Annotated in this window: 43 protein-coding genes (1 of these 43 running past the window's edge); 6 read left to right on the top strand and 37 right to left on the bottom strand. The window is 58.5% G+C overall.

Features of this window, described 5'->3' with window-relative positions:
- The 16 genes from DW796_RS04460 to DW796_RS04385 form a co-directional block, all read right to left on the bottom strand.
- Window positions 1-7 carry the beginning of a class C sortase gene (locus tag DW796_RS04460; protein WP_158567686.1) on the bottom strand. The gene continues 911 nt to the left of window position 1, outside the view, so only the first 7 of its 918 coding nucleotides appear in the window; its start codon is at window positions 5-7; its stop codon lies beyond the left edge, outside the window.
- 143 nt (window positions 8-150) lie between these two features.
- Window positions 151-1,119 carry a helix-turn-helix domain-containing protein gene (locus DW796_RS04455; RefSeq protein WP_118094384.1) on the bottom strand — a complete coding sequence of 323 codons (969 nt, stop codon included), beginning with the start codon at window positions 1,117-1,119 and terminating at the stop codon, window positions 151-153.
- A 513-nt stretch (window positions 1,120-1,632) separates the two neighbouring features.
- Window positions 1,633-3,333 carry an isopeptide-forming domain-containing fimbrial protein gene (locus tag DW796_RS04450; protein ID WP_118094383.1) on the bottom strand — a complete coding sequence of 567 codons (1,701 nt, stop codon included), beginning with the start codon at window positions 3,331-3,333 and terminating at the stop codon, window positions 1,633-1,635.
- Window positions 3,334-3,451: 118 nt separating this feature from the next.
- Window positions 3,452-5,110: a SpaA isopeptide-forming pilin-related protein gene (locus DW796_RS04445; RefSeq protein WP_158567685.1), complete on the bottom strand. Its 1,659-nt coding sequence runs from the start codon at window positions 5,108-5,110 to the stop codon at window positions 3,452-3,454.
- The gene (locus DW796_RS04440; protein ID WP_118094381.1) at window positions 5,103-8,543 is read right to left on the bottom strand and encodes a Spy0128 family protein; all 3,441 of its coding nucleotides are present in this window, start codon (window positions 8,541-8,543) and stop codon (window positions 5,103-5,105) included. The genes DW796_RS04445 and DW796_RS04440 overlap by 8 nt, the downstream gene beginning before the upstream one ends.
- A 538-nt stretch (window positions 8,544-9,081) precedes the next feature.
- The gene (locus tag DW796_RS04435) at window positions 9,082-9,903 is read right to left on the bottom strand and encodes an HAD family hydrolase (RefSeq protein WP_118094380.1); all 822 of its coding nucleotides are present in this window, start codon (window positions 9,901-9,903) and stop codon (window positions 9,082-9,084) included.
- A gap of 210 nt (window positions 9,904-10,113) precedes the next feature.
- On the bottom strand, window positions 10,114-11,394 hold the full coding sequence (locus DW796_RS04430; RefSeq protein ID WP_158567684.1) for an MFS transporter: 1,281 nt from the start codon (window positions 11,392-11,394) through the stop codon (window positions 10,114-10,116).
- A 236-nt stretch (window positions 11,395-11,630) separates the two neighbouring features.
- A complete protein-coding gene (locus tag DW796_RS04425) occupies window positions 11,631-13,079 on the bottom strand; it encodes a glycoside hydrolase family 1 protein (RefSeq protein ID WP_117563637.1) in 1,449 nt (482 codons plus the stop codon).
- A gap of 649 nt (window positions 13,080-13,728) precedes the next feature.
- Window positions 13,729-15,168, bottom strand: a complete 1,440-nt coding sequence (locus DW796_RS04420) for a PTS transporter subunit EIIC (protein ID WP_118094378.1) — start codon at window positions 15,166-15,168, stop codon at window positions 13,729-13,731.
- A 118-nt stretch (window positions 15,169-15,286) separates the two neighbouring features.
- Entirely contained in the window at window positions 15,287-16,132 is an 846-nt protein-coding gene (locus DW796_RS04415; protein ID WP_117563639.1) for a PRD domain-containing protein, read from the bottom strand.
- 248 nt (window positions 16,133-16,380) lie between these two features.
- Window positions 16,381-16,965 (bottom strand): histidine phosphatase family protein, encoded by a 585-nt coding sequence (locus tag DW796_RS04410; protein WP_117563640.1) that lies wholly within the window; start codon window positions 16,963-16,965, stop codon window positions 16,381-16,383.
- A 242-nt stretch (window positions 16,966-17,207) separates the two neighbouring features.
- Window positions 17,208-18,509 carry a molybdopterin-guanine dinucleotide biosynthesis protein B gene (mobB, locus tag DW796_RS10760; protein ID WP_118094377.1) on the bottom strand — a complete coding sequence of 434 codons (1,302 nt, stop codon included), beginning with the start codon at window positions 18,507-18,509 and terminating at the stop codon, window positions 17,208-17,210.
- Between the two features lie 4 nt (window positions 18,510-18,513).
- The gene (gene moaA, locus DW796_RS04400) at window positions 18,514-19,569 is read right to left on the bottom strand and encodes a GTP 3',8-cyclase MoaA (protein WP_233539665.1); all 1,056 of its coding nucleotides are present in this window, start codon (window positions 19,567-19,569) and stop codon (window positions 18,514-18,516) included.
- Between the two features lie 235 nt (window positions 19,570-19,804).
- Window positions 19,805-20,842: a hypothetical protein gene (locus tag DW796_RS04395; protein ID WP_118094376.1), complete on the bottom strand. Its 1,038-nt coding sequence runs from the start codon at window positions 20,840-20,842 to the stop codon at window positions 19,805-19,807.
- Between the two features lie 215 nt (window positions 20,843-21,057).
- On the bottom strand, window positions 21,058-22,956 hold the full coding sequence (locus DW796_RS04390) for an ABC transporter ATP-binding protein (protein WP_118094375.1): 1,899 nt from the start codon (window positions 22,954-22,956) through the stop codon (window positions 21,058-21,060).
- The gene (locus DW796_RS04385; RefSeq protein WP_118094374.1) at window positions 22,949-24,790 is read right to left on the bottom strand and encodes an ABC transporter ATP-binding protein; all 1,842 of its coding nucleotides are present in this window, start codon (window positions 24,788-24,790) and stop codon (window positions 22,949-22,951) included. Before DW796_RS04385 ends, DW796_RS04390 begins: the two co-directional genes overlap by 8 nt.
- A gap of 260 nt (window positions 24,791-25,050) precedes the next feature.
- Here DW796_RS04385 and DW796_RS04380 point away from each other — a divergent pair, with 260 nt between their 5' ends.
- A complete protein-coding gene (locus DW796_RS04380; RefSeq protein WP_118094373.1) occupies window positions 25,051-26,397 on the top strand; it encodes an MATE family efflux transporter in 1,347 nt (448 codons plus the stop codon).
- 64 nt (window positions 26,398-26,461) lie between these two features.
- Window positions 26,462-27,301 (top strand): MerR family transcriptional regulator, encoded by an 840-nt coding sequence (locus tag DW796_RS04375; RefSeq protein WP_233539669.1) that lies wholly within the window; start codon window positions 26,462-26,464, stop codon window positions 27,299-27,301.
- A 57-nt stretch (window positions 27,302-27,358) separates the two neighbouring features.
- Here DW796_RS04375 and ligA read toward each other — a convergent pair whose 3' ends face one another.
- The 11 genes from ligA to DW796_RS04320 form a co-directional block, all read right to left on the bottom strand.
- Entirely contained in the window at window positions 27,359-29,587 is a 2,229-nt protein-coding gene (ligA, locus tag DW796_RS04370; RefSeq protein ID WP_117583357.1) for an NAD-dependent DNA ligase LigA, read from the bottom strand.
- A 248-nt stretch (window positions 29,588-29,835) separates the two neighbouring features.
- The gene (locus DW796_RS04365; RefSeq protein ID WP_117628959.1) at window positions 29,836-31,299 is read right to left on the bottom strand and encodes a S1C family serine protease; all 1,464 of its coding nucleotides are present in this window, start codon (window positions 31,297-31,299) and stop codon (window positions 29,836-29,838) included.
- Between the two features lie 172 nt (window positions 31,300-31,471).
- Window positions 31,472-32,056, bottom strand: a complete 585-nt coding sequence (locus DW796_RS04360; RefSeq protein ID WP_117628960.1) for a hypothetical protein — start codon at window positions 32,054-32,056, stop codon at window positions 31,472-31,474.
- 3 nt (window positions 32,057-32,059) lie between these two features.
- A complete protein-coding gene (locus DW796_RS04355) occupies window positions 32,060-32,416 on the bottom strand; it encodes a hypothetical protein (RefSeq protein ID WP_117648531.1) in 357 nt (118 codons plus the stop codon).
- A gap of 8 nt (window positions 32,417-32,424) precedes the next feature.
- A complete protein-coding gene (locus tag DW796_RS04350; protein WP_117583360.1) occupies window positions 32,425-33,552 on the bottom strand; it encodes a hypothetical protein in 1,128 nt (375 codons plus the stop codon).
- A 184-nt stretch (window positions 33,553-33,736) separates the two neighbouring features.
- Window positions 33,737-34,399, bottom strand: coding sequence for a response regulator transcription factor (locus tag DW796_RS04345; protein WP_006234733.1), 663 nt, complete (start codon window positions 34,397-34,399; stop codon window positions 33,737-33,739).
- A 50-nt stretch (window positions 34,400-34,449) separates the two neighbouring features.
- Window positions 34,450-35,787 (bottom strand): glutamine synthetase family protein, encoded by a 1,338-nt coding sequence (locus tag DW796_RS04340; RefSeq protein WP_117648002.1) that lies wholly within the window; start codon window positions 35,785-35,787, stop codon window positions 34,450-34,452.
- 133 nt (window positions 35,788-35,920) lie between these two features.
- Complete coding sequence (locus DW796_RS04335) at window positions 35,921-36,292, bottom strand: DUF86 domain-containing protein (protein WP_117628961.1); 372 nt, start codon at window positions 36,290-36,292, stop codon at window positions 35,921-35,923.
- The gene (locus DW796_RS04330) at window positions 36,279-36,773 is read right to left on the bottom strand and encodes a type II toxin-antitoxin system RelB/DinJ family antitoxin (RefSeq protein ID WP_117583364.1); all 495 of its coding nucleotides are present in this window, start codon (window positions 36,771-36,773) and stop codon (window positions 36,279-36,281) included. The genes DW796_RS04335 and DW796_RS04330 overlap by 14 nt, the downstream gene beginning before the upstream one ends.
- Before the next feature lie 42 nt (window positions 36,774-36,815).
- Window positions 36,816-37,838 (bottom strand): LacI family DNA-binding transcriptional regulator, encoded by a 1,023-nt coding sequence (locus DW796_RS04325; protein ID WP_158549297.1) that lies wholly within the window; start codon window positions 37,836-37,838, stop codon window positions 36,816-36,818.
- A 124-nt stretch (window positions 37,839-37,962) separates the two neighbouring features.
- Window positions 37,963-38,655, bottom strand: coding sequence for a GntR family transcriptional regulator (locus DW796_RS04320; RefSeq protein ID WP_117583366.1), 693 nt, complete (start codon window positions 38,653-38,655; stop codon window positions 37,963-37,965).
- Window positions 38,656-38,979: 324 nt separating this feature from the next.
- On the opposite strand from DW796_RS04320, the gene DW796_RS04315 reads away from it, so the two are divergent.
- Window positions 38,980-40,017, top strand: coding sequence for an IS1595-like element ISSag10 family transposase (locus DW796_RS04315; RefSeq protein ID WP_002837184.1), 1,038 nt, complete (start codon window positions 38,980-38,982; stop codon window positions 40,015-40,017).
- Window positions 40,018-40,040: 23 nt separating this feature from the next.
- Window positions 40,041-40,535, top strand: coding sequence for a lincosamide nucleotidyltransferase Lnu(C) (gene lnu(C), locus DW796_RS04310; protein ID WP_019543803.1), 495 nt, complete (start codon window positions 40,041-40,043; stop codon window positions 40,533-40,535).
- Between the two features lie 393 nt (window positions 40,536-40,928).
- Here the strand turns inward: lnu(C) and DW796_RS04305 are convergent, their stop codons facing one another.
- The 5 genes from DW796_RS04305 to kdpA all read right to left on the bottom strand — a co-directional run bounded on the left by DW796_RS04305 (window position 40,929) and on the right by kdpA (window position 49,547).
- Window positions 40,929-42,182 carry an ATP-binding protein gene (locus tag DW796_RS04305; protein WP_117583367.1) on the bottom strand — a complete coding sequence of 418 codons (1,254 nt, stop codon included), beginning with the start codon at window positions 42,180-42,182 and terminating at the stop codon, window positions 40,929-40,931.
- 663 nt (window positions 42,183-42,845) lie between these two features.
- Window positions 42,846-44,795: an NAD(P)/FAD-dependent oxidoreductase gene (locus DW796_RS04300; protein ID WP_117583368.1), complete on the bottom strand. Its 1,950-nt coding sequence runs from the start codon at window positions 44,793-44,795 to the stop codon at window positions 42,846-42,848.
- Window positions 44,796-45,043: 248 nt separating this feature from the next.
- A complete protein-coding gene (gene kdpC / locus DW796_RS04295; protein WP_117583369.1) occupies window positions 45,044-45,634 on the bottom strand; it encodes a potassium-transporting ATPase subunit KdpC in 591 nt (196 codons plus the stop codon).
- A 12-nt stretch (window positions 45,635-45,646) separates the two neighbouring features.
- A complete protein-coding gene (gene kdpB / locus DW796_RS04290; protein WP_117583370.1) occupies window positions 45,647-47,707 on the bottom strand; it encodes a potassium-transporting ATPase subunit KdpB in 2,061 nt (686 codons plus the stop codon).
- A gap of 16 nt (window positions 47,708-47,723) precedes the next feature.
- A complete protein-coding gene (gene kdpA, locus DW796_RS04285; protein WP_117628962.1) occupies window positions 47,724-49,547 on the bottom strand; it encodes a potassium-transporting ATPase subunit KdpA in 1,824 nt (607 codons plus the stop codon).
- Window positions 49,548-49,881: 334 nt separating this feature from the next.
- Between kdpA and DW796_RS04280 the strand changes: the two genes are divergently transcribed.
- Together DW796_RS04280 and DW796_RS04275 are read left to right on the top strand one after the other, a co-directional pair.
- Complete coding sequence (locus tag DW796_RS04280; RefSeq protein WP_118094371.1) at window positions 49,882-52,617, top strand: sensor histidine kinase KdpD; 2,736 nt, start codon at window positions 49,882-49,884, stop codon at window positions 52,615-52,617.
- Entirely contained in the window at window positions 52,610-53,314 is a 705-nt protein-coding gene (locus DW796_RS04275; protein ID WP_117583373.1) for a response regulator, read from the top strand. The genes DW796_RS04280 and DW796_RS04275 overlap by 8 nt, the downstream gene beginning before the upstream one ends.
- A 291-nt stretch (window positions 53,315-53,605) precedes the next feature.
- Here DW796_RS04275 and DW796_RS04270 read toward each other — a convergent pair whose 3' ends face one another.
- The 5 genes from DW796_RS04270 to DW796_RS04250 all read right to left on the bottom strand — a co-directional run bounded on the left by DW796_RS04270 (window position 53,606) and on the right by DW796_RS04250 (window position 57,402).
- Window positions 53,606-53,806 carry a hypothetical protein gene (locus tag DW796_RS04270; protein ID WP_035136858.1) on the bottom strand — a complete coding sequence of 67 codons (201 nt, stop codon included), beginning with the start codon at window positions 53,804-53,806 and terminating at the stop codon, window positions 53,606-53,608.
- 204 nt (window positions 53,807-54,010) lie between these two features.
- On the bottom strand, window positions 54,011-56,338 hold the full coding sequence (locus DW796_RS04265; RefSeq protein ID WP_117628963.1) for a ferrous iron transporter B: 2,328 nt from the start codon (window positions 56,336-56,338) through the stop codon (window positions 54,011-54,013).
- Between the two features lie 123 nt (window positions 56,339-56,461).
- A complete protein-coding gene (locus tag DW796_RS04260) occupies window positions 56,462-56,683 on the bottom strand; it encodes a FeoA family protein (RefSeq protein ID WP_006234774.1) in 222 nt (73 codons plus the stop codon).
- Between the two features lie 39 nt (window positions 56,684-56,722).
- Window positions 56,723-56,965 (bottom strand): FeoA family protein, encoded by a 243-nt coding sequence (locus DW796_RS04255; protein WP_022094360.1) that lies wholly within the window; start codon window positions 56,963-56,965, stop codon window positions 56,723-56,725.
- Window positions 56,966-57,153: 188 nt separating this feature from the next.
- The gene (locus tag DW796_RS04250; RefSeq protein WP_022094361.1) at window positions 57,154-57,402 is read right to left on the bottom strand and encodes an HPr family phosphocarrier protein; all 249 of its coding nucleotides are present in this window, start codon (window positions 57,400-57,402) and stop codon (window positions 57,154-57,156) included.
- Window positions 57,403-57,671: the final 269 nt, after the last annotated feature.

Genomic DNA, 57,671 nt, shown 5'->3' with positions numbered 1-57,671 from the left:
TCTTCATATGTTTGGCGCCCTGCACCATCGCCGGTCACTCCTCTACAACTCAAGTTGTCTAAACAAATAATAGCCGATTAGCGAGCCCATGCGCCGGACAACACAGCTAGGACCGAAGCACCGCCGACGATTCGAATTCTTGGAGACCTTCTACAGCGCTTCTTGCCATGGATATTCCTTTCCAAACATGCGATCGACTTCGAGCTGAATTCGCTCATCGTCGATTGCCGCCAAAGATAGCGCAAGCGAAATGTCATCGACACGGGAGGAGTTGGCAAACACGGGCGCATAGCGCCACACTTGGATCATCGCCGTTTCGTTATCCGGCAACTCCCCGTCTGCGACTTCGAGGTCGCTCAGTTGACGCCATGCACTTCTTAAGACGGCCTTTTGTTCCATGCCCGGCGCAGCGAGCATCGAACGCGCGGCGAGCGCCGTCTCCCCGGCGTCAACAAGATAGTCGATCTGCGGCGTCTTCCTTGCAAAAAAGACCTTCGAGACAGGCGAGGAGAGCTCTGCCATGTGTTCGCTGAGCAGAAGGTCAACGGCAACAGGGAACACGACGACATGTCGCTCGCAACGCTCGCGCCTCGCGAGTCCCCTGTCGACAAGCTCGGTTATGGCCTCACTCGCACGGCTTGCCGAGATCCCAAGCGCACGACAAAGGTCATAGGGACGATATGGCTCCTGGGCTGCTCCCCAGATTGCGGCAGCCTGCGCGTTGGGTGACATCTTGGTCGCGTGATTGCGAAACCGGACACTGCCCCTCTCCGTGCAGGCCGTGCCCATAAATGGAAGAAAAGCCTGTCTGCCGGGGCAAACAAACGGAATCCCTTGTGCGACCAATGCTTTGCGTTGACGTGCATCGGCATCAGGAAACGAAACGACAACGGGAGTCTCCGCGCGCAAGGCTAGCTGACTATAGACTCTCTTAGCCTCGGGAAGCCCGACGCCAGTAGGCAAACTTGCAAGCAAAAACGAAAAACCGTTTGCGTCAACAGCGCGGACCTCAATCGCCCGCAGATGCAGCGGCAAGCATGCGGATCCAGGCCAAGTTTTGGTCTTGGCGGAAAGGCCTAGTGCTTCTTGTAAGTAGATTAGTGCTTCGTTCATTTCCATTGTTTTCGTTCGATTCCAGTTTGTATTGGAATTATACATAATTTTCGGAATTAAGGAGATACCGTTCGTGCCTAAGCCTACATTTGGGTTTTCAAAATGTCCCGAATCGGCGGGGCGATTCGGGATACAATGTCAATAGAAAACGACACACCCCGCGTAAATGTACGAGAGCGCGGGCGGCCTAGTTTTCTGGTTTTGTTAAATGCCCGGGCTCCGAACCCCGGGCATTCTTATTTGCGCTTGTTGCGGCGCAAATGCCGTCCATCGTCCGCACCGCGCGTGCGCCTACGGACCTTAAACCGAACCTCATACGAGTCAAGAAACGCGATGACGAACGTGCCCGCATCGGACGATGGAGGCTGCCTGCGTTATCCAAAAAAAACGGGGCAAACTCCAGCGTGGAGTCCGCCCCGAAAAGAGGATGGCAAAGCAAGAACGTGGATGAACGAGAAAAGTGTCCGCAAGTCTCATGGCCATCACATCCCACCTGCCAAAGGGATGGGTGAGCGAGCGTTACTCCTGCTCGGACTCCTCAGCCTGCTTACGGCTGCGGATGAGGTGCGCCACGCCGATGCACAGCACCGCGCCACCAGCGATCCACGTGAAGGTCACGCCATTGAGACCGGTGAGCGGGAGGCCAACCTGCTTGGTATCGCCAACGGTGATGTTGAAGATGCCGTCCGTCTTCTCCGAGCCAGACTTCAACGTCAGCTTGTTATCGCCGGAGTCGCCATCGGTGAGGCCGGCGATAACCTTGTCGTTCTGGCCAGTCGTAAGTACTCCAGTGAGCTCAGTAAGACCAGCACCCGGATCATCGGCATTCATGCTCGGCTTGATCTCGAAGGTGAAGGGGTCGACCTTAGCGTAACCAGAGGGGGCAGAAACCTCCGTGACGGTATAGGTGCCGGCGTCGAGTCCGGTGACCTTGATGACACCGCCGTTGGCAGTCACGAATTTCCAGGGATCAGAACCAAGAGAACCATCCTTCTGGACATACAAACTCTTGGATGCGCCGTCGTCCGCTCCAGTGGCCTGAATGGTGAACTCGGCACCGTCGAGGGCTGCCTCGGTACCCAGGTCGACCTTATTGATCTTGAGACCGTAGGTGTAATCCTTGACCGTGTCAGGCTTGGTCTCGCCGCGCTCGCTGGTCATGGGGTTATTGGAGTAGTTGAGCGTCACGGCGTTCTCGTTACCCTCGGTGCCCGCGACGACCGCATCCTTGTTGATTTGCGCCTTATAGGAGACGACGATGTAGGAGTCCTTAGTGACGTCACTGACCTTCTTCAGGTTATCGCAGGTCCACGTCGTCGTCTTGCTGCCGTCTTCGGCAGCCTCGGCGGGCGTTTCCTCCTTGAAATACGCAGTGATATCCGTGCCCTTCGCGCGGGTGAGATCACCCCTCGCATCAGACCTGTTCTTATACAGGTAGATCTTAGCGCCCGTCTGCAGCGTCAGACCCTTGGAGATCTGGTCGGAAAACTCGTAGAAATACGTGTCGTACTTGTCGAAGTTCTCGGCGACGGTGCCGTAGAGGTTGTACGTCACGTCCTGGCCGATCTGGGAATCGGCGGCATCGTGCTCCTTGCCGTCGGCATCGCTCACGATTTTCTTCTCAACGGTAGGGATGCCCGTTTTCTCGTTGACGTTAACGGGCGTGCTTCCCACGACAGTGAAGATGGGAGACGTGCCCGCCTCGCCGTCTCCGATGGTGCCGGCATCGGTCACAAAGAGCCAGTAACCGTGCTCTAGACCGGAGGCAACACCAGCACTCGTTGTCTTTTTGTCAGTAAGATCGTCCACAGCAGCGGCAATCTTATAAGCAATGTTGTCGGGGCCAACGCAATATGCATCGTTGGTTCCCGTCACCTTACTCGTGATCCAGTCTGCAGCGTCCTGGGCGGTCTTGCCCTTGTAAGTCGGCTCCTCATTCTTAATGACACCCTCGACAGCCGCCTTCACGCTACCGTTTGCCCAGGTGATATTACTCACAACCGTCTTACCTTCGACTGTCGCAACATCAGCCTTAAAAATCTGATAGCCATCGAATTCGGTATGGTTGCCCTCAACGTTCGCAATGGTCACCGAGCCGTTCGCAGTCGTCGTGCCCTCGGCAAACGCCATCGTGACCGGTGCCATCACTCCGCCGAAGCTCAGGGCTGCGGTGAGGCCGGCGGTTACTGCCAGGCGTGCGATGTTCTTGGTTGTTTTCATGTTGGGATCTCTTTCTTGGAGGTTGCTTTAATTCTCGTCATCACCAAAAGTCAGCAGGCTCATTTCCCTGCGCTCTAATCGCTACGGAGGTAGTACGCCACTGAGCAAGGGGGGGCAATTATTTATCATGGCGACCTCCTCCCCGCTTGATGACGAGCGCGACGACAATAGCCACTACTCCGATGACGGCCAAAGCCGTTACCAACACCAACGTTCTATCTCCCGTCGAGGGCATAAAGCCTCGACTCACTTCGTTACTTGGGGTGTTAAGCACCGACAACTCGACTAAACCCTTCCCGGCATCGGCGGCATCAACTCGCAGAGGGCTTTCGGCCGATACGGTCACCTTAGGCTTGGCGGCCGCCACCTGGTCGACATCCAGGCTCTCGGCCTTGACCGTCACGCAGCGCGTGCCCTCGAAGGCGGTGTAGCCCTTGGGCGCCTTGAGCTCGCGGACCTCCAGCTTGCCCGAGTCCACGCCCGAGACGGTCACGCGGCCGTCCTCGCCCGTGGTGACGGTGGCCTTGCCCTCCGCATCCCACGTGCCATCGGCCGCCAGCGTACGGCCGCGGTCGTCGGCGATGCTCAGGACCGCCCCGGCAAGCGGCTTGTCGCCGTCGCTGCCGCGCTTGGTGAGCGCGAGATCCCAGGTGTAGGCGCACGCATCGTCGCTCGGCGTGCGGGTGAAGCCGGCGTCGCCGGACTGGTCGGCAAAGGGAGAGCGCGGGTAGCGCAGGTAGACCTCGTTGGGGTTGCCCTTCGCGATGCCGTGGTTGCACGCGCTGTTGAGCGGCGCGTTGTACACGGCGACCACGCGGGCGCCCGCGGTAAAGGCGTCGGCCCCGCCGAGCACGGCGACCAGGTCGCCGGTGCGCACGGTGAAGGTCTTGCCGTCCGCCGCTACCTTGGTGGCGCACTGGGCCGTGATGTCGGTCCAACCCTTCGCGGGCTCGGTGCCGGCGCGGCCGTCCTTGCCGGTCTGGACCGCACCAAAGCCGCCGTCCGCGCCCGCCGCCGCGTACACGCGCATGCTCGCGGCGACCTTGGAGGGGTCGAGCCCCGCGCCCATGGTGTCGACGAACTGCACCGCGTAGGTGTCATAGGCGGAAAGGCCCGCGGGAACCGTGGCCGAGAGGCGCCAGTACAGGTCGTCGGCGACCGTGGCATCGGCGGCCTTCTGCCATGCGGCGGCGCTGTCCTCCAGCACGTGCTTGGCGACCTTGGGGGTCGCCGCCTTGGGCTTGACGGTGACGGCGCCGCCGCCGACCAGGGCCATGATCGGCGCGGTGCCGGCCTCGCCCTGGGCGATGGCGTCGTCGTCGGCGACGATGAGCCAGTAGCCGCAGGGCAGCTCGGCCGCCGTGCCCGCGTTAAGAGTCACGGTCACGGCGCCAGAGCTCTGGAGGGAACGAGCGAGCTGTGCGCTCAGCGCGCTCGTAAGGTGGGAATCGGTGTTGAGCCACTCGGCAGCTTCCTGCGCGGTGGTCTGGGAATTGGGCATACCGGCGCTGTGCAGCACGGGCAGGACGGCGTCGCGCGCGGCGTCGCTTGCCCAGGCGAGCTCGGTGGCGATCTTGGCGTCGCTGTCGCCGTCGACGACGTTGGCGCTAAAAATCTGGTAGGCGTCGTAGCTGCTCGCCACGGTACCGCTCACCGTGATGGAACCGGTCGAGGTCGGCGCGGCCTGCGCGGATGCGGGGAACACAACCGCGCAGATGCCGATCAGGAGGGCAAGCAGCGCAAACAAGATCGGGAAGGAGCAAACTTTCTTATTCACGACGCTCGCCTCCCTTCGCATTCGCCTTGCGACGAATGTGCATCCAGGCCGCAGCAGCGCAAAGCACCGCCGCGCCGGCAAGGTACGTCAGAGTGACGCCCGACATACCAGAAAGGGGCAAAGAGGTGGAGTAGGTGTTGGTGAAGGTGGGAGTGGACTTGCCGGTGAGGTCGTGGGGCGTGTCAGTGGTCACTTCATTGCCATCACGATCCTGAATCTGCTTGTAGGTCGCAGTGACGTCGATATGGTGGTTAGAGTCGTCAGTCGCGTTAACCGTAATCTGATAGACCGACTTGTCGTACGTATAGTGCGAGAACAGCGAACCGTCGTCTTTCTCGCGCACGTAGTACGTGAAGGTCTTGGAAGCACCACGGCCAGTGGGGCCAGACGCGAGCTGGTCGAGTTGATCGAGTTTGTAATCAATCTTGTCGAAGCTCAGGGTCTGGGACTTGTCGCCGTCGGCAGTGGTGGACTTGCTGCTAACGATATCCGTAAAATCTGTGTCGGTCGCAAGCTGGAGCGTGAACTCCTTCATCTCGCCACCCTCAACGACCTTAGTCGCCATAGGCGTCCAGGAGCCCTTCGAGTCGTACGGAGTGAACTTGTTAGTGAAAGTCGTGGAGTCACCCTCACAGATAATTGGATAATAGTCTCCACTCTTCTGCACCTTGCTCCTCGCTTTTACGTTCTCCCACTTCCCAGACGACTCGCGGAATTCGTACTTGGTTACACCGACGTTTTTAATCGTGTAGTTATGGATGTAAAGATCCTTCAGTTGGCTTGAGTTTTCTTTACTCGGAACAGACATGAGCAAGGTCTTGGTATCTTCGGCCGTCACCACAATCTTATACACGCTGGAGTCGTACGTGATGCCAGAATCACCACCGGGATCTTCGACCAAGTAGTATGTGATTTCGTTACCCGCGCCACTCGATGCGAATTGTTCACCAAGGTCAAACGTAATGCTGCCTTCTGCATCATTTGCTGCTGTTCCAACCTCGGTGCAAACGTCGCGATTGAATGTCGTGCCAGCTGTCGTGCCAGCCAAAGGGTCGTCTGAATCCTTGCGATACACCGTAAAGGAGAACTCCCCATCATTGAGCTTGCGGCCTTCCAGCTTCTTGGTCGCCTTGAGCTTGAGGCTCGGATAGACGTACGTATCCGCAGGCACGCCTAGGTACAAGTCGCCATTCGACATGATGCCGCCGCCATGGTCCCAGGAATAGTTGCCCGTGATGAAAGTTCCGGCAGCTTCCTGCGCTTTATTCGCTTCAGCACTTCCAGCTGTGACAGCCGAAGACAGACCGACGCTCCGATAAATCTTCACGCCGCCATTGGCAGGGATATCGATAGGCTCACTGAGTTCTTTGGTATCACTGCATTCTTTGCTTCCAGAATACTTGGCGTCTCCGTCGCCGAGCATCTTGCCGATTACTGCCGCAAGCGGTTCCTGATGGCCAGCCGCTGCCGCAAGGAAGAAATCGGCATGACCCCTATCGCGAAACACCTTCGATCTGTATGCATCTTTATCTTGATTCTTGCCACTACCACCACCTGAAAGATGGGGCGTAACGTCATTGCCGGAATTGTTATCTTTGTCGTAAGGTTTACTGTTATGGTCATCGTTATCATACTCAGCGCCAGCAGACTTATTGCCAAAGATTGCCGTGCCCTTAGTGTTCGTTACCAACGTCTTGCCCGTCGGGCAGACTGCAACGCCACCGCCGTAGCCGCCAGCTTCATTGGCGCTAATGTACGAGTTATATATGAATAGCCTACCAGCAGTATATTCCTTGCCTTGGTCTGAGTTTCCCTGGACGAAGATACCGCCACCGCCCCAGTCAAAGCGAGACATGCAGTAGTTGTTAGTGATGTAGACTTTTCTGCCTGGAGTGCCGTTGCTGTCTGGAGTGCCGTTAATCATCGCGTCGACCATCTGGCCAACGCGGATACCAGCGCCCTCAGATCGGAAGCTCACATTAGAGGCAATTGTTCCTCCCGTAATGTTGAGCCAAGCCGTATCCTTGCGAGACCAGTCTTGTCGACCAACATCGGTAACGTAAACGCCACCGCCAGCTTCCTCGGAATAGTTGCCAGTAATCTGGCCATCGGAAATGGTGACATGGGCGCCGTTATTGGCAGCAAGCCCAGCGCCGCCATGGTCACCGTTGCCATCGTGGCCGCAAGATTTAGCCATTCTATTATTCGTGATATAGCCACCAGAAACGGTCACGATGCCGCCCACGGCCATAATGCCGCCACCGAGTCCCGCGCCGAGTGTGCTATTACCGGAGATTATGCCATTAGTTATGGCGACCTCGGAATAACGGGCATACACACCACCGCCACTATTAGCGCTGTTGCCGGCAATGACGCCGCCAGTCAGTTTAAGGGTCGAGGCGACGCCTTTCTCGTTGGATACCATAATACCCGCGCCGTCACCCGAGCCGAAAGCGCCGCAAACGTATCCGCCGCTCATGTTGACAGTAGAGCCGTTCTCGGCATAGATGAGGTTGCCGATTTGGCCATCTTTCTTTTGCGTGAGCACGCCGCTTTCAAGATTAAAGTGGCCGCCATTGAAAAGGTTGACGAGCCTTAACCCAGCAGCTTTGGTATCGCTGCAAGCCACAATGGCACCCTTGATATCAGCCTCATACGCTTTAAGAGTTTCGTTTGTAACGGTTCCGCTTGCGACCGATTCGGTTACGTAATAGGTAAGCTTGGTCGGGATGTTAGAATCGCCGTACTCCATTGAAGCGAGATTGCCACATTTGTTTTCTTGATTAGCCGGGATCTCTTTTGCGGCAGCTTGCTGGCCGTCCTTGACGGTCAGCGTCGCACCGCCGGTGATATTGAACAGAGGCTGATTTGAACTCGTATGCTTAATCTTATGGCCGTTTAGATCCAGCGTGATTTTGCTGTCTTTTTGCCCGAGCTGAATTATCGTGCTGGTATCAATATCTTTCGTAAGCTGAAAGTTGGCAGTGCCTTTCGCATTCTCCAGCTTATCTTTCAGCATACTCGCGCTATCTATCATCTCATCGGATGCCGTTTCAGCCTGCTCGTTTTCCGCAGCCGTAACACCGGTTTCACCATCCGAAGTCGTTGTGCCCTCGTTCTGCTGCTCTTCCTCGGACTGTCCCCCAAGCTGGGCATCGTCGCCAGCTTCGTCGCCCTCGGTCTCGTCACTATTCTGGTTCTCGGCATCCCTGCCAGTAGTGTTGTCTACATCAGTAGACTCAGTTGAGGAACCCCCCCCCATCACAGTTTCCTCGGTAGAAACCGTCTGGGCATCGTTGGCGATGGCCTGCGAGATCGGAGGCATGACGAGCGACAGTACCAGGCTCAACACGGAGGCTCCGCACAAAACGCCTGCCAGTACACGGCGCGTCGCTTTATTACTCTGCTTAGATTTGTCCGAATTCGCTTTCATCGATGTCTCCTCCCCAAGAGACCGCGATCTTGCTCTTTCACCATCAAACTTGGGCGCGCAACCTATAATTGCTCGCGCTCGATATGCATATTACTATTCTTTGTTTAAACAACGCAAGCCTAACAATGTCAATTTTACTTCGCGTTGCCTTAACTTCTTGACAATTATTCAAACTATGCATTGTTTTTCGAGGGTTAAATTTCGGAAAGATGCTGGTAAACTCGTTAGCAAATCTAGATAAATGACACTTTACCATTGTTTGTACAACATTTTGTTTTAACCCGCTCAATCTGTGAACGGTCAAAATTGCGCCATGAATGGCAGTATATCTACCTGCAAATATTAGCTTTGAGCTAATTGGTCAATTACTGCACAACCAGCGTATGCCGACATGTTCATACATCGACACTTGAATGACATCGCATGTTACCGGCTGCAAATCTCCTCGCTACAAAAAAGCGTTCCAACAATCGACTGTTGGAACGCTTGGAAAACCACCACAAAGGCGCTCTGCCCTCTTTGTGGTTGCCCCCAGGCGCTACAGAAGATGTTCCTCGATAAAGATCGCGATGCCGTCTTTGTCGTTGCTGGCGGTTACAAAGTCGGCGGCGGAGCGGGTGGCCTCGCTGCCATTTGCCATGGCCACACCCACGCCGGCGTCAGCCACCATGCAGGTGTCGTTATCGGCATCTCCAAACACGCAGATGTTCTGGAGCTCCATGTCGTTGAGCTCCGCCACGCGCACAAGGCCGCGCGTCTTGGACACGCGCGGATCCATGAACTCGTAGAGCCGCTGCGTGGTTTGCAGAGCCGCCGCCTTAACGGTGTCGTCGGCAAACGTCGACGCCCGCTCAATCACCCGCGGCATTACCTCGGGCGCCATGGCAAACATCACCTTGGGCTGTGGCTCGCGCAAAAACTCGGCAAAGTCGACCACCTGGTAGGGCACGCCGTCGACGCGCGACAGGTGCTCGACGCACGCGTTGCTCTCGGGCACGTAGAACACGCCGTCTCGGGGGCAGACGGGCGTTGCCGGAAGGTCCGCCATGTGCTTGCAGATGCGCGCGATAGTCTCGCCCGGCAGTGGATAGCTCAGCTCGTTGATGTCGTGCGCGCGGTCGATGACCTCGGCGCCGCCACAGCCCACCAGCACGTCTACCAAGCCTTCGATGGCCCAGAGCTTGTACATGGCCTCGGTCGCATGGGCGTCGCGCCCGGTGCACAGGCCAAAGAGCACGCCGCGCTCGCGCAGGGCGCGGATCGCCGCCACGGTGCGCGGGGACACCGTGTGCTGGCTCGTGAGCAGCGTACCGTCGATATCGCAGAACACGGCTTTGATGTGGCTGAAGGTGGTGTCCATGAGGGCCTTTCTGGGTAGCGCGGCGGTGTGGGGTGCATTCGTAAGCGGCGTACATGGTATACCAAGGCGCGCACGGGGCGCTTTGGTGCAAAACCACCACAAAGGTGCCTGGCCCCTTTGTGGTGGTTGCGACGTCTACGGGCCAAACCATCACAACATTCGATGTTTTTCGGCAAAATCGAGATTTTTACCGAATATTGTGATGGTTTCTTACCGCTTTACGGCACGATCCAAGTGATCGCGTCCAAACAGCAGCAACGCCGCAGGGACCGCCGTCACGACCATGCCTGCCCCCACGAGTGTCCGTTGTACGCCAAATGTTGCCGCCAGCCACGGGGCAATTGCCAGAGGGGCCACGCCAGCGAACATATTGCCAAAGCCCATGACCGAATTGACGCGACCAAGCTGCTCGAGCGGAGCCGTCGTTTGCACAATGGTGTTGTGGAGCGGGTTGACGACACCCCAAGCAATGCCCAGGGCGATCTGGCCGACGAGGGCCACGCCCACGTACGGCGTCCCCACATAGAGCAGACTTCCCAGGCCCACGGACATGAGCGCCACGAGCAGCGTTTTAAGGTTGACCAGGTGCGGCGGCAAGCGGAGCGCGAGCACGGCACCCAGCACCGCGCCCACACCGCAGGCCGACGAAAGCCAGCCCATCCACTCAACGCCGACGTGCAGGACATCGCGATAGAAAAACGACTCGAGCGGATCGAAGGCCCCGTAGCCAAAGTTCGAAAGAAAAATGATACAAAACAGCAGGGCAAGAACGCTGTTGGTAAAGACCGTCTTGATGCTGGTCGCGAAGGTGACGCGGGAGGATATGCTGGGGTTGGAGCTTTGTCCCGCACGCTCCCCTTCCTCTGCCGAATCGGCATCCACATGTCCGGCGACATGGCTGGCCTGCGGCCTAAAGCCCCAACTGACGACGAACGCCAACACGGTAAAGAGCATCATGAGCACGAACACCGCGCGCGACGATGCAGCCGCCGCGACAAAGCCGCCCAGCGTGGGTCCAACGATAATGCTCACGTTTGAGAACATGGCGATGGCGGAATTGATGTCTTTGAGTTCGGCGGGGTCGTCGGTGAGGTAGGCCGGATAAGATGTGGCGATGGGTTGGGCAAATCCCATCGTAAAGCCTAGGAGCACCGCGCCGAGCAGGACAATGCCGGTCGCATCACCAAAGGCAATGATTGCCGTGCCGGTTATAAGCGTGCCGACGATGCTCAGCAAGAAATGACGGCGCGGGCCCCAGGCGTCGAGTGCCGCGCCACCCGCAAAGGATCCCAGGATCACGAAAACGTTCATGAACAGGACGGCCAGCGATGTCGCGACGACTGAGGCATCGTCCGCATAGGTAAGCGTTCCGATGACGCCGATAAAATAACTGGTCTGAAACCCGGTGTAGATGAGGAAGCGCATTGCCACCAGGCGCTTGGCCTGCACGGACAGCGATGATTGAGGTTTTGAGAAAAGAGAGGCGAGCATGGAGACTCCTTGTTTCATACGAATACGGGCGGTGGGCATTCGCCACCGTCTGTCAAATCAATCTATCCGCATGAAACATTAAGGACACATCGAGCCCCTTCTCTCCGTTTTCCGTCCGTCATGAACTACTTGGTAGATTGTAAGGCATGTCCCACACATCTACTAAAACAAAAACCACCACAAAGGTGCCTGGCCCCTTTGTGGTGGTTGCGACGTTTACGCTGGTTGAGACTTGGCTAGGCCAGGTCGGCGCCGTTGGTGGCGATGACCTTCTTGTACCAGAAGAAGCTGTCCTTGCGGCTGCGGGCGAGCGTGCCGTTGCCGTCGTTGTCCTTGTCGACGTAGATGAAGCCGTAGCGCTTCTTCATCTCGCCGGTCGAGGCGCTCACCAAATCGATGCAGCCCCACATGGTGTAGCCCATCAGGTCCACGCCGTCCTCGATGGCAATCTCCATCTGCTTGATATGCTCGCGCAGGTAATCGATGCGGTAGCCGTCGTGAATCGCACCGTCCGCCTCGACCTCGTCCACCGCGCCCAGGCCGTTCTCGACGATCATCAGCGGCACCTGGTAGCGGTCGTAGACCTCCTCCAGGTAGTAACGCAGGCCCTCGGGGTCGATCGCCCAACCCCAATCGCTCTTCTTGAGGTACTCGTTGCCGGCGCCACCAAAGATGTTGCCCTGCTCCAGCAGCACCGGGTCAGCCGTGGCCGTGGCGCTCATGTAGTAGCTAAAGCTGTAGAAGTCGACCTTGCCGGCGGCCAGCGTGGCGGCGTCCTCGGGCGAAACCTCCACGTGCACGCCTTCGCGGCGCCACACGCTGGGCGCCCACGAGGGATACGCACCGCGCACCTGCACGTCGCCGCAGTAGAAGTTCATCTCGCGCTGCTGCTTTTGTGCGGCCAGAACGTCTGCCGGATTGCACGTGTGCGGGTAGCAGGCGTTGCCGGCGATCATGCAGCCGATCTTGTTCTGGGGATCGATCTGATGGCCCATGGTGACGCACTTGGCGCTCGCCAGGAACTGATGGTGCAGGGCATCGAAGCGCGCCTGCGGGTCGTCCCAGTCGCAGTCGCCAAAGGCCATGGGCGTGTCGGTTGCCTCGGGCACCATGCCGCCGCCCATCACGCCGCCAAAGCCGCCCATGAGCAGGCAATTGATTTCGTTAAAGGTGAGCCAGTAGCGCACCAGGCCCTTGTACTCGGTCATGACGGTGCGGGCGTAGTTGAGGTAGAAATCGATGAGCTTGGGGTTCTTCCAGCCTCCGTAGTTTTTGGACAGACCATAAGGCAGCTCATAGTGGCTAAGGGTGACCATGGGCTCGATGCCCTGCTCCTGACAGGCCTGGAACACACGGCGGTAGAACTCGATGCCGGCCTGGTTGGGCTCGGCCTCGTCGCCGTTGGGGAAGATACGGCTCCAGTTGATGGACATGCGGTAGCACTTAAAGCCCATCTCGCCAAAAAGCTTGATGTCGTCGAGATAGTGATGGTACATGTCCACGGCCTCGTGGCTGGGATAGTGGTACTGGGGCAGAATGCCGTCGGTAATGTGGCGCGGCTCGGAGACCGTGCCGCCGGTCATGATGTCGGGAACGCCGAGGCCCTTGCCGTCCTCGTTGTATCCGCCTTCGCACTGATTGGCGGCAGTGGCACCGCCCCACAGAAATCCATCGGGAAAAGCCATGTTGGCTCCTTTCGTACGTGTTGGGATGTTGCGTGGACGCCGAAGCGGCGTCCACGAGGTAATTTGCGTCCCGATCGGAGTTCGCGTTGAGTCGGCCGCCACGAAACCGGCCCATCTACTACGTTTGGTCGTGAACCCCCGACCACGCCGCAATTGTCAAAAATAAAACCGCAGGTAGACGGCTTGGCGGTTTTCGAAAAACCACCGTGTGGTTGGCCCCTACCACTTAAACGTAGTAGATAGGCCGGTTTCGTGGCGAGGCATGTTGCGGGACGCGCACGGACCGACCCATCGAAACTATGCCGGCTTAAGATATGCGGACGGAGCTGACGGAGACGACGTTTGCCCAGATAAAACCGACCAAAATAAACCTGTCCCTTATTGGCAGGTTCAAAACCATGCCGGTTTACGGGGCAGAACCAGTGCCCCTTGAGCATGCCAGAAACGGCAAGGACAAAACCGCAGGTAGGAGGCTTGTCAGTTTACGGAAAAACGGGGTATGGTCAGCACTCACCGTTTCAGCCCCGTAATCCGGCATGGTTTTGATTTTGGGCAGTCGCTCGGACGAGCGCATGGCATCTAGCCCCTTTGAAAAAAACCGGCGGGGCGCTCCCCCCGCCGGCTTGGTACCGAGTCTTTGTCGTTTGGGCTACTTGGCAGCCTCGGGCTTGTAGGTGGCAAACTCGATCGCAAAGCCCACGGCGGCACTCACGAAAGAGGCAACGATAGCCCAGATCATGTGGTTGATGCCGTTAACACCGGAGGGGTCGATGAAGGACAGCCAGTTGAAGACGCCCAGACCACCGGACATGTACACCACGGCGCCGGAGAGACCAATGATGAGGCCGCCCACAGCAGAACCGATGCTGGCGTTGATGAAGGCCTTCTTATCGGGCAGGGCGACACCGTAGATAGCGGGCTCGGTGACACCAAAGAAGAAGGCGGAGATCATGGCCGGCAGCGCGATACCGCGGAACTTCTCGTCCTTGTTCTTGAGATACATGGCGAAGAGCACGGCGCCCAGCGAGAAGGAGTGGGCGATAACGGAGCCCAGGATGTAGTCGTGGCCCAGAGTGGACAGGTTGACCAGCGCGATGGGCACGAGCGACCAGTGGAAGCCAAAGATGACCAGGCACATCCAGAAGGCACCGACGAGGGTGCAGCCCAGGAGGGAGCCGATCATGGGCAGGCCAAACAGCAGCGCGAAGAACTCACCAAGCAGGTTGGTGATGAGCGTGGCGATGGGGCCAATGACCAGATAGCCAAGGGTGACGGTAACGGTGACGACGATCAGCGGGGTGAAGAACATCTTCATAGAAGCGGGCATCCACTTCTTAACCCAGTGCTCGAGGGTGGAGCCAAACCAGACCATGAGCAGGATGGGGATAACGGAGCTGGTGTAACCCGAGGCAGGCATGATGAGCGGCAGGCCCAGGAACGTGGTGTACCAAGAGAAGGTGCCAGCAAAGCCGAGCTCGACGGAGCCGACAACCTCGCCCGAGGTCAGGGCAACCATGGTGGGATACACCAGGGCAAAGGCGATGGCCATGCCGTTGAACTCGCTCATCTTGAACTTCTTGGCCGCGGTAAAGCCAAGCACCACGGGCAGGAAGTAGAACATGCCGTCAGCGACGGTGTAGAGCAGCGTGTAGGCGCCGTCGTTGGCAAAGCTCGGGACCAGGAAGGTAGCGAGCGCCAGCAGGCCCTTCATGATACCGGCAGCGGCGAAGGTGCCGAGCATGGGGGCGAAGATGCCCGAGATGAGGTCGATGATCACATCGGTAACGCCCTTGGGAGCGGCATCGTCGTCATCGGCGTCGACGGCGCCGCCGTCGCTAAAACCGCCGGCCTTGAGAACGGCGTCGTAGACGTCCTCGACGATGTTGCCCACAACAACCTGGTACTGGCCGTTGGCGTGCATGACCTTGATGACGTTGGGCAGCTCGGAGATTGCCTCGTCATTGGCCTTCGACTCGTCCTTGAGCTTAAAACGAACACGGGTAATGCAGTGTGCGACGCATTTGACGTTGGACTTGCCGCCAACCAGCTCTACGATCTGGGCAGCAAGATCGTCGTATTTACCTGCCATGATCTGTCCTCTCTTTTCCAAATTTCGACAAAAATATCCCCTACCGCGAGCCGGTACCTTGCCCGCAGTTAGAAACCAAAAAGAATTGTTGCGATTGCCGCCGGGCTGGCGGCTTTACTCACTCGGTCTGCGAAGCCGATCGCAGACGGTTGATATGCATCATCAGATACAAGAGCTCCTCGTCCGAGCAGCTCTGCTTGAACTCTTTCTCGAACACGCGGTTGATGGCGTACGCACACTGGTAGGCCTCGGGAAAATCGCGGGCGGCCTGCATAAACAGTGAGGAGTTCTCGGTCTGCGTGCAGCTGCCCTTAACAAGGCGGCGAACCAAAAAGCGCAGGTGCGCAAGAAAGCGAATGTAGCAGTACGACGCCGTGTCGAGCGAGCAGCCGAGCTGCTTTTCCACGGAATGGGTTACCTCATCAAGCACGCGGGTGCTCTTCATGATGAAGTCCATGTCCTTGGCGCGGCCCATGCCGTCGACCTCGGCGTTAACGATGTGGAGCGCGATGCTCGTGGCCTCGTTCTGACCCAGCTTGGCGCCGGTGTGCTTTTGCACGATGGCGAGCGCGGCCTGACCGATTTCGAGCTCACGCGGGTAGATGAAAGCCACCTCATGCTCGAGCGGGTTGGGAGCGCTGATCTGGTCGTCGTCGCGCTGAACGGCAAACTGCAGGTGATCTGCCAGGATAAAGGGCAGGCCACCGGACAGCTTGCAACCAAGCTGCTGGGATGCGAAGCAGGCAATGTCGCTTGCCGCGAGCAGAACGTCGTCGGGAAGTGTGCCGACCATATCCTGCAGGCTCTCGGGAACGTTATAGAATTTGCGCTGGATGAGCGACTCATCGGCAAGCTCGTAGGGCATCTCGTGAAAACCGATGCCCTTGCCAAAGACAACAACCTCTCGGCCGTCATCGCTGGCGGCGAGAGCAACGTTATTGTTGATCTTCTTTAAAATGAGCATGAAAAAACTCCTCGGACATCGGCGCTAGACGACGGGGCGATATTCCTCGTCTTCTATTATGCGCAAGTGATGCCTCCCGAGGAGTAATAAACTTGTGAGCACGTGGGCGATTGTAGGATGAAACTTGCATGCAGCGTAAGCCCCATTGGTGCGAAAGTCCGCTGAACGGTAGGAAATCGCCTGTAAACGGCAAAACCACCACAAAGGTGCCTGGCCCCTTTGTGGTGGTTTTGGCTGATGCCCCGATGTTACTCGCGCGGGGTGCCGTAGGGGTTGTACAAATCTGCAAGAGCAAATGTGCCGGTAGTAGCATCAAAGTCGAGTTCGAGCACACAGCAGTTGCCAATGCGGTGCTTCATCTTGAGCGGCTCCACGCCCACGCCGCGCATGACCTGAGCCGCTGCGGCGCCATGGCTCACGCACAACACGCTCTCATGTCCAGGGCGCTGCATGAACTCGGTGATGGTCGCCATCATACGCTCGCGAAACTCGACTTCGCCCTCGCCGTCATACTGCTTGTAAAAATCGCCGTACGGCAGGCGCGGATTCAAATCCTCGCTCGCGCCCTCAAATTTGCCAAAGTTCCACTCCTTAAGGCCCTTGACGCGCTCGTAAGGCTGACCGGGGAACGCAAGCTCAAGCGTGTCGCACGCACGCTCGGACGTCGAACTGTACGCATGGTCAAACGTAAGGCCACGCCCTCGCAGGGTCGCACCGACAGTTTTAGCCTGCTCGATTCCCAGCTCGGTGAGCGGCGAGTCACACCAGCCCTGCTTGCGACGAAGCAAGTTAAAGAGCGTTTGACCGTGACGCATAAAGTACAGTTTTGACATGAGGCCTCCGTGATCGCAATCGTTTGTCAGCGATTATGACACCTTGAGCTAACTTTAAGTCAAAGCTTTTTTGCAAAAACCACCACAAAGATGCCTGTCCCTTTTTGGCATGTTATGGCAGCGCAGCGAGCCGGTTCCAAGTGCCCCAGGTCGCCCCGAAAGAGGAGCGACGCGTACTTTGGTACGCGAGCGACGGCTTGAGGGGCGAGATGGGGTGCTTGGGGCCGGCGCAGCGTCAAGCCTTAAAGGTGGTCTTGGATGAGATCGCAAATGGCTCGGGCGTCGTTGATGTTGATGGCTCGGGTCGCGAAGCCGGCGTCGAAGGCCTGGCGCGCCAGGGCTTCGTTGCAGGCAAGCGCCAGCGTGTGACCGTCGACCAGGTCGAGCGAGCTCTTGCCGCGCAGACGGTCGACACCGGAGCGCGCTACCACGATGTTGTCGAAGCCCTCGGTCTTGTAGCCCTCGATGATCACCACGTCGACATCGTTGTAACGCGACAGCAGCTCGCGCGCGGGCATCTCGTCCTCCTCGCGCGTGTCAGCGTACTCCGCCCAGCGCGTGGCGCAGATGAGGCCCACGTGCTTGGATCCGGCTTGGTGATGGCGCCAGGTGTCCTTAGCGGGCACATCGATATCAAAACCGTGATGCCCATGATGCTTGAGCGAACCCACGCGCAGGCCGCGGCGGGTGAGCTCGGCGATAACCTTCTCGACGAGCGTGGTCTTGCCCGAGTTTTGGTAGCCGATAAACGCGATCGCGGGGACGGCCGGTGTCGGAGCTGCGGGCGCGACGGCGGCAGGCGCGCTTGTGGGAGCGTTACCGTCGGCGCCGGCGGCCTCAACAGTAGCGGCCTGACGCTCGGCACGATCCCACACGCCCGAGCGGCCACCCTCCTTGTGCAGCAGGCGAACGTCGACGATCTCCATGCCACGATCGACGGCCTTGCACATGTCATAGATCGTGAGGCACGCGGCACTCGCGCCGGTCAGGGCCTCCATCTCAATACCCGTCTTGCCCGTCACGCCCGCCGTGACCAACACATGAAAGCCAACCTGCCCGTCCGCGCGCGGCGGCGCCCAGCCCTCGGGCACGTCCTCGGCAGGCGTCCCCGCCGGCGCGATAGGCTCGATATCGCACTTACTCTTGGTAATGAGCAACGGATGGCACATGGGGATGATGTCACTCGTACGTTTGATGGCCATGATGCCCGCAACGCGTGCGCAAGCGAGCACGTCGCCCTTTTTAGCGCCATCCTGCAGCACCATGGCCTGCGTCTCGGGGTGCATAAGAATCGTGCCCTCGGCGATGGCAATGCGATGGGTCTCGGCCTTGTCGGACACGTCAACCATGCGCACCTCGCCCTTGGCATCCACGTGCGTCAGCTCGTCGCGGCGGGTGTCGCGGGCGGGCTCGGCAGCAGTGCCGGCGGACGGCTGTACCGCCGCGGACCCAGCGGTGTTGCTGGCAGCAGCCGTGGCTTTATGGGCAGACATCGCGGCCCTGCGAGCGGCCTTGGTGGCATCGGCGTACCTGCTCTTGGCCATATGATCATCCTCCGATTTGGGACATAAATCGTTGCGTGCCCTCAATTATCGCGTGTTCCTGCGGTTTGTGGGCCACGGCATCGCGCCAAATCGAAAGTACCTGCATATCATCACCACGGCGCAGGGCGTCGCGCACCGAATACTCGGCATCGCTGAACAGGCACGGACGCACGTTGCCATCGGCCGTCAGGCGCAGACGGTTGCAATTCGCACAAAAATGGTTGGACATGGCGCTGATAAAGCCGACCGTTCCCGCCGCGCCCGGAAAATGCCAATAGCGCGCAGGGCCCGCGCCGGCAGGAGCGTCGTTGATGTCGAGCGGCCCGAGCTCGCCCAGCCCCGTCGCGGCGGCCCCGGCATTGATGCGCGCCCGTAGCTCGTCGCTCGGCACGGTATCGCTCGCGTCCCACAACTCGGGATTGAGCGTGGGCGCATGCGGGTCCACAGCGCAATGCGAGCTCGTGTGTTCGTCGCCAATGGGCATGTATTCGATAAAGCGCAGGTGGATGGGACGGTCGAGCGTGAGCCGCGCGAGGGCCGCCACATCTTGGTTGAGCCGGCGCACCACAACGCAGTTGACCTTAACGGGCTCAAAGCCCCAGGCCAGCGCCGCGTCGATGCCAGCCATGGTCTGCTCGAGCCGACCCAGGCGCGTAATCTTTCCAAACAGCGTAGGGTCGAGCGTGTCGAGCGAGATGTTGACGCGGTTAAGGCCGGCATCTTTGAGCTGCGGTGCCAGCTTGGGCAGCAGGGCGCCATTGGTGGTAAGCGAGATGTCCTCGATCTGCGGAATCGCGCGGATGTCGCGAATGAGCGGAATGATACGGCGGCTGACCAGCGGCTCGCCGCCCGTCAGGCGTACGCGGCGAATGCCCTCCCCCGCCACCAAGCGCACAAAGCGGGCGATTTCCTCGGCACTGAGCAGCTCGTCGTGCGCGCGGGGTGCCACGCCATCGGCCGGCATGCAGTAAATGCAGCGGAAATTGCACTTGTCGGTAACGGCAATGCGCAGGTAATTGATATCGCGACCAAAGCCGTCATGTTGCACGTGCCCGTCCACGCAGCCCTCCCCTCACGCGGCGTTTTATTCTTCGGAAAACATAATACCCCACGGGAGAATCATGCCGACACCCGTACGACAGGACAGGTCGCTTCGAGCAAAACGGACTTTCCAAGCCCATCCTCAGCATACAAACCATCACAACATTCGATGCTTTTCCCGTTTTTGGCAAAAAACGTCGAATGTTGTGATGGTTTGCCTGCCCGCGGCACCCCGTAGAAAGACCAAAGCGCCCCTAGAGGCCGCCGTCCCAGTGGCGAATCACGAATTCTCGAAGGTCGTTCTGCCGCTTTTGGAACGCTTCGCTTCGGTCGCACTTGAGGCCCATAGCGAGCGCAATGGCGTTCATCGCCCGGTGCAATTGCAGCTGATGGGCAAACTGAGTCCCGGTGAGGACGATCATCCTAAAGCCCAGCGCGCTCAGTACGGTCATACGCTCCGCATCCGACGCGCTGCGCTGTTTATCAAGATGGTCCGAGCCGTTGTATTCAATCCCCGTACCGCTCGCAGGCGCATATACGTCAATCTCGAAATACCCGGCCTTTGCGAGACACTTGAACTCGTTGGGAACATCGACCCTATGGTTGAGCTCGATTTTGGCGTATCCCAGCCCGCCCTGGAAACGTTTTGCTACGACCATGATTGCGGTGGCCGTCTCCATGGGCGACCGCGCGCCATCGTGCACGCGCTTGAGCACGGCGGCCGCGCGTATAGCCCCCTGACGAGATCGGTTCTCATTGCAATAGGCAATCAAGTCGGCAACGGTATACCTCTGCCCCATCTCGACATAATCGTCCGTCGACAGATGATTCAAATGGTATCGGGCGCAGATTTCATAGCCATATTCCAGCTGCTCGGGCTCGCTCATCCACGAACCCGCTTGGACAAAGCACATGACCTCATCAACCACCAGAAGGTCCTCTGCCACCTCGATAAGATGGCCTGGAGGTACCGGCGCTCCAAACACGTGGCACCTAAATCCAGTCGGCGTCGAGCGCTCAAAATCGAAGTTGACGAGCGTGTCGATATGATCGAGCTCTTCTCGTGGAAAACCAAGCGCAACCAGATAGTCGGTAACGATCCCGACTGCCGCTGAAGCCCTCAGCCCCTTGGCATCGAGTCCCAATTTGGGCAGGCTCGCGGTCGGCTCTGCCTCGTTAGCAAGCGAGTCCTCATCGTATAGGCTGCTTGCTCGCGAGAGCGGCTCGGACGGGCGCGCCACGTCGTGGTACAGCCAGGCAGTCTTATGGGACAGGACAATCGGCAGGTCCATGAGCCCTCCAATGGAGTCGGATAACCAACCTTATTCCCCTGCCCACGGGTCCGCACACCTTCGCGCGCAAGAAAGCGATTCCACTCGATCGAGTGGTAGAAAAACCATCACAACATTCGATGCTTTTCCCGATTTTGGCAAAAAACGTCGAATGTTGTGATGGTTTGAGACAAGGCGAGGGGCACGGAGGGGTCAAAGCATCGTGCTCGAACAGGTTAATCCAACTCTTTTAAGCCATGCGCCAGTTGCCAGTACTCGCCGTGCTGGGCGAGCAGCTCTTCGTGCGTGCCGCGCTCGATGATGCGGCCGTGCTCGAGGACCATGATGGCGTCGGCGTCGCGGACGGTGGACAGGCGGTGCGCGATCATAAACGTGGTGCGTCCGCGCATGATGCGATCCATGCCGCGCTCGATGAGCTTTTCGGTGCGCGTGTCGATGGAGCTCGTGGCCTCGTCCAAGATGAGCACCGGCGGGTCGGCGACGGCCACGCGCGCGATGGCGAGCAGCTGGCGCTGGCCCTGCGACAGGTTGGCGCCGTCGGCCGTGACCGGCGTGTCGTACCCTCTAGGCAGGCGGCGGATAAGCGAATCCGCGCAGGCAGCCTCGGCGGCGGCGCGCACTTCCTCGTCGGTCGCGTCGAGCTTGCCAAAGCGGATGTTCTGCGCAATGGTGCCGCTAAACAAGTGCGTGTCCTGCAGCACAATGCCGAGCGACCCGCGCAGGCTGGCCTTGGCAATGTGCTTGACGTCGATGCCGTCGTACGTGATCTCGCCGTCATCGACCTCGTAGAAGCGGTTGATGAGGTTGGTGATGGTCGTCTTACCGGCGCCTGTGGAGCCCACAAACGCGATCTTTTGCCCCGGCTTGGCAAACAGGTTGAGGTCCGTGAGCACACGGGTGCCCGGCACGTAGGAAAAGTCCACGGCATGGAAGCGCACGTCGCCGGCAAGCGGGACCAAGCCGCACGTGAGCTCGGTACCGTCGGCAGCCACCGCACGGCCCGACTCATCAACGGCAGCCACATCATGCAAGTGCCCGTACGCGCCCACGCCCTGGCCCTCGGGAATCTTCCACGCCCACGCGGCGTCGCCCGTCTGCACCAGCTCCACGCAGCCCTCGTCTACCTCGGGCTTAAGGTCCATGGCGGCAAATAGGCGCTCGGCACCGGCCAGCGCGTTGAGCAAAAAGTTGCCCAGCTGCGTGAACTGGTTGATGGGCATGGCGGCCTGACGCACAAAGACCAGGTAACTTGCAAGCGCGCCCACGTCGGCGAGCCCCTTGATGCAGAGCATGCCGCCCGCCACGGCGACGATGGCGTAGTTGGCATAGCCGATCACCACGGTCATGGGCACCATCGAGTTGGCGTAGGCCTGCGCGGCACCACCGGTGCGGCGCAGCTCTTGGTTGCGCGCGTCAAAACCAGCCACGTTGGCCTGCTCGTGATTAAAGACCTTGATGACCTTTTGGCCCGAGACCATCTCTTCGATATATCCGTCCAGGTCGCCAAGCGACGCCTGTTGGGCGGCAAAAAAGCGCTTGGAACGCATGCCCGAGTAGCGAGCGTACAGCACAATGGCCACATCGCACACGAGCGTGATAATCGTGAGCTGCCAGTTGAGGATGATGAGCATGGCCGTGGTGCCGACCACCTGGATGCTCGCCTGAATCACGTTGGCAAAGCTGTTGTTGAGCGCCTCGGAGACGGTGTCGACGTCGTTGGTAAAGAAGCTCATGATGTCACCCGAGCGCGTGCCGTCGAAGTAACTGAGCGGCAGCATCTGGATGTGCGCGAACAGGTCGCGGCGAATATCGGACACCACGCGTTGGGCCGCGCGCACCATGATCTGCGAGTAGCCCAGAGCCGAGAGCACGCCCGCGGCGTAGATGGCAGCGGTAAAGATAACCTGCCTAGCGAGCAGTTCCTCGCCGCCCGTTGCCAAACCGTTGACGATGGGGCGCACCATGTAGGTACCGGCAAGGCTCGCGATGGCGGCCACAGAGGCAAGCACACCCACCGCGAGCAGCGAAAACTTGGCGTGTCCCATGTAGGAGAGCAGGCGGCGGAGCGTCTGCGTCAGATTGGCGGGACGGGCCTGAGCGGATGTCTTAGGCATGGCGCTCACCCCCTTCCAAGGGCGATCCGCTGGGAACGCAGGAAAACGGATCATTCGCGCAGCCATCGTCGCAGCCATCGTCGCAGCCGTCGCCGGTGTCCGCGTTCCCCGCGAACTCCATCTGCGAGGCGTAAATCTCCTGGTAGATGCTATCGCCCGCCAGCAGTTCCTCGTGCGTGCCCACGCCGTGGACACGACCGTCGTCCAACACAATAATGCGGTCGGCATCCATGACGCTCGCAATGCGCTGTGCGATGACAATCACCGTCGTATTGGGAATCTGAGCAATATGCTCACGAATCTTGGCGTCGGTCGCCATATCGACCGCGCTGGTCGAATCGTCAAAGATGAGCACACGCGGATGTTTGAGCAACGTACGCGCGATGCACAGACGCTGTTTTTGTCCGCCCGAGACGCCGGCACCGCCCTGGCCCAGATAGCCGTCGAGTCCGCCGATGCGATCCAGGAACTCGTCCACGCATGCCGCCCGGCAGGCACGCAGCAGCTCCTCGTCGGTGGCATCGGGCGCGCCCCACTGCAGGTTCTCGCGCACGGTACCCGTAAACAGCACGTTCTTTTGTAGCACGATGCCCACGGCGTCGCGCAAGGCGGCCAGGTCGTAATCGCGCACATCGCGCCCGCCCACGAGCACGGCGCCTTCGGTGGCGTCGTACAGGCACGCGATCAGCTGCACAAGCGAGCTCTTGCCCGAGCCTGTGCCGCCGAGGATGCCCACCGTCGAGCCGCTCTCGATGCGAAGGTCGATATGTTCGAGCACATCCTCGGCTGCATCCTCGCGGTACTTAAACGACACGTCGCGAAACTCGATGCTTCCGTCGGCCACCCCGTGCACGGCAGTGGCAGCGTCGGGCGCCTGGATAAGCGAACGCTCGTCGAGCACCCGCGAGATGCGCTCCACGCTGGCAAGTGCGCGCGTGAGCAGCAAAAACACGTTGGAAATCATCATGAGCGAGTTCATGATCAGCAGCACATAGCTCATGAAGCCCGTGAGCGAGCCCACGCCGAGCTCGCCGGCAAGAATCATGCGCCCGCCGATCCACAGAATGGAAAGCGCCGCCACGTACATCGACAGCTGAAACACCGGCAGGTTGAACACGGCGTTGCCAAAGGTCTTCGTCGCCGTGTGCGCAAGCTCGGTATTGACGGCATCGAACTTGGCCTCCTCGTGCTCGGCGCGCACGTACGCTTTGACGGCGCGCACAGCGGTGAGATCTTCCTGCACCACGCCGTTGAGATGGTCCATCGAGGTCTGCAGCTGGCGGTAAAGCGGACTGACGCGATAGGTGATAACGCCCAGTACGATCGCCAACACCGGCAGGATGATCGCGAATACCGTAGCAAGCGGACGCGACAGCACCAGCGCATAGACCAAGCCGACGATGAGCGTCACGGGCCCGCGCACCATGGGGCGGAAGCCGTTACCTACGGCGTTTTGGATGACGGTGATATCGGTGGTCATGCGCGTGACGAGCGAGCTGGCATCGTAGTTGTCCAGATTGCCAAAGGCGAGCGTCTGAATCTTGCGATACTCCGCCTCGCGCAGGTTAGCGCCCAGCCCCGAGGCAACGCGGGCAGACGTGCGCGCATAGCCCAAGCCAAGTACCAGCGAAAATGCGGCGCACACCAACATATACGCGCCCTGCAACAGCATGTAGTTGATGTCGCCCGCGGGCACGCCCACGTCGATGATATTTGCCATGATGACCGGGATAAACAGCTCGAGCGCCGTCTCGGCCGTCACAAAGAACACGCCGAGTATGGCATCGCGGCGGTATGTCCCCAGATAGGAAAACAGAATCTTGAGATTGCGCACGCAGGTTCATCCCCCATCAAACGTCGTTCGCAAACCCACGTATTATGGCGCGCCGTGCGGCGGTGTCAAGTGTTCCGAAATCGATTTCTGCAAGGCTAGTGCAGGCGCTAAGCTTGCAAGGTGCATCTCTGTATTCAATTGGAAATGAACGCGAGCGCGACTTTTTTCGCCCCGCTGCCAACATAAACCTTGACTCTACAATCGTTGTAGGGTTTTCACTACACTGGTAGCAAAACGAACCCAGCCAGAAAGCCCCGCCCATGGAACACGACCTCACACGCGGCAATGTCCTCAAGACCATCGCGGTCTTTGCCCTGCCCTATATGCTCTCGTACTTTTTGCAGATGCTCTACGGCATGGCCGACCTGTACATGATGGGGCAGTTTAGCGGCGCCGCCGGCATCACCGCCGTGGGCAATGGCGCGCAGACGCTCTATATCATTACCGTGACGCTCGTGGGCCTGGCCATGGGAACGACGGTTATCGTCGGCCACGCCGTGGGTTCGCGTCGGTTTGACCGCGCCGAGACCGCCATCGGCAACACCATCACGCTCTTTATGGGTGTCTCGGTGGTGCTGGCCGCTGTCCTGCTCGCACTGTGTCCGCAGATTGTGGCACTCATTGGCACGCCGGCCGAGGCGGTCGAGGGCACCGCCGCCTACCTGCGCATTTGCTTTATCGGCATTCCCTTTATCGCCGCGTACAACATTCTTTCGGCCATCTTTCGCGGCCTGGGCGATTCGCGCTCGCCCATGTACGTGATTGGCGTGGCATGCATCATCAACATCGCGCTCGATTTTCTGTTTATCGGCCACATGGGGCTCGGCCCCGTGGGCGCGGCGCTCGGCACGGTGACCGCGCAGACGGCCAGCGTTGCCCTCGCGCTCGTGTGGCTCAAGAGCCGCCGCACGAACATCCACGTTAAGCGCAGCGACCTGCGCCCCCAGCCCGAGGTGCTCGGTAGCATTCTTAAAATCGGCGTGCCCGTGGCCGTGCAGGACGGCTGCATCCAGGTGGCGTTTATGTTCATCACCGTCATCGCCAACCACCGCGGTCTGGTCGACGCCGCCGCCGTGGGCCTGGTCGAAAAGATGATCAGCTTTTTGTTCATTGTGCCGAGTTCCATGGGCGCTACCGTCAGCGCGCTCACGGCGCAAAATGCCGGCGCGGGCAAGGGCGATCGCGCGCGTCAGGTACTCAAGGACGCCATGACCATCTCGGTGGTGTACGGCTGCCTGATCACGGTGCTGATGTGGCTGGCGGCGCCGGCGTTTATCGGCTTTTTTGCCAAGGACGCTGCAGTAGTCGCCGCCGGTACCGGCTATATGCGCAGTTATATTTTCGACGCGATTTTTGCCGGCATCCACATTTGCTTTAGCGGCTTTTTCGCTGCGTATGGCAAGAGCTACATCGGCTTTGCGCACAACGTGCTGGCCGTGGTGCTCATTCGCGTGCCCGGTGCATGGCTACTGTCGAACGCCTATTCCGACACGCTGTTCCCCATGGGTATCGCCTCGCCGTGCGGATCGATTCTATCGGCGGTCATCTGCGTGATTGCCTTTACCGTGCTCAACCGCCGCGGAACTTTTGACAAGCTGATGGCGTAGCGAGGCGACGCATGCCTAGCACCTCTCCCCTGTTTTTACCGAAAGGAGCGGTCCTGTGACCGACATGCCAAGCGAACACACCGAGGGCCTGCTCCGCATTGGCGAGGTGGCGCGCTTGCTCAATTTGAGCGTGGGCACACTGCGCCATTACGAACAGATGGGGCTATTGGAGCCGGCATATGTCGATCCGACGAGTGGGTACCGCTACTACGGATCCCGGCAGCTCTCCACCCTCAACACCATCGGCAACCTGCGCGTTCTCGACTTGCCGTTGGCGCAAATTCGCGAGTTTGTCACTACGCGCGATATGGATTTGATGCAACGGCAACTGACCAAGCAACAGGAGTTAATTGAGCACAGGCGGCGTGAGTTGGAGCGCATGTCGCGCAAGATTGACCAGCGGCTTGCCTTGCTTCATGGCGCTTTGAATGCTGATCTCGACACCATTAGCGAAATCGAGGAACCCGAACTTCGCTGCGCCACGCTGCACGAGCGCGTCAATCCCACCGACGCTTATTCGCTGGGATGGCATATCCGCCAGCTTCAGCAGGGACAGCACGAAACCTTTGCCTATCTGGGCAATCTGGGCGTCGGGATCAGCGCCGAGCGTCTGGCCGCCGGCGACTTTGATGGTTACGACGAGGTCTTTCTGCTGCTCGATGACAACGATGATTACTTGGGCGACGTTGAGACGCGACCCGCCGCGCGTTGCCTGACCATAAGTTTCCGCGGCACGCACGGGCAAGCAGGCCCGCGCTACGAGCGGCTGCTCGGCTATATGCGCGAACACAACCTGACGCCCGCCGGGCCGTCGCGCGAGATTGCCCTGATCGATGACATCATCAGCGACGACCCGGCAACCTACGTGACGCAGATCACGGTGCCGGTTGCCCCAGCAAAGTAAGAACCGCCCGGAAGGCATCGTGCTTCCGGGCGGTTCTTCAATTTGGTTATCGACGCCTTAAGCCTCCGGCACCTGACCAGTCGCCAGGATCTGCTCGAGGGCGTCCTCGTCCAGCACGGGTACGCCCAGCTGCTCGGCTTTGGTGAGCTTGGAGCCCGCTTTGGGGCCGGCAACCAGATAGCTCGTCTTCTTGGACACGCTGCCCGAGACCTTGGCGCCGAGCACCTTGAGCGCCGCGCCTGCCTCGTCGCGGGTGCGGTTGACGAGCGTGCCGGTGAGCACGAAGGTCAGACCCGCGAGCGGTTGTGCATCGGCGAGCTCGCCCGCCACGCCCGCGTCGGCTGCGGCTTGTGCATGCGCGGCGCCCAAGTCGACCTCGAGCGACAGACCCGCCTGGCGCAAACGCTCCAGCACGGCAAGGTTTTCGGGCACGGCCAGGAACTGCTTGACGCTCGCCGCAATCTTGGGACCGATGCCCTCGCACTCGGCGATGTCCTCTTCACTCGCCAAGATGAGCTTATCAATCGACAGGAATCGCTCGGCGATGACCTCGCCCACGCTCTTGCCCACGTGGCGGATGCCCAGGGCAAACAGCACGCGACCGAGCGGCTGGCTCTTGGACTTGTTGAGCTCGGCGATGATTTTCTCGGCCGTCTTGAGGCCCACCGGGATGGGGTCGCCCTTCTTGACGCCCTTTTTGCTGTTGGAGCTAGCGTACACGCGCCCTGTGTCCAGGCCTGCGATGTCGTCGACCGTGAGCTGGTAGAAGTCCGCGACATCGTGGATCAGGCCGGCAGCGATCATCTTGTCGACGATCTCGTCGCCCAGGCCGTCGACGTCCATGCAGCCGCGGCTTACCCAGTGAAGCAGGCGCTCCTTGAGCTGTGCGGGACAGTCGATGGACACGCAGCGGTAGGCAACCTCGCCATCCTCGTGGACCACGGGGCTACCGCACACGGGGCAGACCTCGGGCATGTGCCAGTCGACCGAATCGGCCGGGCGTTTATCGAGCACCGGACCTACGACCTCGGGAATCACGTCGCCCGCCTTGTGCACGATGATAGTGTCGCCCTCGCGCACGTTTTTGCGACGGATCTCGTCGATGTTGTGCAGCGTGGCGCGCGCGATGGTGGAGCCGGCAACCGTCACCGGGTCGAACTCGGCGACCGGTGTGAGCACACCGGTGCGGCCCACCTGGATGCGAATCTCGCGCAGGACGGTCTGCTTTTCCTCGGGCGGGAACTTAAAGGCGATGGCCCAGCGCGGTGCGCGGGCGGTAAAGCCCAGGTCGAGCTGCTGCTGGAAGCTGTCGACCTTTACGACCACGCCGTCGATGTCGTAGTCCAGGTCACCGCGGTGTTCGAGCGCCTGGGCACAGAACTCGTGGACCTCGGCGGGTGTGGCACAGCGAGCCACGTTAGGGTTGACGCTAAAGCCGGCGCTACGCAGCCAATCGAGGAACTCGCGCTGGCTGTGGACGTGCAGCGGATCGGTATCGGCGATGGCATAGATAAAGGTAGCGAGATCGCGGCGCGCCGTGACCTTGGGGTCCTTTTGGCGCAGGCTGCCGGCGGCAGCGTTGCGCGGGTTGGCGAAGGGGTCGCGCCCCTCGGCATCGGCCTCGTCGTTCAGGCGCACAAAGCTGCCCTTGGGCATATAGACCTCGCCACGGACCTCGATGGTGCGCTCGCGGTCGGCGCCCATGTGGGCGAGCGCCGGCTCGGACAGGTGCATGGGCACATCCTTGATGGTACGGACGTTGAGCGACACGTCCTCGCCCGTGGTGCCATCGCCGCGTGTGGCTGCGCGTACGAAGGTGCCGTTTTGGTAGGTAAGCGCCACGCCCAGGCCGTCGATCTTAAGCTCGCAGGTATAGGTGACGCTGCCGGCACCGAGCGCATCCTCGGTGCGCTGGAGCCACGCGTCGAGTTCGTCCAGATCCATGGCATCGTCCATGGAATACATGCGCGCCATATGCGTGACCGGCGTAAACTGCTCGCTCACGTACCCGCCCACGCGCTGGGTATAGCTGTCGGGCGTCACCAGGTCGGGGTAGGTGGCCTCAATTTCCTGCAGCTCAACGAGCATCTTGTCAAAGGCGGCGTCCGTGATCTCGGGCGCATCGAGCATGTAGTAGCGATAGGCGTGGTAATCGAGCTCGTGGCGCAGCTCGGCCGCACGCGCTGCCGCCTGGGCACGGGCATCGGCCGGTACGGCGGTATCCGTGCTCGCGGGCGTTTCGGTATCGATGTCCACGCCGTCACCAAACAGGCTCGATTGCTCCATAGCGGCACTCCTTCGCTCGATTTCAAACGGATACTAGAGTACCACCGGTCGCAATGAGGCCGAATAGCGGTCTCGAACCGCACCGAATCGGCAGCCGCCAGACTGGGGTGGATCGCGCGATCAAACCATGCCCCCGTCAGTTCCAAATGATCCGTTTTCCTCCGTCCCCAACGGATCAATAAGAAAAAAGGGCTGTCCCACGTTGATGGGACAGCCCCCCCTGGCCTCGATATGTGCGAAACGGCTCGCTAGTAACCCTGACCGTAGCCTTGACCCTGGCCCTGCTGGCCCAGCAGCTCCTCCAGGTACTGGCGCAGCTGTTCGTCGGTAATACCGCCGTTGCCGGTGTCGGTCGCGCTGTCGTCCTGCTGCTGGTTCTGCAGCTCCTCGTCGGAGCCCAGCTCGACGGTAACCTTCTTCTCTTCCTTGCCGCGCATGAGCGTGATCTCGACCTTCTCGCCCACCTCGTGGCTGCGCAGCGCGATGATCAGGCCATCGGCGCTCGAAATCTCATCGTCGCCCAGCTTGGTAATGACATCGCCCTCTTGGATGCCGGCCTTGGCGGCAGGACCGTCCTCGACGACGCTTGCCACGTACGCGCCGCTATCGGTGCTCAGCTTGTTAGTGCGAGCATTGAGCGCGTTGACGCTCGAAAGCGTGGCGCCCAGGTACGGATGAACCGGCGTCTTGCCGTCGATGATCTGGTCGGCAATGTTCTTGGCATAGTTAACGGGAATGGCAAAGCCCACGCCCGAGCTGGAGCCCGAGTAGCTCTCGATGAGCGAGTTGATACCCACCAGCTCACCGTTGTCGTTAACGAGCGCGCCGCCGGAGTTGCCCGGGTTGATGGCGGCATCGGTCTGGATCATGTTGGCATAGATGGTGTTACCGTTGGTAGAGCTCATGGCCGTGGAGCGATACAGCGCCGACACGATACCCGTGGAGACAGACTGCTCGTTGCCGAACGGCGAGCCGATCGCCATGACCCACTCGCCCACGTTGAGCTTGGAAGAGTCGCCGATCTCGATCGGCGTGAGCTTAGAGGCGTCAGCATCCTTGAGCTTGATGACGGCTAGGTCGCTCGAAGCATCGTTGCCCACGAACTCGGCCTCGTAGGTGGTGCCGTCGTCCATGGTCACCACGTACTGGTCATAGCCATCGACCACGTGGTTGTTGGTGAGGATGTGGCCCTCGGTATCGAGCACAACGCCCGAACCGACGCTGCCCGAGCCGTCCGACTCGTCGGCAGACTGCGAAAGCGAGCCATTCTGGCCGCCGCTCGAAGTGGCGGTAATGGAAACCACGGAGGGCAGCGCCTTGGCAGAGACGGCCTCGGCCAGCGTGGTGTCCTCGGAGTCGATCGTAATCTTTTGCGTCGATGAACCCGAAGCACCCGCCGTCACGGCATTCTTTCCGCTGCCAATGTTGAGCGTGCCACTCATAATGAGCGCAATGACCAGCAGGGCGCCGCATGCACAGCCGGCGAGCGCCGTAATAAAGATCGGCAGCTTTTTGGTCTTAGTCTTGACCACGGTGTGCTTGTTTACAACCTGCTGGCTGCCCAGCGGCTTTCCGGTCTGCGTGTCGTAGGCCTGCACGTAAGGAATGTTACTGCCATCGGCAGGCGTCGACTCCACCTGCACGCGCGGCTGCTGCTGGGTCTCGCCGGCGTTGCCCGCATCCTGGGGACGCTGGGAATCGTACTCGCTCATAGCTGCGATCCTTTCGTCAAATAACCAAAGGCCCGCCAAACATGTGGCGGGCCATCATTGTTCACGTTGAGTTGTACCCCAAGCTGGGCAGTCCCGAGCACTAGATGCCAAGATTTCAGCTTTGCTTAAGTAATGACATGCTTATAGGCCAATTCGTTTTATGCCGTCATGTCTATTCGATATAACAGTCGATAGCAAAGCTATATGTTGAATCGTTAATGAAGTCCGTAATCGTCGCGCCCATGCCTGATCCGCACGTCCACTTATCCTTCTCCGCGTCGTATGGCGTTGGCCCCCACCCCGTTTCATATGATGCTTCGCCTTCTGCGAAGTAGTTCATCACATATTTATCTTTCTGCATGAGCGCATACCAAGCGTTTGCATACATCACAAGCGGATCGATTTGGACTATCGAGTACTTTCCGGAACGAATCTCAATTTCTGTTTTATCGTTATAATAAGCGACTGTGAGCTCAATCTTGGCAAGCAGCGGCAACGTTTCATCTGATTCCCTCTGGATTGTTATGACATCACCGGCCATAGCGTCGGCAGACACAGTTTTGCTCTCTGGCGTGAAAATAGTCTCTCTGCTTCTTGTTCGCGTTTTTTCATTGCCATTTTCATCTCTGACCACCGTGTCGACCACGAGCGTCAATCGCTTCTGAGCGTCCGGCAACTCCACGGCTTCTGCCATCCCGGCTCGCATCAAAATAGGAGCCCCCGCCATCAGACCTAAGAACTGCTTTCTATCAATCATTCTTCATTCCCCTTGTCTACTTGATTTGACTTTCTCAGCTGAATGGGGATACAGAACAGTCCCGTCAAGTTCCTTATCTTCCACAAAAACTAGAATCCATTTATCACCTGCTTTCAACCCTGAGACATATCCGGAACTTGACTTACGGCGCATATCGATTCTCTTACGGCAACCACTTGGCATAAGCGCCTCAAATTGCCCGTTATGAACATCCGATAGAGCGCGCACCTCGACTGCAACAACCGTGTCGTTTTCTCCCCCATTAGTCGCCCTTAACAGAAAGAAGCTCGCTGCGGTGAGCAAAGCAAAGGAAAGCACCAATAGGAGCATTGCCCTTCGAATGAACTTGTCGCCGTTCACGAGTACAATCAACCCTTGCAATATGTGCCATCGTGAGACGTGTAAATTGATACGTCATATGGAAGAAACTGTAGCTGGTTTGTCCATCCATTCCAAACAACAAGCAGGTACTTCTTGGCATTCGAGTATGTGTTATGCATTGCCACGTAGCCCACAACTGCCATTGCGTGCCCGCTGCCATTTGACCGGAGCCTTCCAGAGAAAATACTCAGATTCCCCGAGTCGGTATTCACCCTAAAGGAATCCCATGACGGATACCAAACGAATGACGTCTCAAGCTCCTTGCCTCGTCTTGCACAAAACTCCTTTAAGGCCGGAGCGGGTTTATCAGGAGAAGTCTTGCCTTGAGTAAAGTACAGACCAGTCGCTTGATCATATTTCTTTTCTTCTTCTTCCCATGTCCCCGACAGCCTCCAAAGCTCCGAGTATAAATCGGACAATTTAAGGCGGTTCAAAGTCACATAGTGACTGCTAACTGCAAACATTGCCGAAACAGCGCAAGCATAAGTCCCCGTTTCTTTGATAACTTCTGTTTGCGTTGGCGTTATTATTCCCGAAACCGTTTTGCTCGCATCAACAACATATCCCTGTTTATACAAATCCTTGGCAGATACAAAAACGTCATCGAAATGTTCCGGCGATCCGCTGCGATTGCCTCCCGAGGACAATTTATTTGGTACTTTTTTTCCACTTGCGTCTAAAACAATGTTTTTATCTAAGTCGGCAACGCCAACAGTTAGCTCGTCAATCTTTAACGCAACGACGTTATCCGAGGATGCGAGGAGTGCAATTTCTTCGCTTGCACTCTCGATAGGTAAAAGAGCGTTCGGAGCCAAGCAGTATTCGCTGATCCACCAAGATCGCTCTGAATCAAATACGACGTAGCCATAGTTAACGTCATCCCGCTTCGCACGAACGATATACCCGATTGATTCCCCATCGGAATTCACCATTTTTACTGGGTCACAAGCGGTCACCGGCTCATCCGATACATCATCAAAGAAAGCCTGCGCTTGCTCCACAGCTATTTGCGGTGTGACACGGACCAAGTCGTCGTCTCCAAAAACCAACCTTGGAGACATCAGGGCGGCAAGCAACACTATGAATCCGACAATCACCTTTCTCGAATAACGCATTTCTTCCTCCATCCGTGTAGTAGGGAGATACGGTAACTAAATGATATTCTCTAGATAGTGTTATACGTTTGATATTGTTTTTACTGACACACTTTTAATCGGTGAAAGGTCTTCTTTTCGCCCTAAACGAGAAAAGGGTACTGGAGAAATCTCCGGTACCCTCACATTGCCCTCTATTTACTTGCTAGTCCTTAAACAGATAGCCCACGCCGCGGACGGTGGTGATGTGCGCCGCGATCTGCGGGCCCACCTTGGAGCGGATGCGTCGAATGTGCACGTCGACGGTGCGCGTGCCGCCGCAGTACTCAAAGCCCCACACGCGGTGCAGCAGCACCTCGCGGCTGTAGGCGCGGTTGGGGTGCGTCGCCAAAAAGCTCAGCAGTGAGTACTCCATCAGCGTCAGGTCGATGGGCTCGTTATCGAGCGTCACCTGGTAGGTAGCCAGGTTAATCTCGAGGTTATCGATATTGAGCACATCGTCGGCGGTAACGGTCTCCTCCTCGCCCATCAGGCGCTGCGCGCGAGCCTTGAGCTCGTTGGGCGTCGCCGTGGGGCATACAAAGTCGGCATGCGCGTGATTGGGCAGGCGCAAGGTACCGAGTGCCTCGTCGTCGACGATCACCAACATGGGGACACCGCCGCGATCGTCAAGCCACTTGGCAATCTGATCGATGCGGTCGCTGCGGATGCCGTCGGAGTCGAGGATCAGCAGGTCAAAGTCGTGCGCCGCAGTCGGCGAATCGGGGGTTGCCAGGCTCACCTCGACACCCAGGGTGGTCGTCAAGCTGCGGGCAAACTCGTGGAAGCGCGTCGTGCGCGCCATGAACAGGGCACTCTTTTCGGACATATCGGCCTCCAAAGAAATGAGCTCAATCGTACTGGAACAAGCCAGCGCGATTAGGAGTTCGCCAGGTAGTGCTTGATCTCCCACTCGGTGATCGTAGACTCAAACTTATGCCACTCGTCGCGCTTCTTTTTGAGGAAGAAGCTGTGAATGTGCTCGCCGAGGGCATCCTTCATAAACTGCGAGTCCTCAAACACGTCAAGCGCCTCTTTGAGCGAGCGCGGCAGCGGCGCGTAGCCGGCCTCGACCATCTGACGGTCGGTAAGCTTGAGCGTCTCGGCCGTGGCCTCGGGCGGGAGTTCCAGCTTGCGCTCGATGCCGTCCAGACCAGCCGCCAGCGTGACGGCGTTGACCAGGTACGGGTTGGCCATGGGGTCGGGACTGCGCAGCTCGATGCGCGTGGACAGCGGCTTGCCGGGCTTGTAGACCGGAATGCGGACCATACTCGCGCGGTTGCGCAGGCCCCACGTGGCGTACTGCGGCACGGAGTCGCCACCCGTGGTGATGCGCTTGTACGAGTTGACCGTGGGATTGGTGATGGCACTGATCTCGCGCGCGTGCGCCAAGATGCCGGCCATGTAGTGCTTGGCGATTTCGGAGAGGTGGTACTTCTCGTCGTCCTCGCCCCAAAAGACGTTGTTGCCGTCGTGGTCGAACAGCGACTGATGCAAAAACATGGCGCTGCCGTCCTCGCCCGCCAACGGCTTGGGCATAAAGGAGGCGTGGCAACCGCTCTCGTAGGCCTGCTGTTTAATGATGAGTTTGGCCGTGGTGATAGCGTCGGACATGCTCAGGGCCTCGGCGTGACGCAGGCTCATGCCATGCTGCGAGCGACCGGCGGCGTGGAAGGTGTACTCCACGGGCACGGACATCTTCTCGAGCGTGAGGACCGTGTTGCGACGCAGGTCGCGGGCAGCATCGCTCACCGAAAGATCGAAGTAGCCCACGTTGTCGAGCGGCTCGGGAGTGTGCTCGTCGGGGAAGTAGTAATACTCCAGCTCGGCACCCACGTTGAGCAGATAGCCAGCCTTCTCGGCCTTGCGGAACATGCGGCGCAGGGCATCGCGCGGGTCGCCGGCGAAGGGCTTGCGATCGGGAGTACACACGTCGCAGAAAACGCGTGCAACGCCGTTATGGCTCGGGCGCCACGGCAGGATCTGGAAGGTCGAAGCATCGGGGAATGCGAGCATGTCGGCTTCCTCGGGCGTGGCAAAGCCCTCGATAGCGGAGCCGTCAAAGCCAATACCCTCCTCAAAAGCGACCTCGAGGTCCTCGGGGCTAATGGCAAAGTTCTTGAGGCGGCCGAGAATGTCGACAAACCACAGACGCACAAAGCGGATGTCACGCTGCTCTACGGAGCGGAGTACGTAATCGATGTTCTGCTGGTTCATGTCGCTCCCCTTTCTTTCGGGCGGGTTTCGACTGGTCTATATCGCAGATACTATCGCAGAAAAATGTTTCCGCAGGGTTAAAGCGTATCAAGCGCTCAAAAAACGTGTGTGAACAGGCTGGTATGACAAGTGATTATCGCTCGGATTCGGAAACAATTTGCCTACACGCTCGTTCCAGCGCCGGAAACTCCATCGTCACCGCATCCCAAACAACCGATCGGTCGACATTGCCGTAATCATGCGCGAGGTAATTTCTCATGCCGATAATTCCACGCCACTCAATTTCGGGATGAAGCCGCTGCGAGCGTTCCGACAACTTGCCCGCTTCTTCCGTCACCCTAAGCGCGCACATCAAAAGGGAGTCCGCCAACGCCCTCGTCCGCACGTCATTCGCATGCAGAAACTGGTCCTCGGTGATATCAAAAGCCTTGATGCGCTCGTTCGTTTCAGCGATGGCCTCCAAGACCTCTTGGGCGCGGAGGCCGTCTGACTTACGCGCGATCATAAAGGATCACTCCTTCGCGCTCGATTACCGCGGCAAGATCGTCATCAAGATAATCGCTCGAGACAAGGTCCACCTGCCTTCCGGTTTCCTTGCGCACTGCCTCGCCAAACGCCGACAACGCAAAAAGACCAAAGCCCTGCTCGCGATCGACTTCGAGGCGCAAGTCGATATCACTATCTGCACGCGCCTCGCCACGGGCATACGATCCAAATAGGATCACGGTTTTGATGGCGGGAATCGGGCTGGCTGCCTCGCGGACGGCGGACTCAATCTGAGCGGTATCCAAAATGCCCGCTGCGGCGCTTTCGCTCGCAGAGCTTTTACCGAGTGAAGGCACAAACGGCAGCGAGCGCTCGCGCAACATCTGCCTCATGAACATATTGACCGCAACGGACGAAGTCATGCCGAGTTCTTCGCACAGCTCGGCAAATGAATCTTTAATTGACGAGTCCACTCGAACACTCAGCACAGACGCAGCCATGGATACCTCCTGTATGACATTGTCTATATAATATCACACAGACTAGCGCGAGGTCGAAGCGCGGTGTTCGATGTGACCGGGGATCTCGATGCGCTTGGGGGCGAGCTTTGCGGCGTCGCCCACCGTAGTGGTAACGACGTCGATGCGCTCGGACAGACGCTCGATTACGCGCTCGGCGATGGTGTGGGTGTCTTGCGCGGCCGTGGTCACACCGCCAAAGAGCACGTGGTTCCAGGGGTAATCGTCAAACGTTGCGATCTTAAGGCCCGCCGGCAGCGAGGGACCCAGCTGCGCCAGTGCCTCGGTCAGGCGCAGGAAGACCAGGCCGTTGACGGCAATGAGGCCGAGCTTTTTACCCGCATAGCCGCGGATGGTCTCGTCCAGGCGACTGACACCCTCGGCACCACCGTCCGCCAAGGTGACGACCTCGCCGGCCAGGCCGCGGCGCGAGAGCTCGTCGGCAAACGCCTCAGCGCGCTCACGACGCACGGGGCTGTCATCGCTTGCCTCGGTAAGCAGGCACAGACGCTCGCTGCCCGCAGCAGCCAAGGCGTCTACCAGGCCGGCGACCAGCTCACGGTTGTTAGATGTCACCAGATCGATGCCGCCATCGGCAACATCGCGGTCGAGCAGCACAACGGGTAGGCGTCCCGCTGCCGCGGCGATCGCCTCGTCATTGCCTCCGCAGGTGTTGACGACCAGGCCGTCCACGCCGGCATCGATAAGTCTGGTGAGCGACTCCGCTTCCTTGGCGGGGTCGTTGCCGCTAATGGCCGTCATGAGCGAGCAGCCGCGCGCGGCGGCGCTGGCGGAAAGCCCTTCGAGCATGGCGCTGGAGAACGGGTTGGCGATGTCGGCCAAGATTACGCCGATGAGGTTGGCACGCGAGCTGCGCAGATTGCGTGCGGCGGCACGTGGGCGATAGCCGGTGCGCTCGATAACCGCCGCGATGCGGGCGCGGGTCTCCTCGGTCATCTGCCCGGGGCGGTTATTGAGATAGCGCGAGACCGTGGCCGGGCTCACGCCCGCCTCGGCGGCAATGTCCTTAATCCTCATCTGCGCCATAGCGCACCCCGTTTCCCAATTGTCAGCAATCTGAGCCATTTTAGGCATTTTTTAAAAATCTCGGTTGCAAAACGCTGTAGGTGAGCAGCATCGTTTTTGTGTCTCGAGCAGATGCGGCGATGGGCTAGATTGACGAGTCTTTCGACAGCTCAAAGTAGTCGGGATGCAAGGCGATAACCGGGCCCTGTTCCTCGGGCATCAGATGCAGGTGCGTCTCTGCCAGGTAGCTCGCCGCGTCGGTATCGCCCTTCTTAATGGCCTCGAGAATTCGGCGATGCTGCCGACGAATCGGCTCCCAATCCAGATCCTGCGACACCATACGCAACCAGTTGTATCGCTCAAAATGTGTGTTGACGCTCTTCATCCAATCCCACAACATGTGGCGGCCGGCAATCTCAAAACACGTCTCATGGAACAGGTTGTCCAGATCGAAAAAGCGACGCGTTTCGCTATGGTCGAGCGACTCGGACTCGGCAAGAATCCGCTCGAGCCGCTGCTTTTGCTCGGGCGTGACGGCAGAGCAGCATTTAATGAGCACGCTTCTCTCGAGTTTCTCGCGCAAGAAACAGGCGTTCTCGGCGCGCTCCATGCTGATTTTTGAGACATAGGTGCCGCTTTTGGGACGCGTTTCCACCAGCTCCTGCTCACGCAAGCGCACAAAAGACTCGCGAATGGGCGTGCGCCCGATTCCCGTCTCCTTTTCCAGACCAATCGCCGAAAGGCGCGTGCCGGGCTTGAGCTCGGCATAGATGATCTTGGAGCGCAATGCGTTGTATGCCTGATCTTGCAGGCTCTGATTATGCTGGTGTTGTTCCATAAAGCCCTCGGATGAAGCTCACGGTTTGTCGAATTTCACCACGTAATACTATCGCATCGACACGCCCCAGCTCCCAATCAGTCTTTTTGGGACGGGGCTCTTTTAGCTACCCTGGCCCGCAGATCGGCCCCCCTTGCCACAAAAGTGGCCCATCTATTACGTTAACACGGATAGCCTCGGCCATACCGAAAACCGTGAAAACAAAACCGCAGGTAGACAGCTTGTCGATTTTCGAAAGGCTCTGTCACAACAAATGGTTGATTTTGACGAGAAATAGCGTATAATAATAGTAAGAAACAGTACCACCGAAGGAGGTAATTGGATATGCCTACTATCAAAGACGCATTAGATATTATCGGTAAGTTGACTGTCGCAGAGCAGGAAAGCCTTAAAACAATGCTTTTAAGTCCTGCCTTTGTAAAGTCTTTGAATATTGAAGATTTCGTAGCAAAGGAACGCTTTGCAAATGGTCGTGTATGCCCTCTTTGTGGCTGTATCCATGTGGTTCGCAATGGTCATCGTAAAGATGGCACACAGCGATATGTATGTAAGGATTGTGGCAAGTCCTTCGTGATTGCTACGAACTCCATTGTGTCTGGTACAAGAAAAGACTTGTCCGTGTGGGAGCAGTACATTGATTGTATGATGAATGGCTTATCCATTCGTAAGACTGCTGTTGCTTGTGGGATTCACAGAAACACCGCATTCCTTTGGAGACACAAGATTTTGGATGCACTTCAGAATATGGCAGACGATGTTACCCTTGACGGCATTATTGAGGCTGACGAAACTTTTTTCGCCATCTCGTACAAGGGCAATCATAGCAAGAGTAAGACATTTGCTATGCCACGCAAGGCTCATAAGCGTGGTCATTCTACACATATCAGAGGCTTGTCCCAAGAAAAGGTATGTGTTCCTTGTGCGGTTAATAGGAATGGCTTGTCTATCTCCAAGATTACGAATACTGGTAGAGTTTCTACAAGAGATTTACATCATATTTATGATGGTAGGATTAAGACCAATTCCACTCTTGTTACGGACAAGATGAACTCCTATGTGAGATTTACAAATGCCAATGGCATTGACCTTGTGCAGTTAAAGACTGGCAAAGCCAAGAAAGGCATTTATAATATCCAACATATCAATAGCTACCATAGCCAGCTAAAGAGGTTTATGCGTGGCTTTAACGGTGTTTCTACCAAGTATCTGAACAACTATCTTGTGTGGAATAACCTTGTAAATTACGCCAAAGAAAGCGACATGGAGAAAAGGAACATCTTCTTAACTTTCGTTTTGGCAACATTGAAAACTGCTAAATGCAGAGATTTATCAAACAGACCAGCAGTTCCTCTGGTCGCCTAATTAGAATTTGTGGAGATGATAAGATGGTCAATATAACAGATGTAAAACAGATTCTTCAATTTGCAATAGATGCGGAGATTAAAGTCTTTCTTGATGGTGGCTGGGGTGTAGATGCTCTTCTTGGATATCAGTCAAGAGCCCATAATGATATTGACATTTTTGTAGAAAAGAACGATTATCAGAACTTTATAGAAATAATGAAAGCTAATGGCTTTTATGAGATTAAGATGGAATATACAACATTGAACCATACTGTATGGGAAGATTTGAAAAACAGAATTATTGATTTGCATTGTTTTGAATATACGGACGAAGGTGAAATTCTTTATGATGGGGATTGTTTTCCGGTAGAAACTTTTTCGGGTAAAGGAAGAATTGAGGAAATAGAGGTTTCCTGTATTGAACCATATAGTCAAGTAATGTTCCATCTGGGATACGAGTTTGATGAAAATGATGCACATGATGTGAAGTTATTGTGTGAGACACTTCATATCGAAATTCCAAATGAGTATAGATAACTGCAAATAACAGTTTGTAGGGGAGTTCTGATACTCCCCTATAAAAATGGCTATTTATCAACTGTTTGTTGTGACATAGCCTTTCGAAAAAACCGACTATGGTTGACCCCTGCGGCTTAAACGTAGTAGATAGGCCCTTTTCGTGGCGCAGCACTACTGCACCCCAAATTGGCACCCCGAGCCTGTTATAAGTTGCTGTGAAATACGGACGGTTGATAATCAAGGGTTGAAAATCAAGGCGCGCTATACGGCTTGCTATATCTCACTATACTTTGCTGTACGTCGCTGTACTTTGCTATAACTTGACAATAATCGGCCCATTACCATCCGGGATATAACGGACCCCAAGCCAACGCTGGCTTGGGGTCCGTCTTGTACCATGGCTCTTTTGGACTATGAGCGCTCGTATTTCGTGGCCCGCCCGGTTCCCTGCCTTACGATTGCATTCCGTTCAAGCAGAGATTCGAGTGCCGCCAACGTCCGCATGCGGCTCAGCCCCGTCTGTTTTTCAATCTCGCTTCGCGACATAATTCGCCCGCCCGACAAGGCCTTGAGAACCTGGACCTCTTCCTCGGACCCTTCAAAGGCATCGGTAACGGGCAATGTGACGGCCACCATGCCGCCGCGAACATCAAAAATTGGTTGATTGATCGAATCGCGATAGGCACGTCTAATGCGCGCAATTCCCGTACCAAATTTCTCGATGTAATCCAGCTTTAAGAAGGCCTCTGCAACGATGGGGTTTCTGAGCACGGATATCTGCCCATACAGGTATTGTTCCGTCGTCAAACCGGCGGGCAGCGATCCGGGGGAGGTCACAACGACGCGATCATCGTACAGGGCAATTTGAACGTTCGCTCGAACGTCCCACGTCCGATGCACTAAAGCGTTTGCAACAGCTTCGCGGAATGCCTCAAGAGGAATTCGATCGGTTTGGACGCGCTCCATCCCTTCGATACGCTCATAACGGTAGTAGCGTGCAAACATAGCCACCGCCCTGTCCGCCTGCTCAATTGCGGATACATTTGTCGCCGCCTCGCGATCCAAGATCACATCCTCGGTATCGCCAAAACGGACGCAGTCGATGCCTGGAAAATCATTCTTATCCGCTAAAATCGCCGCGGCATTGGTATAGCCATCCTTGCCGAGCAAGCGGAGCGTACGCAAGATATCCGACGTTAGCTCGGAAATGCCGAGGTGTTCAACACACTTATGCTCGAGCGTATGAAAGCTCAAGTCCTGGCGAGCCGACGTGAGCGCGTCGAACGTTACGTTGCTGCCTTCGAGCGTCAGCCTGCCATACTCAAACCGGTCGACCTCCACCGTTGCCGAATCGTTTCGCCTGTAGGCCTTTCCCTTGCTTCGATAGGGTTTGTCCTGTCCCTCATAAACCGTAAGGATTACGGTCCCGTGTTTCTCATCGGGCTCGAGCGTGTAACGGGGAGCGGGGTCCAAGCTGTCATTAATCATGTTCTCGATGCGGAGACACTCTGCGACCGGATCTGCAAGGCCGACAACCACGCCCTCGTCATCAACGCCAAACTCAATCTTGCCCGTCCCATAGTTTGCATAGGCGCTCACCGTTTTAAGAAACGTCGGCGTAACGCTTTCCTTGTATTCGACTGTAGGGCTCTCTCTAACAACCATATGCACAACCCCCTCGTTTCGTACCATTCATAACCGTATTATAAGACGAAAACCGTTTGCGTACTGATTTATATAAGACGCAAACTGTTTTCGTCTTGATTTGCGTACGGAATTAAGACGCATAATTTCGCTTTCGTATGGCTCAATACCGGACGCAGACTGTTTTCGTCTGTCAATACGTCTGAAATCCAAACGAAAAGAGCCCCGAGCTCGTATGAACTCGGGGCTCTTTGTGCCGCACATCTATGAGAGGAAAAATTCGATGCGTACGGGCGCTACCCCATGAAGCCGCCCTGGGATGGCGGCAACCTCGCCGTTACCCGTCTGATGGGTGTGCTCAAGGCATCCGTTCCCCTCTTTATCGACGTAACGGGCAAAAAAGTTCGTCGAGGAGACCATCCGCACGCACCACGGTGTGGCCGACGCCATTGAGACGCGCAACCCCACCGCCGCTCACGATGCGATGTATCTGCACCTGGTCTACAACCGCAATATGATTGCGGAAGGCACACAAACAAAAGGCATTTAAGGCTCGACAATAATCTTTCTTTGATAAAACGCAGGCAGCGAGCGCTTGCGTTTTATCAAATGGTGCAATGGGGTCAGGTTTACATGCATCAACTTAGCGCAAAGTAACCTGGCCCCCACGCAACAAAGGGTTAACTAGAGCTCACAGGCAACCTTGTAGCCATCGCCGATGGCGTCGCGAATGTTACCGCACTTGTTGGCATCGCCCAGCACGTGGGTGGCAACACCGGCTGCAGCCAGGTCGTCTGCCAGCTTGGTATTGGGACGATAGCCCATGGCAAGCACCAGCGTATCGGCACCGGTGATGGTGTGGACCTCGCCGTCCTTCTCGTAGCTGATAGCATCCTCGGTAATCTCGGTCACCTTGGCCTCAGTCAGCACGTGGACACCCTTGGAGAGCATGCGCGTGATGAGCACCGCGCGGCCGGCACCGCCCTCGTTGGCGGCGAGCGTCTTGGTCATCTCGATGACGGTGACATCGCGATTGGCCGGCGACAGGTCGTTGACCAACGGGGCCAGGTAATCGGCCGTCTCGCAGCCGACGGTGCCGCCGCCCACGATGACGATCTTCTTGCCCGGAAAAGCCTTGCCGCCCAACAGGTCGTCAGCCGTCATAACCTGCTTAAAGCCCTGCATGAAGGCCGGAGCGATGGGCTCGGCGCCATAAGCTAGGACGACCTCGTAGCCGGCGTAGTCACGCTGAATGTCCTCGGCAGTAAGCTCAGTGCCAAATACGCACGTGACGCCGGCCTCGGCCAGGCGACGGTACTGGTACTTGATCACACGAGTGAGCTCCTGCTTTGCCGGCGGAACGGCCGCGATGCGCATCTCGCCGCCCGGTTCGTCCTGCTTATCCACGAGCACCACGTTATGGCCGCGCTTGGCGGCAATGTAGGCCGCCTCCATGCCAGCGGGACCGGCGCCCACGACGAGCACGTTCTTGGCCTCGGCGGCAGGCTCGTAGCCGGCCTCGTCGCGCTCGACGTCCGGGTTGACGGTGCAGGAGATGCGCTTGCCAAACATGATGCCGTTCAGGCAGCGCAGGCAGCCGATGCAGGGACGGATCTCGTCGGCGTTGCCGGCAGCCGCCTTATTGCAGAACTCGGCATCGCACAGATTGGCGCGGCCCATCATGCAGATGTCGGCGGCGCCGTCCTCGATCAGCTCCTCGGCGATCCAGGCCTCGTTGATGCGGCCGACCGTGGCAACGGGAATGTTGACGTGCTTCTTAATCTCGCGCGAGCAGGCGGCATGCGAGGCCTGCTGCGTACCGGCGGCGGGAATTGCGGAGCCACGCTTGATGGTGGTGCCGCCCGACACATGAATCATGTCGACGCCGGCCTTCTCCAGGCGACGCGAGACGTAGATCATGTCGTTGAGGGTCAGGCCGCCATCGGTGTACTCGTCGCCCGAGATACGGACGTCGATAATGAAGTCCTTGCCGCAGCGCTCGCGAATCTCGGCGATGACCTCGAGCAGGAAGCGCATGCGGGCGTCGAGCGAGCCGCCGTACTCGTCGGTACGCTTGTTGTAGAGCGGAGTCAAAAAGCCGCCGAGCATACCGTGGGCGTGCGCCGCATGGACCTCGACGCCATCGACGCCGGCCTTCTGCATACGCACGGCAGCGTCGCCGAACTGATGCGTGAGCTCGTGGATCTCGTCAACCGTGATGGGACGCGGTGCCTCGCGGGCATAGGACGGGCCCACAAAGGACGGGGCGATCAGGCGCGGCGTGCCTGGAATGTTAAAGGCCATGTAGGCGGGGTGGAAGAGCTGCGGCATGATCTTGCAGCCGTACTCGTGGACGGCCGCGGCGAGCTTTTCCCAGCCGGGGATAAACGTGTCGTCGTAGCAGCACATGTCACCCGGCAGATAGGTATAGGTGGGCTCGACCGTCACGACCTCGGTGATGATGAGGCCCACGCCGCCCTTGGCGCGGGCGCGGTAATGATCGACCAAGTCGTCGGTCACATAGCCATGATCGGCCAGGTTGGTTGACACTGGCGGCATAAAGACGCGGTTCTTGACCTCGGTCGTACCGACCTTGATCGGGCTAAAGAGCATTGGATAGGCAGAAGACTCCATGCAGGCTTCCTTTCGTTTGAGCCGCTCGGCGGCAGTTACTAACGTACTTATCGTATCAGTATCCGCCGCATTCGCACTCGCTCGCACTCCCCACCTTCAATCCCGACCCTCACAAAAAAGTTGCGGTGGAATACGGAGTAGATGAGACTTTTGACAGCCAAAACAGTCCGTATTTCACCGCAACCGATGGGCGGGGTGGAATTGAGGGCTCAGATAGTCAGTCATGCCCTCATCCGCCACTCCCTCACTTACAGCGCGCCGTCCAGCATAAGGTTCACCTTGAGCACGTTAACCGTGGGCTCGCCGAACACGCCGAGGAAACGGCCCTTGGTGCACTGGGCGATGATCTCGCGCACCTCGTCTTCGCTCTTGCCCGTGGCCTTGGCAAGGCGCGGGACCTGGTACTCGGCGGCATCCGGAGAGATCTCCGGGTCGAGGCCGGACCCCGAACACGTCACCAGGTCGACGGGCACAGCGTCCATATCGGCATCGGAGTTGGCGGCGCGAATCTTCTTCACGCGCGCATCCACAAGCTGCCGATACTTCTCACTCGCCGGGGACAGGTTGGACGGGGCACCATACGCCATGAGCTCGCCGTCTTCGCCTTCGACAATTGACACGTTCTGGATACGACCCCACATGTGGGCTTCGTCATCGAAGTTCTGGCCGATGAGCTCGGAACCCACAACCTTGCCGTCGACCGTAATAAGCGATCCGTTCGCCTGGTACGGAAACGCAAGCTGCACGACGCCGGTCACCACGAGCGTGTATCCCAGGCCGCAGACGATGGTAAACAGCGCGAACACGCCAAGTGCGCGCGATGCGATACCTTTGAACATACAAACCTCCGTCTACATCATGCCAATGCCGAACAAGGCCAGCAGCATGTCGATAATCTTGATGAATACGAACGGCGCCACGATGCCGCCCAGACCCCACACCAGCAGGTTATGGGTCAACAGCTGGCCGGATGGAACCTCGCGGTACTTGACGCCCTTGAGAGCCGCCGGAATTAGCGCGACGATGACCAGCGCGTTGTAGATGATGGCGGACAGCACGGCCGTCAACGGGTTGGTGAGGCTCAGGATGTTGAGGGCGCCCAGTCCCGAATAGATCGGCGAGAACAGGGCCGGGATGATAGCGAAGTACTTCGCCACGTCGTTGGCCACCGAGAAGGTCGTGAGCGAGCCGCGGGTCATGAGCAGCTGCTTGCCAATACGCACGACCTCGATGAGCTTGGTGGGGCTGGAGTCGAGGTCGACCATGTTGCCGGCCTCCTTGGCAGCCTGGGTGCCCGTGTTCATGGCCACGGCGACGTCGGCCTGGGCCAGAGCGGGCGCGTCGTTGGTGCCGTCGCCGGTCATGGCGACCAGGTGACCCTCACGCTGGAACTCGCGGATCTTCTCGAGTTTGCCTTCAGGGGTGGCCTCGGCCAGGAAGTCGTCAACGCCGGCCTCGGCGGCGATTGCCGCGGCGGTGAGCGGATTGTCGCCCGTCACCATGATGGTCTTGATGCCCATCTTGCGCAGGTCGGCGAACTTCTCCTTAACGCCGGACTTGATGATGTCCTTGAGGTACACAACGCCCAGCACGCGGCAGTTCTTGGTCACGACCAGCGGGGTGCCGCCGGCCTTGGCGATGCGTTCGACGGCCTCTTCGCACTCCTGGGAGAACACGCCGCCGGCTGCCTCCAGATAGGTGCGCACGGAATCGGCAGCGCCCTTGCGGATCTCATTGCCCTCGTAGTTCACGCCGGACATACGCGTTGCCGCGGTGAACGGGATGAACTCCATGCCCTTATCCTCGAGCGTGCGGCCGCGCAGACCGAACTGCTCCTTGGCGAGCACGACGATGGAACGGCCCTCGGGGGTCTCGTCGGCCAGCGAGGAAAGCTGGGCGGCATCGGCCAGCTCCGCGGGATCGACGCCGTCGACCGGGATGAACTCGGCGGCTTGGCGGTTACCCAGGGTGATGGTGCCGGTCTTGTCGAGCATGAGGATGTCGACGTCGCCGGCGGCCTCGATGGCGCGGCCGGACATGGCCAGCACGTTGGCCTCGTTCAGACGGCTCATGCCGGCGATGCCGATGGCGGACAGAAGGGCGCCGATGGTAGTGGGAGCCAGGCACACGAGCAGCGCCACGAGCGTGGTCACGGCCGTGGGGTTGACCATGTCGTTAAGACCGACCGAGAAGCAGGAGTAACAATACAGGGCCAGCGTGACCAGAATAAAGACGATGGAAAGGGCCACCAGGAAGATCTCCAGAGCGATCTCGTTAGGGGTCTTCTTGCGCGCGGCACCCTCGACCATCGCGATCATCTTGTCCAGGAAGCTCTGGCCGGGCTCACTGGAGATCTTGACGATGATCCAGTCGGACAGCACCGTGGTACCGCCGGTAACGGCAGAGCGGTCGCCGCCGGCCTCGCGGACCACGGGGGCGGACTCGCCGGTGATGGCGGACTCGTCAACGGAGGCAGCGCCCTCGATGACGTCGCCGTCGCCGGGAATCTGCTCGCCGGCGCGTACGATCACCAGGTCGCCGCGCGTGAGCTCGGTGCCGGGAACGACGGTGAAGTGCTCCTTGTCCTCAACGGACTCGATGCGATGGGCCTCGACATCCTTCTTGGCCGCACGCAGAGAATCAGCCTGAGCCTTACCGCGGCCCTCGGCAAGCGCCTCGGCGAAGTTCGAGAACAGGTCGGTGAGCCACAGGATGACCGCGATGGCGACCACATAGTAGGTGGGCACACCCGCGTCCCGCACACCGAAGATGGAAGCGACGACCAGGACGGAGGTCATGACGGCTGAAAGCCACACCAGAAACATGACCGGGTTTTGAATCTGGACGCGAGGGTCCAGCTTGGCAAACGAGTCGCGGACCGCGCGGCCCATCATGTCTTTTTGCATAGTCATAAATCTGCGCCCTCCTTTACGCAATCATCTGGAAGAACTCGGCAACGGGGCCAAGCGCCAGGGCCGGGAAGAAGCTCAGGGCACCGATCAGCAGAACGATGAACACGAGCAGGAATACGAACATGCCGTTGGTGGTAGACAGGGTACCGGCGCTCTCGGCGACCTTACCCTTCTTGGCCAGCGAGCCGGCGATAGCCAGCGTACCGATGATGGGCATGAAGCGGGCGAACAGCATCTCGAGGCCGAGCATGACGTTGATCCAGGGAATGTTGCAGTTCATACCTGCAAACGCCGAGCCGTTGTTGCCGCCGCATGAGGTGAAGGCATACAGCACCTCGGAGAAGCCGTGCGCGCCACCATTGTTGAGCTGGTCGGCAAGACCGGGCACCATGCAGGCGATGGCCGAGCACACCAGAATGGCAAACGGAGTTGCCAGGCACAGGACAACTGCCCAGCGCATCTCGCCCGGCTCGATCTTCTTGCCCAGGAACTCGGGCGTGCGGCCGACCATAAGGCCGGCGATGAACACTGTGAGGATGGCGAAGCCGATCATGCCGTACAGGCCGCAGCCCACGCCGCCGAAGACAACCTCGCCCAGAGCCATCTGGAGCATCTGGACAAAACCGCCCAGCGGGGTGTAGGAGTCGTGCATGGAGTTAACCGAGCCGTTGGAAGCGGCGGTGGTGTAAGCCGACCACGTGGAGGAGGTGACGATACCGAAGCGGCTCTCCTTGCCCTCCATGTTGCCGCCGGCTTGGCCGTCGGTCATCTCGATATTGACCGCTCCGCCATCGGCCAGCTGCGGGGTGCCCGCATGCTCGTTGACGGCGATGATGCCGGTGAAGATCACCAGCAGGATGAACATGGCGGCAAAGATGGCCTTGCCCTGCTTGGTGTTCTTGACGCCGATACCGAAGGTGAAGCAGCAGGCAGCCGGGATCAGCAGCAGGCTGGTCATCTCGATGATGTTGGTGAAGGCACTGGGGTTCTCATACGGATGGGCGGAGTTCACGCCGAAGAAGCCGCCGCCGTTGGTTCCGGACTGCTTGATGGCGACCTGAGGAGCCGCAGGACCCTGGGGCAGGAACTGCTCGGTGACCACGCGCGCGCCCTCGACAACCTTGCCGTCGACCTTGACCGTGTCGCCCTCGATCTGGGCGCCGTCGAGGACGCTCCAGCCGCCGTCTGCATTAGGCTGGACGGCGACGGGCTCTACGAGCTCAGCCTTCTGAGCCGGCTGGAAGTTGGAGATGACGCCACCGGCAGCCAGGCAGATGCCGAACACGAGGTTCAGCGGGATGAGCACATACAGGACGGTGCGGGTGAGGTCGACCCAGAAGGAACCCAAGCTCTGCTCCTTGACCTGACGGAAGCCACGAATCAGCGCGAACATGACCGCGATACCGGTGCCAGCGGAAACGAAGTTCTGCACGGTGAGACCCATGAACTGCACAAGGTAGGACAGGGTGGTCTCGCCGGAGTAGGACTGCCAGTTGGTGTTGGTTATGAAGGAAGCAGCCGTATTGAACGACAGGTCCCATGGCACACCCGGCAGGTGCTGGGGATTGCCTGGCAAGAAGGACTGAAGCGCTTGAAGTGCCACAAGGACCACGAGGCCGATCCCCGAAAAGACCAGCACGCTCGCCAGGTAGCGCCTACACCCCATCTGCTCTGCCGCGTCGATGCGAAGCAGACGATAGACGCCACGCTCCACAGGAGCAATCACAGGCGACAGGAACGTATGCTCACCATCCATGATATGGGCCATGAACCGACCGAGCGGAACGGCCAGGACGACGAGCACGGCAAAGTACAAGATGTACTGAATCGCAGCGTCCATAGTTTACGAATCACTCCTCATCAGAATGTAGATGTAATAGATAAGGAGTCCAATGCAGACGACTCCGATGATGGGAATGAGGATGTTCATTTACCGCCCCTTTCACGCGCGGTCCGATGTCTCGGACGCCTGCTCTCGCAAGCGCCTGGGGACAGTAAACGCTTCTAGAGATTAAAGAGGCGTGAGGGCCGGGGCTCACGACCTTAAGATGCCGTAAAGATGCAGGTAGAAAGCACTATTGCGGCTGCAGTGCGCCTATACTCGACCTCGCGAGCATACAGTGGCGTCCTCACCGCGTATGCACGCATGGGCAACGTTTCAGAAAGGCTACGCTATGCAGCGCGACGCATCGGACACTCGCGTCAATCCAGACCTCATCCTCAAGGCAATTGAGAAAGACGAGGCCGCCGATGACGCTCGAACCAGCCGGGGACACCTCAAGATTTTCTTTGGCTACGCTGCTGGTGCAGGCAAAACCTATGCGATGCTTCAAGCCGCCCACGCCGCCAAGCGGCGAGGTGTCGACGTCGTCGCGGGATACATCGAGCCGCACGAACGTCCGGCAACTGCCCATCTTGCACAAGGGCTTGAGAACGTGCCCTGTAAACTCGCTGAGCACAACGGCATTGCGCTCAGCGAGTTCGATCTAGATGCGGCTATCGAACGCGCCCCTCAGCTCATCCTTGTCGACGAGCTCGCCCATACGAATGCGCCGGGGTCTCGCCACGACAAACGTTATCAAGACGTCGAGGAACTTCTACATGCAGGCATCGACGTCTATACGACTGTGAACGTTCAGCATATCGAGAGCCTAAACGACATGGTTGCATCCATCACCGGCGTTGTCGTGAGCGAACGAATCCCCGACCGCATCTTCGATGATGCCGACCAGGTCGAGCTCGTTGACATAGAGCCCGAAGACCTACTTGAGCGCCTTCGCGCCGGCCTCGTCTACCGTCCCGCACAAGCCGAGCGAGCGCAACAGCATTTTTTTACCGTCGAGAACCTCACCGCACTCCGAGAAATCGCGCTGCGCCGCTGCGCCGATCGCACCGGCCACCTCACAGACGCCGCACGCGTGCTGGGAAACCGTGACTACTACACCAGGGAGCGTATCTTAGTCTGTGTCTCCCCGGCGCCGACCAATCCCCGCATCGTCCGTGCCGCCGCACGCATGGCGAAAGCGTTTCGCAGCGAGCTCGTCGCCCTGTTCGTAGAGAGCCCGCGCACGCAAGCCATGAGCGATGATGAGCGCGCCAAGCTTGCAGACAATATCGCCCTAGCCGAGCAGCTCGGAGCACATATGGAAACCGTCTATGGCGACGACGTCGCGTTTCAGATCTCCGAGTTCGCACGCCTGTCGGGTATTTCGAAGATCGTCATGGGGCGCACGGGCGAGCACAGCAGCGTCCGTCAGGCCCTCTTTGGCCGCAAATCTCTCGTAGAACAGCTCATAACATTCGCCCCGAACCTCGACATTTACATCATTTCAGACCAGTCGACTCCGCCCTCCCGACCCAAAGGACGCCGCCATGCGCTCGCCCTGCAGCCGCCCAGCAGCCGAAACGTGCTTCGCACGCTGGCCCTCTCTCTTGTCGCCACAGCGATCGGCACGGCTTTCCGCCATCTGGGATTTGCCGATTCCAGCATCATATCCCTCTATATCCTCACGGCCCTGCTGACCGCCGTCACCACGACGGGGCGTATCTGCACGATCGTATCGAGCGTGCTCTCTGTAGTGCTTTACAACTTCTGCTTCGTAACGCCTCTGTTTTCGCTCGCCAGCTACGACCGAAGCTATCTGGTCACGTTCGGCATCATGTTCGCTACCGCTATGGTCGCCGGCGAGTTAACTGCGCGCATCGCCGACAACGCCCGTACCTCCGCCGAGAACGCATTCAAAACGCGCGTACTCCTCGAAACGAACCAGCTCTTGCAGCAAGCCCATAGCGCGGAGGAGTGTGCCCGCGTCGCCATGAACCAACTCATCAAACTGCTAAAACTCGACGTGGTCTTCTACACCGCCGAACACGGCACGCTCGGCAAGACGCTCTATGAGTCCGCTGGCACCGAAAACCGATCCGCGTCGCTGCTCACCGACTACGAGCGCGCTGTTGCAACCTGGACCTACACCAACAACAAACGCGCGGGCGCAAGCACGCGGACCCTGCCCGAGGCGCGCTGCCTCTACCTCGCGGTTCGCACCGGCGACAAGGTATTCGGTGTCATCGGCATCGACCTGGAGGGGCGCGAGATCGAAGCCTTCGAGCATTCGATCGTCCTATCTATCGTAGGCGAATGCGCCTTGGCGCTCGAAAGCGACCGGGCGGCGCAAGAGCGCGAAGAGGCTGCGGTCTTGGCGAAAAACGAGCAGCTGCGCGCCAACCTTTTGCGCTCCATCGGCCACGATTTGAGGACACCACTCACGGCTATATCCGGATCTGCGGCAATCCTTCGGAAGAGCGACGAGAAGCTCAGCCTCGAACAACGCTGCGATCTTGCCGATGCCATCTACGACGACTCCCTCTGGCTTATCGATACCGTGGAGAACCTCCTCGCCATCACACGCGTCGAGGATGGCACCATTTGCCTCAACTTCACATCCGAGCTCATCGACGAGGTCATCGAGGCCGCCCTCAGCCATGTCGCCCAAGCATCGCATGGACGTACCGTCACCATCGAGCACACTGACGACATCCTGCTGGTACGCATCGACGTCCATCTCATCATGCAGGTGCTTACGAATCTCATCATGAACGCCTTCAAATACACGCCCGAGGACTCGACTGTCACCATCAGCGCACGTCGCGAGGGTGCGTTCGTCGTGGTGGACGTCGCAGACGATGGGCCGGGTGTGGCAGACTGCGACAAGCCTCATATCTTTGAGCGCTTCTTCACCTCACGCAATACGCGGCCCGTGGATTCGCGTCGAAGCATCGGCCTTGGGCTGTCGCTCTGCCGCTCCATCGTGGAGGCGCATGGCGGCGTCATCGAAGCTCGCGACAACCACCCCCATGGGGCCGTCTTCCGTTTTACCCTGCCCGCCGAGGAGATCGAGATTCATGAATAATGCCGCTAAGCCACGCATCCTCCTGGTCGAAGATGACCTGACCGTTCAAAACCTCGTTTCGACCGCGCTTGACCTCCACGGCTATGTCGTGAGCAAGGTTTGCAACGGCCAGGCCGCCATCATGGATGCGGTGTCGCACGGCCCCAGCCTCATCATGCTCGACCTCGGCCTTCCCGACATTGACGGTATCGAGGTCATCACGAAGATCCGAAGCTGGTCGGCAGTCCCCATTATCGTCATTTCGGCGCGCACCGAAGATTCCGACAAGATTGCAGCACTTGACGCAGGGGCAGACGACTACCTCACCAAGCCCTTTTCTGTGGATGAGTTGCTCGCGCGCGTCCGTGCGAATTTGAGGCGCTCCTCGATGGCGTCAAGCGAATCGACAGAAGCGAGCACGTTCGACAACGGTCCGCTGCATATCGACTACGCCGCGGGATACGCGACGAAAGACGGACGCGAGCTCTCGCTCACCCCAACCGAGTACAAATTGCTCGTCCTTCTGGCGAAAAACGTCGACAAGGTGCTCACCCACACCTTCATCACCCGCGAGATATGGGGCACGAGCTGGGACAGCGATCTGGCGAGCCTGCGCGTGTTCATGCGCACCCTGCGCAAGAAGATCGAGGCAGACCCCTCTCACCCCAAGATGATTCAGACGCACATGGGTGTCGGGTACCGCATGCAGCGTCTCTAGCCCACCCCACAAAAAAGTTGCGGTGGAATACGGAGTAGATAAGGCCTTTGACGGCCAAAACAGTCTGTATTTCACCGCAACTGATGGGCGGGATGGAGTTAGAGGCCCAGGTAGTTGGTCATGCCTTCGACGGCGAGATTGGCGCTCGCTACGGCATGGACCACGGTGAGCGGGCCGTTGACCACATAGTTAGCGATACCCAAAAATACTCTTCAACTCGCCACACTCTCCCCCAAATGTGCAAAGCGCCCCGCGAACGGATGCTCGCGAGGCGCTTGGGTGCCTGGACCTTTATTTGATACCGCGGCCCAAGTCTTCGGCGATTTTGTCTACGCCCTTAAGTGCGGCGCAGGTCTTTTTGTTGGAGCAATGCCCCGTACAAACGCCACCCTGGGCGCAGTCGGCGCAGGTGCCCTTTCGGTAGATACGCACGCACACGGCGACAAACGCAATGCCGATAACAGCCAACACAACAATATCGATAGGTGCCATAGTAAGCCTCCTCTAGTTAACCACCACTTACTTTACCCCATCTTCCACCTGCCAAAAAGGGACAGGTTTGTTTTGGTCGGTTTTATCTGCGGAAACGCCACATCTTACTTCTGGAGCAAAGCAATCTGTCCCCCATTGCACCAAAAAGCCCGAGTGTCGCTGGGACACCCGGGCTCATGGAAAGGGGCTAATCCTTATTCGGACTTAAGCGGAAACTGCGGCGGAAGCAGTGTTGGTCTCGTCCTCGTCGGTCCAAGCATGTTTAGGCATGGGACGGAAGATCTGGAAGAGCATCGCAACCAGCAGCACGATGGCCACAACCGTCCAGATACCAAACTGTCCAAGAACGAACAGGTTGTAGAACTGGTTGATGAACAGACCAATGACCCAAGCAAAGGCGCACTCGTAACCGATCGCGATGGCGGTCCACTTGCCGGAATCCATCTGGTTGCGGATAGTGCCCATGGCGGCAAAGCACGGAGCGCACAGCAGGTTGAACGCACCAAAGGCAACGCAAGCGCCCATAGTCGGGAACATGCCGGCGAACGCGGTCCACAGGCTCGGGTCGGTCTCGCCGGCGTCGGCGACGGACAGCAGCGAACCGGCGGTGGCGACGACGTTCTCCTTAGCGACAAGGCCCGAGACGGTCAGCGCAGTTGCCTGCCAGGTGCTAAAGCCGAGCGGGGCGAAGATCCAGGCGACCAGGTTGCCCAGCATGGCAAGCACGGAGTAGTCCATGAACTCCTCGGGGATGCCCTCCATAGCAGGCAGGAAGCCAAACGTGCCGTTGTAGCTACCAAAGTTGGACAGGAACCAAACAACGACGGTGGACGCGAAGATGACCGTGCCGGCCTTCTTGATAAAGGCCCAGCAGCGCTCCCACACGTGCAGCGCCCAAGAGCGGATCGCCGGGAAGTGGTAGGCGGGAAGCTCCATAACGAACGGCGTCGGGCGGCCGGCGAAGAGCTTGGTCTTCTTGAGCATGAGGCCCGAAGCGATGACGGCAAAGACGCCCAGGAAGTAGAAGAGCGGGCTGATCCACGCGGCGGTGGTGGAAGAATCGCCGATGATGGAACCCATGAGCAGGGCGATGATCGGCAGCTTAGCGCCACAGGGAATAAACGTGGTGGTCATGACCGTCATGCGGCGGTCCTTCTCGTTCTCGATGGTCTTGGTGGCCATGACGCCGGGGACGCCGCAGCCCGAGGATACGAGCATGGGGATGAACGACTTACCGGACAGGCCAAAGCGACGGAACACGCGGTCCATGATGAAGGCGACGCGGGCCATATAGCCGCAGTCCTCCAGGAAGGACAGCATGACGAACAGCAGGAACATCTGCGGGACAAAGCCGAAGATGGCGCCCAGGCCGCCGACGATGCCGTCGCAGACCAGCGAATCGACCAGGCCACCGTCCTCGGTGCCGCCCGCCACAAGGGCGTCGTGGACCATGGTGGTAATACCAGGAACATAGGGGCCGTACTGTGCCGGGTCGACCGAGTCGGCATTGTCGCCCGCAGCCTCGACGGCCGCGTCGTAGGCGTCGCGGCCCTGACCGAGCACGTACCAACCGTCGGTACCGAAGAGCTGGTCGTTGGTGAAGTCGGTCACCGTGCCGCCCAAGGTAGAAACGGCGATGTAGTACACGCAGAACATGATGACCACAAAGATCGGCAGGCCCAGGATACGGTTGGTAACCACGCGGTCGATCTTCTCGGAGGTGCTCATCTTTGCCGGAGCCTTGGTGAGGCACTCGTCAATGATGTGGGCAATCACGCCGTAACGCTCGCCGGTGATGATGGACTCGGCGTCATCGTCGCAGTCCTGCTCGCACTGAGCGACCAGACCTTCGACGCGAGCGGCCTTCTCCTTGGTGAGGTTGATGAGCTTGCAGGCGTCCGCATCGCGCTCGAACAGCTTGACAGCGTAGTAGCGGCGCTTGTTGGCGGGAACGCTCGCCGGCAGATTGTTCTCGATGTGGTCCAGAACGTCCTCGATGGAGGAATCGAACTTGTGCTCCGGCACCTGGCCCTTGGAAGCAGCGGACTTCTTGACCTGCTCGAACAGCTCCTTGATGCCCTTGTTCTTAAGGGCCGAGATCATCATGACCGGACAACCGAGCTTCTTGGAGAGCTTGTCCGTGTCGATCTTATCGCCGTTCTTCTCGACCAGGTCGGCCATGTTGAGGGCAACGACCACGGGCAGGCCGGTCTCGATAACCTGAAGCGCCAGGTACAGGTTACGCTCGAGGTTGGTGGCGTCGACCACCTGGACGACGACATCGGGCTCGCCGCTCATGAGGTAATCGCGCGAGCACTGCTCCTCAGGGCTGTAGGGGGAAAGCGAGTAGATGCCAGGGAGGTCCGTGATGGTAACGTTCTTGTCGCTTAGGAGCTTGGCCTCCTTTTTCTCAACCGTGACGCCGGGCCAGTTGCCAACGTAGCCGTTGGCGCCGGTGATCAGGTTGAAAAGCGTGGTCTTGCCGCAGTTGGGGTTACCCGCCAGCGCGACATGGATCTGAGAATCCGCCATTCAATCCTTCTTCCTTGTGTGCCTGCGCTGCTTTCTCCGCGCAGGCTGGATAATGTGCTTCAAAGATGCTGCATTAAGTTAGAAAAACCTAACTTTATCTGCAGATATATGCGCCGCGAGCCCTTACTGGACCTCGACGACGGCAGCCTCCTCCTTGCGGATGGAAAGCTCGTAGCCGCGCACGTTGATCTCGACCGGATCACCGAGCGGTGCAACCTTCACGACCTTGAACGAAGTGCCCTTGATGAGCCCCAGGTCCATAAGGTGACGGCGAAGCGCACCCTCACCGTGAAGCTTGACGATGGTAGAGCTCTCGCCCACCTTAACGTCACCCAACGTCTTCATCCTCTTGTCCCCCTTTCAGTTTTTATGAAATGCTGCGGACTAACCGACGGTCATGATGTGCATGGCAACCTTGGAATCGATGCCAAAGCGTGCGCCCAGCACCGTGACGATGATATTGGCGCCACTCGAGCTCACCACGTGGATTTCGTTGCCCTCGACAAAGCCGAGGTCCTTGAGGTGGTGCTTCATGTCCTCATTGCCCTTTACACGAGACACGCGCACGGTTTCGCCCGCTTTTACCATCGAAAGCGGCATGGCCGGCATCTGCGGTCCGCAAGACATGAGTGGCTCCTAACGTCAGTTCGTCCTCAACATCGACGCGATAAAAGTTAACCACGTCTATGTTCGCTTTAGTAAACTAGCACGTGGTTAACTTTTTGGAAAGGGTCCCTATTCAGATTTCGAAAAAGTTTCCTATATGAAACAAAAAGGCGCGGCAAAGAGCTGTCCTTTGCCGCGCCCTGTCATGCTTAGAGCGAGAGGTTTCTGATCGACGTAACGCAGGAAGCCTCGTCTACGCCCGAAACGCGAAAGATGATGTCCTCGCCGCACTCGCCGTAGAGAGCCATGAGGCCCATGACATCGCGACCGTCGGTATGGCGGTCGCCGATGCTGACCGACACGTCGCTACGGTGCTTGGCAATGATGTCATAGAGCAGCGCAACCGGGCGGGCGTGTAGTCCCAACGGATCTTTAATCGTCTTTGTAAACTCGACCATGTCCCCTCCCACGACATCACACATTCGGCCGGCAAACCCAGCCACGTGGTAGTTATTGTAGCGTTAGATGCTTATCGAGGGCCCCTCCGGATACCCCGTGGTCAAAAAGTGGCAAATATGAGTACTGTCACAAATTTAGTAGCAGCAAAATCGAGAGCAAATTGCCTAGCTTGAGCGATTCGAAGAGGTTGAAAGCCGTCAAACGCCCTTTAAAGGGGGTGGCGCGCGCAGACGTGGTGTAAGAGCGTCCCGAGGTCCGTCGCTGCAAG

This window comes from Collinsella sp. AM31-2AC (assembly GCF_003469285.1).
Classification (GTDB): domain Bacteria; phylum Actinomycetota; class Coriobacteriia; order Coriobacteriales; family Coriobacteriaceae; genus Collinsella; species Collinsella aerofaciens_AT.
Note: the sequence above shows the minus strand (reverse complement) of the source record. Positions and strands in the feature narration are given on the sequence as shown.

Bases quoted from the DNA above. Each gene is read 5' to 3' on its own strand.
- DW796_RS04455 (WP_118094384.1), bottom strand. From the start codon at position 1,119: ATGGAAATGAACGAAGCACTAATCTACTTACAAGAAGCACTAGGCCTT.
- DW796_RS04450 (WP_118094383.1), bottom strand. From the start codon at position 3,333: ATGAAAACAACCAAGAACATCGCACGCCTGGCAGTAACCGCCGGCCTC.
- DW796_RS04440 (WP_118094381.1), bottom strand. From the start codon at position 8,543: ATGAAAGCGAATTCGGACAAATCTAAGCAGAGTAATAAAGCGACGCGC.
- DW796_RS04435 (WP_118094380.1), bottom strand. From the start codon at position 9,903: ATGGACACCACCTTCAGCCACATCAAAGCCGTGTTCTGCGATATCGAC.
- DW796_RS04430 (WP_158567684.1), bottom strand. From the start codon at position 11,394: ATGCTCGCCTCTCTTTTCTCAAAACCTCAATCATCGCTGTCCGTGCAG.
- DW796_RS04425 (WP_117563637.1), bottom strand. From the start codon at position 13,079: ATGGCTTTTCCCGATGGATTTCTGTGGGGCGGTGCCACTGCCGCCAAT.
- DW796_RS04420 (WP_118094378.1), bottom strand. From the start codon at position 15,168: ATGGCAGGTAAATACGACGATCTTGCTGCCCAGATCGTAGAGCTGGTT.
- DW796_RS04415 (WP_117563639.1), bottom strand. From the start codon at position 16,132: ATGCTCATTTTAAAGAAGATCAACAATAACGTTGCTCTCGCCGCCAGC.
- DW796_RS04410 (WP_117563640.1), bottom strand. From the start codon at position 16,965: ATGTCAAAACTGTACTTTATGCGTCACGGTCAAACGCTCTTTAACTTG.
- mobB (WP_118094377.1), bottom strand. From the start codon at position 18,509: ATGGCCAAGAGCAGGTACGCCGATGCCACCAAGGCCGCTCGCAGGGCC.
- DW796_RS04395 (WP_118094376.1), bottom strand. From the start codon at position 20,842: ATGGACCTGCCGATTGTCCTGTCCCATAAGACTGCCTGGCTGTACCAC.
- DW796_RS04390 (WP_118094375.1), bottom strand. From the start codon at position 22,956: ATGCCTAAGACATCCGCTCAGGCCCGTCCCGCCAATCTGACGCAGACG.
- DW796_RS04380 (WP_118094373.1), top strand. From the start codon at position 25,051: ATGGAACACGACCTCACACGCGGCAATGTCCTCAAGACCATCGCGGTC.
- DW796_RS04375 (WP_233539669.1), top strand. From the start codon at position 26,462: ATGCCAAGCGAACACACCGAGGGCCTGCTCCGCATTGGCGAGGTGGCG.
- ligA (WP_117583357.1), bottom strand. From the start codon at position 29,587: ATGGAGCAATCGAGCCTGTTTGGTGACGGCGTGGACATCGATACCGAA.
- DW796_RS04365 (WP_117628959.1), bottom strand. From the start codon at position 31,299: ATGAGCGAGTACGATTCCCAGCGTCCCCAGGATGCGGGCAACGCCGGC.
- DW796_RS04360 (WP_117628960.1), bottom strand. From the start codon at position 32,056: ATGATTGATAGAAAGCAGTTCTTAGGTCTGATGGCGGGGGCTCCTATT.
- DW796_RS04350 (WP_117583360.1), bottom strand. From the start codon at position 33,552: ATGCGTTATTCGAGAAAGGTGATTGTCGGATTCATAGTGTTGCTTGCC.
- DW796_RS04345 (WP_006234733.1), bottom strand. From the start codon at position 34,399: ATGTCCGAAAAGAGTGCCCTGTTCATGGCGCGCACGACGCGCTTCCAC.
- DW796_RS04340 (WP_117648002.1), bottom strand. From the start codon at position 35,787: ATGAACCAGCAGAACATCGATTACGTACTCCGCTCCGTAGAGCAGCGT.
- DW796_RS04335 (WP_117628961.1), bottom strand. From the start codon at position 36,292: ATGATCGCGCGTAAGTCAGACGGCCTCCGCGCCCAAGAGGTCTTGGAG.
- DW796_RS04330 (WP_117583364.1), bottom strand. From the start codon at position 36,773: ATGGCTGCGTCTGTGCTGAGTGTTCGAGTGGACTCGTCAATTAAAGAT.
- DW796_RS04325 (WP_158549297.1), bottom strand. From the start codon at position 37,838: ATGGCGCAGATGAGGATTAAGGACATTGCCGCCGAGGCGGGCGTGAGC.
- DW796_RS04320 (WP_117583366.1), bottom strand. From the start codon at position 38,655: ATGGAACAACACCAGCATAATCAGAGCCTGCAAGATCAGGCATACAAC.
- DW796_RS04315 (WP_002837184.1), top strand. From the start codon at position 38,980: ATGCCTACTATCAAAGACGCATTAGATATTATCGGTAAGTTGACTGTC.
- DW796_RS04305 (WP_117583367.1), bottom strand. From the start codon at position 42,182: ATGGTTGTTAGAGAGAGCCCTACAGTCGAATACAAGGAAAGCGTTACG.
- DW796_RS04300 (WP_117583368.1), bottom strand. From the start codon at position 44,795: ATGGAGTCTTCTGCCTATCCAATGCTCTTTAGCCCGATCAAGGTCGGT.
- kdpC (WP_117583369.1), bottom strand. From the start codon at position 45,634: ATGTTCAAAGGTATCGCATCGCGCGCACTTGGCGTGTTCGCGCTGTTT.
- kdpB (WP_117583370.1), bottom strand. From the start codon at position 47,707: ATGACTATGCAAAAAGACATGATGGGCCGCGCGGTCCGCGACTCGTTT.
- kdpA (WP_117628962.1), bottom strand. From the start codon at position 49,547: ATGGACGCTGCGATTCAGTACATCTTGTACTTTGCCGTGCTCGTCGTC.
- DW796_RS04280 (WP_118094371.1), top strand. From the start codon at position 49,882: ATGCAGCGCGACGCATCGGACACTCGCGTCAATCCAGACCTCATCCTC.
- DW796_RS04275 (WP_117583373.1), top strand. From the start codon at position 52,610: ATGAATAATGCCGCTAAGCCACGCATCCTCCTGGTCGAAGATGACCTG.
- DW796_RS04270 (WP_035136858.1), bottom strand. From the start codon at position 53,806: ATGGCACCTATCGATATTGTTGTGTTGGCTGTTATCGGCATTGCGTTT.
- DW796_RS04265 (WP_117628963.1), bottom strand. From the start codon at position 56,338: ATGGCGGATTCTCAGATCCATGTCGCGCTGGCGGGTAACCCCAACTGC.
- DW796_RS04260 (WP_006234774.1), bottom strand. From the start codon at position 56,683: ATGAAGACGTTGGGTGACGTTAAGGTGGGCGAGAGCTCTACCATCGTC.
- DW796_RS04255 (WP_022094360.1), bottom strand. From the start codon at position 56,965: ATGTCTTGCGGACCGCAGATGCCGGCCATGCCGCTTTCGATGGTAAAA.
- DW796_RS04250 (WP_022094361.1), bottom strand. From the start codon at position 57,402: ATGGTCGAGTTTACAAAGACGATTAAAGATCCGTTGGGACTACACGCC.